We start from the raw sequence: 57671 nt of genomic DNA, 5'->3' as shown, positions 1-57671 counted from the left end.
CCTACAAAACCGCCGACTCCTCCCAAGCCATCATGACGGAGGGGAACAGCTCGATCGCGCGCGGGAACACGCCGTGGATGTACGCGATCAGTACACCGTAGTTGACGATCGGCACGCCGGCGGCTTTAGCCTCGTCGAGGCGATGCAGCATATCGCGGCGGTTCAGCATGCAGGCGCCGCAGTGAACGATCAGCGCATAGCGGGTCAGGTCCGGCGGGTAACTGTGGCCGGAGAATTGCTCGATATGCAGCTGTTTCCCCGTCATCTGGCGCAGCCAGCGCGGGATTTTGACGGAGCCGATGTCGTCGGACTGCCGATGGTGGGTGCAGGCTTCCGCGATCAGCACGTGATCGCCGTCGCGCAGGTTTTCGATGGCCCGGGCGCCTTTGACCAGCTCGCCCAGATCGCCTTTGTGGCGAGCGAACAAAATGGAAAACGAGGTCAGCGGCACTTCTTTCGGAGTATCGGCGGCCACTTTGAGAAAAACCTGCGAGTCGGTAATGACCATCCGCGGGTTCCCCTTCAATCGCTCCAACGTTGCCCGCAGCTCATGTTCCTTGGTGACGACGGCGCTGGCGTCGCTCTCCAAAATATCGCGGATCGTCTGCTGCTGCGGCAAAATCAGCCGGCCTTTGGGGGCGGCCTTGTCGATCGGCACGACCAGCACAACGACATCGCCGGGGGAGAGCAGATCGCCGACGATCCGGAAACGGTCGTCATCGTGGGGGAGCGCGCCCGTGATCGCTTTTGTAAGCTCGGCCACGCCCGTCCCCGCCGCGGCGCTGAACGGCAGGCAATCCAATCCTAGCCGCGCCTTCACCCGAGCCCGCGCCGTATCGACCTCATCGATGGTGTCGATTTTATTGAGCACCCCGACCACGGGGATGTTTTTCTCCTTTAACTCGGCGAGCAGGCCCGGATAAAAGGCATCGGCTCCCGTAAGCAAGGCCTCCGCCGCGTCGATCACCAGCAAAGCGAGATCGGTGCGCTCCATCAGTTCCCGCGTTTTCTGCCGGCGCAGTCCGCCGAGCAGACCCTCGTCATCAAGCCCGGCGGTATCGATCAATACGACCGGTCCCAGCGGGAGCAGTTCCATCGCTTTATACACCGGATCGGTCGTCGTTCCCCGAACCGGGGACACCACGGAAATATCCTGCCCGGTCAAGGCGTTAACCAAGCTGGATTTCCCGGCATTCGTCCGTCCCAACACCGTAATATGCGTCCGCTCTCCGCGCGGCGTAGCGTTTAAGCTCATCTCGTGTTCCTCCCTGATTTGCCGGGAATGCCCGGCTTGGTTACTTCAAGCGGGTTCAGGATCCGGGCCGCCTGTTCGGCGGTCAGCAGCCCGCGCTCCAGGGCGGCCTGCTCCACGGTTTGGCCTTCCCGGGCGGCCGCACCCGCGATTTCGGCGGCAAGCTCGTACCCCAAATGGGGGACAAGCGCCGTCGCCAACACGGTGGAGCGCTGCAAATGCGCGCGGCACACCGCCTCGTTCACGGCGATCCCGCGCACGCAGCGCCGCTCGAACAGCTCCACGGCCCGCTGCAGAATCTCCAGCGAGTCCAGCAGGGAATCGGCGATCAGCGGGCCAAACGCGTTGAGTTCGAGCTGGCCCCCGGCGGCGGCCATGGTGATCGCCGCATCGTTCGCGATGACGCGCATGGCGGTCAGCCCGGCCATCTCGGCCATGACCGGGTTGACCTTGCCCGGCATAATCGAGGAGCCGGCCTGCACGGCAGGCAGCGTGTATTCGCCGATGCCGCCGGCCGGTCCGGACGCCAAGAGGCGCAAATCGCCGGCGATTTTGAGCAGGGTGACGGCCGCCGCCTTCAGCAGGCCGGACACCTCGACGAAGATGTCCCAATTTTGCGTCGGATCCATCGGATATTCGCTTTGGGCGAGACCCAGCCCCGTCAAATCCCGCAGCATCTCTACCACCTGGCAGCTGTATGCCCGCGGGGCCCCAAGCCCCGTCCCGATGGCGGTGCCGCCGAGCGGAATTTCGCGCAGCCGCTCCTCCGCTTTGTATAACCGCCACCGGTCGCGCGCAGCCGCTTTGGCATAGGCGCCGAACCCTTGCCCGGCCATCATCGGCAGGGCGTCCATCAGCTGCGTGCGGCCCAGCTTCAGCGTGTCCGCGAATTCCTGCTCCTTCTCCTGCAGCGCTTCCTGCAAAGATGCGTAAGCTTCGCTGAGCGGGCGCAGCAGCCGGATCGCGGCGATGCGCAGCGCGGTCGGGTACACATCGTTGGTCGACTGGCAGCAGTTGACGTGATTCAGCGGATGAACCAGCCCGTAGTCGCCTTTTTGCCCGCCAAGCCGTTCGATGGCCAGGTTGGCCACGACCTCGTTGACATTCATGTTGGTGGAGGTGCCCGCCCCGCCCTGCAGCGCGTCAACCGTAAACTGGTCCTGCAGCTCGCCTGCGTTGATTTCGTCGCACGCCCAAAGAATCGCTTCCGCCACTTCCGCCGGAATCAGTCCCAGCTTGCCGTTCACGGCGGCCGCCGCTTTTTTCACCAGCACGAGCGCCGCGATCAGGCGGCGGTTGACCGGCCTTCCGCTAACCGGAAAATTGTCCATGGCCCGCGCCGTATGAATCCCGTAATAAACGTCGGCGGGAATTGTCATTTTGCCTAGGGAATCGGATTCCCGGCGGTTTTTTTCGCCATGTCCGGCCCCGTTTTTGCTACCTTGCTCCATCAGGATTCGCCTCCAAAAGCCGCTTGCGTTTCTTCCGTAATTATCGTAAAAAAACACGCTGCCAAATCCTGTAAAGAAAGTCACTTAACCAGAATGAAAATCACGCGAAGTCTTGCAAGTTATCCGGTTCTAAAGCCGACAATTCGTCCATAAGCTATTGGTAAGAAGGAGGGGTACATGCCATGGTCGAACAATTGAAAGGAAAACACCAGGAGCTGCATTTAATGAATCGCAAGCTGCTGGAAATTTCGGGAGTCCTCAATGTGGAGAGCTTCGACAATGAGGAGTTTCTGCTTCAGACCGAATTAGGGCATTTGGCAATCCGCGGACAAAATTTACATATTAAAAACCTGAACCTCGAGCAAGGGCTTGTCAGCATTGAAGGCCTGGTTAACACCTTGTCGTATTTGGAGCAGGGTTCACATCCGTCCGGTAAGGGATTGCTCGGCAAACTGTTCCGATGAATCTGGAAACGCAGTGGATGACCCTTCTATGGATGTTCGCCTCCGGGGGGATTATGGGGATCGTCTTTGACAGCTATCGCGTCGTCTCGGGACAATTCCGTTTTCCCCGCTGGAGTGTCCATGCCCTTGACCTGGTATATTGGGCGGCAGCCGCCTTGTTTGTATTTCGCGTGTTATACCATAGCAATCATGGGGAACTAAGGTTCTATGTTTTTCTCGGGTTGTTTCTAGGTATTTGGATTTATTTTTTGCTTCTTAGTGTTCTAACGGAACGATTTGTGTTAATGTTAATATGGATAACTAACCAAATTTACCGGTTTATCGTAAGGATTATCCAGCTTTTCATCATTGCTCCGTTCCGCTGGTTGTTCAAAGGAGCCAAGCTTCTGCTCGGTTTTGTCTGGATCGTGCTGCTGTTTCTCGGGCGGATCACGCTGCTGCCGCTATGGAAGCTAATTTCGTGGGTCTTTAGGCCTATATGGAAGCGGCTGCGGATTCCGGAAGGGCTAAGCAAATTTAAGAGTTGGCTGGATATCTGGAAGAATCGTATTGTGCGTTTGTTACGCTGGTTCATCAAAGAGTGATGCTTTAAGGAGGTGTCCCTGATGCGTGCGGTTACGACAAATCCAAAGATGTCAAAAAATCCTCGGAATTCTCAAAAGCCCGGAAGCGTCGGGGCGCGTCGGCGGCTCCGGTTATGGCTCGGTTTTATGATCGTATTCCTTGGCTGGGCGGCGTATACGTATATTTCCCAATCCGAAGAGATCGGCGAGAAGTCGCAGCAGCTTGCCAAGACGCAGGCCTCCGGGAAGCAGACCGAAGAAAGCTTGAACCAGCTTAAATATGAAGTGAACCGTCTGCAAGATCCCGAATATATCGGACAAATTGCCATGAAGAAATACGGGCTGTATAAGCCCGGGGAAATTCCGGTCCGGGTATCGGAATCCGAAGCCGGAAATGACTGATCCCATGCGGGATATACGTCTGTTGACCTTGTTTCAGTCATTCGGTATAATCAAATCACCGCAGTCATGAATTTCGAGGCCTGGCTGTATATTTTTAAGGGAGGATCATTTTATTTTATGGCAATTGAAGTGGGCACCAAGTTAGAGGGAAAAGTGACAGGCATCACGCATTTCGGAGCATTTGTGGATCTGTCAGGAGGTGTCACGGGTCTCGTTCACATCTCGGAGATCGCCGACAATTACGTTAAAGACGTTAACGATCATCTGAAGATTGGCGACACGGTTACCGTGAAGGTAATCAATGTCGATAAGGACGGTAAGATCGGACTTTCCATCAAACAGGCTGTTGACAAACCGGTAGAGGCTAGACCGCCTCGCGCACCGAGAACAGATCGGCCAAGCGGAAGAGACGGAGACCGTCCGGGCGGCGGATTCAACCGGGACCGTGGAGGACGCTCTTTCAAGCCCCCAGCCAACAAATCTTCCTTCGAAGACAAAGTATCTCGTTTCCTTAAGGACAGCGAGGAGCGGATTTCTTCGCTCAAGAAGAACACGGAAGGCAAACGCGGCGGACGCGGTGCCAAACGAATGTAATCCCTAAAGTGACCGAAAACTTCAAACCCACCGCAGGTGATAAGCTCGCCTGCGGTTTTTTGTGCGCTTTTTTGCGGTAAAATATGGCAATTCTGTGGCTTTTGCTGGAGTAAAGGATGTTTTGTCGGCTCTTCGCTTTTCCCGACAGGTTCTTACGCAATTTTACGATGATCACGCTCCTATGGCGGCGGGGGCATGGCAAAGTCCATGCGAACATAGGAACGCTTCGGGGCAATCGCCGTCATGGCGGGCCTGCATTCGCGCCGTTTCGTAAACCCCTCTCAATTTGTCGGAAATTTCTTTGGGCGTTCCTCCGGTATCTGACAAACTTTCCGCTCCCGTGCTCCTATAATGGGACATACCTTACAAATTTGGAAAAGGCGGTGCCGGGATGTTGAACAAGTGGAATGTCACTCTGTTTCCAGGATTGAAAAAGGGAAAGGCATGGAATAAAGAGGCGTTGTGGAACGAAATTTTAAACCTGCCGGTTTTGGGGCGGGCCGCGCGTTTTTTTGCGGCGAGCAAATGGAACGGGCTGCTGATCCTGATGAGTTTCCTGCTTGGGCGGGCGACGATATTGGACGAGCTTGCACCGTTTGCGGTAGCTTTTTTTGCCGTCATGGTATTTATGCGGCGGGACATCGCTATGGTTACGGCGGCGGTGATGGTGGCGGGCGCCATGTTTACGCCGGGCGCGCAGGCGCATGCCGCCCAAATTGCGGTGGAGCTGCTGATCTTCTATTTGCTGCAAAAAGGGCTGGAAGCGTTTGAGCGGGCTGACATTTCCTATGCGCCGATCATGGTGTTTACAAGCACGTTTTTCGTTGGACTGTTCGGCGCGGTCATCGGGCCGTCGCTCACATGGTACGCGCTGACGATGACCGTGATGGACGCGCTGCTCAGCTTTGTGCTCACCCTGGTGTTTATCCAGGCGGTCCCCATCTTTACGTACCGTAAAAAACAATATCACCTGCGGGGTGAGGAAATTTTGTGTCTTGTCATCTTGCTCGCCTCGGTCATGACTGGTACGGTCGGCTGGGAAATTTCCGGGTTGTCCGCCGAGCATGTGCTGTCCCGCTACCTGATTCTGCTGTTTGCTTTCGTGGGCGGCGCTCCGCTGGGCGCGTCGGTCGGCGTCATAACCGGGCTGATTTTAAGCTTGGCCGACACGTCGGCGCTTTATCAAATGAGCTTATTGGCCTTTTCCGGCATGCTCGCCGGCATGATGCGGGAAGGGCGAAAATGGGCCGTCGGCTTCGGCATGCTGCTCGGGTCCTCGATTCTTTCCATTTACATCGCCGGGCCTGCGGACGTGATGTCCTCGACTTGGGAGAGCTGCGCTGCGGTGCTGCTGTTCCTTCTGACTCCGAAAAAAACGGTCAATGTGATCGCCAAATATGTTCCCGGCACGCAAGAGCATGTGAAAACGCAGCATGAATATGCCAAGCGGGTGCGCGACATTACGGCCGAGCGAGTGGCGCAGTTCTCCCAAGTCTTTAAGCAGCTTTCCCGGAGCTTTGGCCAAGTTTCCAGTTCGGGCGAAATCGTAAGGCGCGGCGAGGAAATCGACCATTTCATGAACGCCGTGACGGAAGGGGCCTGCGCCACCTGTTTCCGCCGCGGTACGTGCTGGGACGGCAAATTTTATCAGACTTATAAATTGATGACGGAGATGATGACGGCGATCGAAGAGAAGCCGGACATTTCTCCGGACGAGCTGCCTCCGAAGTGGGGCAAGCTGTGCGTCAAAACCGACCAGGTGCTGGACGTGATGAAGCGGGAATATGAACTCTACCAACATGATATGCACTGGAAACAGCAAATATACGACAGCCGGCAGCTGGTGGCCGAGCAATTGTCCGGGGTGTCCCAGGTAATGGAGGATCTGGCCCGGGAAATCAAGCGCGAAGGACAAGCCATGTACCGGCAAGAGGAACAAATCCGCGAGGCTTTGGAAAAAATGGGCTTGTCGATCCACAACATCGATATCGTCAATTTGGATCACGGCAATGTGGAAATTGAAATCGTCCATGCTTACACGCGCGGGTTTGATGAATGCCGGAAAATCATCGCCCCGCTGCTGTCGGATATTTTGGGTGAGCATATCGCGGTGATGAACGAGACGATGCACGGAGGAAAAGAAGGCCTTGCGACCGTTACGTTCGGGTCGGCCAAAGCGTTTGAAATTACGACCGGGGTCGCCGGCACCGCCAAAGGGGGCGATTTGCTGTCCGGCGACAGCTTCAGCGCCAAGGAGCTGGGCAACGGCACTTACGCGGTGGCCATCAGCGACGGCATGGGCAACGGGGAGCGGGCGCGCTTGGAAAGCAGCACGGCGCTCAGCATTCTCGAGCAGCTGCTGCAGTCGGGCATGGAGGAGACGCTGGCGATCAAATCGGTCAACTCGGTTCTGATGCTGCGTTCGCCGGATGAGGTGTACGCTACGGTCGACATGGCGCTGATCGATCAATATACGGCGCGCACAACCTTTATGAAGATCGGATCTTCCCCAAGCTTTATCAAACGCGGAAAGGAGGTGATCCCGGTTTCGGCGAGCAACCTGCCGATCGGGATTATCCAGGACATCGAGGTCGATCTGGTGACGGTGCAACTGTATCCCGGCGATACGCTGATCATGATGACCGACGGCATTTACGATGCGCCGGGCCCGGCCGTGAACAAAGAGCTGTGGATCAAGCGGCTGATCCAGGAAATCAACGCCGACGATCCGCAGGAGATCGCCGATTGCCTGCTCGAATCGGTCATCCGTTATCAGAAAAACGTCATTCACGATGATATGACCGTCGCCGTGGCCACCGTCGATCACTTGCGGCCGCAGTGGTCAACGCTGCATATCCCCGGGATCAGCCGGCTGGAAAGGCCGCGTACGGTCAGTTAGAAGAGGGCTTGAGGTGAGAACCTCAGGTTCTTTTTTTGCGTGAAAGGTTGTTTTTCTGGTTTGATGTTTTGCCCGAAATTGGGGGGAAGCACGCTATAATGGAGAAAGAAAGGGGCGTGTGGAATTGGATTACCGCGTGGACGTAACATTTGAACCCCGGTACGAGCTATTGAGCAGCCTGCATACGATCATTTGCCGTAAATCGCATAAAAAAATCGACCTTGCCCCGGCCTGGGTCAAGGAAACCTTACAGTGTCTGACGCCCGGGTTCGCCGCCATGCTGAAGGAGATGGAAGTGGACGGCGATTGGAAATTCACTTACCTGCTAACCTGTTTGTGTCCGGCCGGACTGGCGCCGGAAGCCTTCCTCGCTTGGCTGGAGGCCAAGACGCCGGGCGATTTATATGAGCTGACCGCCGGATACACCCAGCAGTTCCCCAAGGATATGGGGCTTTACCGCTCGCGGACGCTCGAGGTGTTGTCCATGTGGAACGAGCAGTATTTCCGCCGGCTGGATCCGGCGGTGCCGGGCGCGCTGCGGGCGGAAGCCGGACGGCGAAAGGAAGAGTTGGCCGCCGCCGAACCGTTGGCGTTTGTCGAGCGGACGACGAACGGGCTGGCGTTCGCGCCGAAGGAGGGGCTGGAGCGGTTGGTGCTGGTGCCGCAGTATCATTTTCAGCCGATGAATGTTATTTATCACTTTGGCAAGGTAACGCTTTGCCATTATGCGGCGCGAATCCACTTCGGCGACGAGACGGATTTTCCGCCGCAAGAATACCGCATGATCCGGGCGCTCGGCGAGCAGAGCCGACTGAAAATCCTGCGTTACTTGAGCGAGGGCCCGCGGACGTTTACCGAAATCGTCCGCCATTTGCAATTATCGAAGGGCATTACGCACGATCACGTGTCCAAGCTGCGCAGCGGCGGCTTCATCCGGGCCCATTTCGAGGGAGAGACGGTCACCGAATACAGCCTGCGTGCGGAGATGTTGGACGTAATGCACCGGAAGCTGGTCGATTATATTAAGCCGCAAGGTTAATCTCGGGTGATCTCGAATGATCTCGTATGATCAAGCTATCCGGAACATTTATTACGCTAACGGTTGTCATCGCGCTTATTTAGGCGAAACCGCCCCATTACTGCCGGGAAAACGGAAAATAGGCTCGCTGGCAACCGTTACATTTGGAATCCGTTCGTCTTTACCCCAATAGCGTCGATCACAACCGTTAGATTTATTCGATGGACCGCCGCTTTCAAAATAGCGGCACTTTATGTACTTATTATCCGGTGCTCAGCATGTTCATCCCCATTAGAGGCATTTTTAGTACTTATTTTCTCAAGAATGGTCCGGAACGCGGGTATTTCCTGGTTACCCTAAGAATATAACGACATAAATTGCCTCTATTTCTCTCAAATGGACGGATATCACCGAAATAGCGACGTTTTTTGTCCTTATGTTTTTCGCAGTCAGGAAGGAGTCTCTTAGGCTGCCTGGGATTAGCAGGTTTTCGCGGCGTGATCCCTAAAAAGGCCTCTAATGTTCCCAAAGAAGAAGGCCCGGCTCTTGCGTGCAGGCTGATTATGGTCAAACATCACCATGATCGGCCTGTTTTTTTTGTTATGCAGTCATAATTCAAAATTCTCCGAATAAAGAAAAATAAACAAGTTCTCTATTTACAGAACAAAATGTCATTCGTATAATGATAAAGGCATATAGTTGAGTTATCTTATCGGAATTTAAGAGTATCATAAGCCACGATCATTTTACAGGCAAATGGGAGGGAGAAGGATGAACAAGATGAAGAGAACAAGATTAACCGTACTGATGATGTTTTTGCTGACCGGCGCCCTGGTATTGTCGGCCTGCACCGGCAATAACGGGGACAGCACCGCTCAGGAAGGCGGTCCGGTGACGGCGGCCGCCGGGAACGGTCAAAGCACAGCCGCAGCCGGGAACGGCCAAAACGCGGCCGCCGCCAATGACGGCGATGCTGCGCCGGCGGTCGCGCTGCAGTTCACTCCGGCCGGCGATCTGTCCAAATTACCGGCAGTGGCCAAGCAGCGAACCGACACGATCATCGTCGGCCTGACCGATCCGAGCGGGGCGTTTACGCCTTATTTTCACCAAAGCGGCTATGACGGCAATGTGTCGTCGCTGTTGTTTACGCCGCTCGTAACAGTGGACGACAAAGGGCTGCCGGCTCCAGGGCTGGCCGAAAGCTGGGACGTTTCCGCAGACCAGCTTACATATACGTTCCATCTGCGCAAGGATTTGAAGTTCAGCGACGGGTCGCCGCTGACGGCGGATGACGTGGCTTTTACCTGGACGCTGCTTCACGATAAAGCTTACGACGGAGACTCGCAAATTCCGGCGCTCCGTATTGAAGGCGGCGAAGCTTACAAAGCAGACAAAGCCGGGAGCATCTCCGGCATCACCGTCATAGATCCGCTGACCGTCTCGGCCAAGCTGGAGCAGCCGAATGCCACGGCGCTGGTGCTCCTGGGCGGCGACGTGCTGTCCAAAGCCTACTACGGCAAGGATTACAAATTCGGCCAGCTCGACTACATCAAGAAGCTGCACGAGAAACCGCTCGGCAACGGACCTTACGTGCTGGAGAAATTTATTCCGGGGCAAGAGGTTCGCTATGCAGCCAACGAACATTATTATGCCGGCAAGCCCAAAACGGAGCGGTTTATCTATAAAACATCCGAGGGCGACACCTGGCAGTATCTGGAGACCGGAGAAGTGGACTACGCTTCCTTCAGCGCTACAACGGAAAACATCGACAAGCTGAAAAGTTTGGGTTTCGTCAACATTTTGCCGTACACGCCAAGCACTTACGGTTACCTCCAGCTTAACCTCGAGCATGAACCGCTGAAGGACAAAAAGGTTCGGCAGGCGCTAACGTACGGACTCGACCGCCAAAGCATCTATGTCGACGCGAACCAGGGCGCCGGGCAAGTCGCCAACATTCCGGCTTCGCCGATTTCCTGGGCTTACACGGAGGAAGGCATCAACGATTACGCTTATAACGCGGACAAAGCCAACAAACTGCTGGATGAAGCGGGCTGGACCAAGGGCCAGGACGGCATTCGCGAAAAGAACGGCAAGAAGCTGACGATCCATTTCCTCGGCTCCAAAAATGCCCAGACTGACATTTTTATCGCGGTTGCCGCGGAGAATTTCGCCGCCATCGGCGTCGACTTTCAGCCGGAGGTGTTCGCCGATTTCAACGCGCTTGTCTCCAAAGTGGAAGGCGGAGACTACGATATCGCCTCCTTCTCCACGCCGATGCTGACGGACCCGTCTGAAGGGGTGGTGCAATTCGTGGACGGGGAAATCAAAGGCTATGATAACCCGAAAGTGAAAGAGCTGTACGACAAGGCGCTGGCCACCAGCGACATCGAACAGCGCAAAACGGTGTACAAAGAGCTGTTCCAACTGCTCAACGACGAACTGCCGATAATTTTCACTTCCTACAAAAAGACCGTGTACGCCTATAATGGCCGTATTCAAAATCTGTCCGTCAGTCCGTTTACCGGCCTGTCCTCCAGTCTGCCGAACTGGACGCTGCAATAAGAGCAATGAACGCATATATCGCCAAACGATTGATTTACATGGCGGCGATCCTGCTCGCCGCCTCGCTGCTGATCTTCTGCTTGTACGCGCTGACGCCCGGCGACTTCATCAGCGGCAACATCAAGCTGTCGCCGGAGCGGAAGGCCGAGCTGCGGGAAATTTACGGCTTGAACAGGCCGGTGCTGGAGCGGTACGCCATATGGATGAAAAACGCCTTCCACGGCGACTTCGGCTACTCGCTGGCCCAACAAAAACCGGTGCTGGCGCTGTTCAACGACTACATTTGGAATTCGTTCCTGCTGGCGGCGGTGTCAACGTTCTTGACCTGGTTCATCGCGGTGGTCGTCGGCGTCGTCTCGGCCTACAAACAGTATTCCTGGTTTGATACCTTGGTGCTGGTGCTGATTTTTGCCGCGATGTCGCTGCCGTCGTTTTTCATCGGTCTGTTTCTGATCAAGATCCTCGCCGTTGACTTCAAATGGCTGCCGCCGGGCGGGATGATTACGACGGGCAGCAATGCCACCGGACTGGTTTATGTCAAGGAAGTGATCCATCATATGACACTGCCGGTGATCGTTATGACCGTTTTGGGCGTCGGTTCGCTGACGCGTTATTTCCGTACCAACATGATCGACGTGATCAAGCAGGATTACATCCGCACGGCCCGCGCCAAAGGACTGAAAGAGAGCAAGGTGCTGTACCGCCACGCCCTGCGCAACGCGCTGCTGCCGGCGATCACGCTGGTCGGCTTCGAACTGCCCGCCCTGTTCGGCGGTTCGCTGATTATCGAGAAGATTTTCAACTGGCCGGGCATCGGGCAGCTGTATATGTCCTCTTTTTCGCTTCGGGATTATCCGCTGCTGATGGGCTTTACGATGCTGATCGCGATTTTGACCGTCCTCGGAACGCTGCTGTCAGATATGCTGTACCGCGCCGCCGATCCGCGCGTCCGATTGCATTAGGGGGTGCCGGTGAAAATGACCTTATTCCAAGAAAAAATATCGCACCCGGGCCAAGCGGCCGTGTCTGCTTCCGCGTTCAAGAAGCCGTCGCTGTGGCGGCAGTCGCTGCGCCGGCTGCTTCGCAATAAACTGGCCGTGTCCGGTTTCATCGTCGTCGCCTTCATGTTTATCGCCTGTTTCTTAGGGCCGCTGTTTTCGCCGTACGCCGACAACAAAATCAACATGGCGCTCATGAACAGGCCGCCGAGCTGGCAGCATTGGCTGGGCACCGACAAGCTGGGCCGGGACGTGCTCGTCCGGGTGCTGCAGGCGGGCCGCATTTCGCTGACCGTCGGGTTGGCCTCGATGGTGGTGTCCGTGTTCCTCGGCACGCTGCTCGGAGCCATCGCCGGGTATTACCGCGGCGTCGTCGACCAAATCATCATGCGGCTGGCCGATCTGCTGCTGACGATCCCCGGCCTGCCGCTGCTGTTCATCTCCGGGGCGCTGCTGTCGGAATGGAAGGTGCCGACCGAATACCGCATGTACATCGTCATGCTGATGCTCAGCCTGGTCAACTGGCCGGGGCTGGCGCGGATGATCCGCGGACAGATGCTCAGCCTGCGGGAGCGGGAGTTCATGCAGGCGGCGGTGGTGCTGGGGCTGCGCGACCGGCGCAAGCTGATCCACCACCTGCTGCCGAATCTCATGCCGCTAATCATCGTCATGGCGACGCTGAACATCGGCGGATCGATTTTAAGCGAATCGGTGCTGAGCTTCTTCGGGCTTGGCGTCATGCCGCCAACGCCCACCTGGGGCAATATGATCGACGCCGCCAACAATATGATCGACTTCCAGCAGCATCCCTGGCTGTGGATTCCGCCGGGGTTGTCGATTTTCGCCACCGTCATCGCCATCAATCTGTTCGGCGACGGCCTGCGCGATGTGCTGGACCCCAAATTGAACAGGTAGGTGAACGACAGATGCCGGCTTTGCTGGAGATAGAGCGTTTGAGCGCGCATTTTACGACGGAAGAAGGAAGGATCAAGGCGGTTAACGAGGTGAGCCTGCGGATATTGCCGGGGGAAACCGTCTGCATCGTCGGCGAGTCCGGCTGCGGCAAAAGCGTGACGGCGATGTCGGTCATGGGGCTGCTGCAAGGTGCCGGCGTCGAAATCGGCGGGAGGATTAAATTCGGGGAGACCGATTTGCTGTCCCTCGATAAGCATCATTTGCGAACGATCCGGGGTCATGAGATCGCAATGATCTTCCAGGAGCCGATGTCTTCGCTCAATCCGGTCCTGACGATCGGGGAGCAGATGATCGAGCCGATGGTCCTGCACTTGAAGCTGCCCAAGAAGGTGGCCCGCCGCCGCGCCGTGGAGCTAATCGAGCAGGTTGGCATATCCCGGCCAGAGCAGATCATGAACAATTATCCGCATGAGCTGAGCGGCGGGATGCTGCAGCGGGTCATGATCGCCATGGCGATCTCCTGCGGGCCGAGGCTGCTTATCGCCGATGAGCCGACGACGGCGCTCGACGTGACGATCCAGGCCCAGATCCTCGACATGCTGCGGCGGATTAAGGAAGAATCGAACATGGCGATCCTGCTGATCACCCACGATTTGGGCGTTGTGGCGGAAATGGCCGACTACGTCGTCGTCATGTACGCCGGAAAAATCGTCGAGGAAGGCGAGGTGACCCGGCTGTTCGCGTCGCCCAAGCATCCGTACACGCAAGGGCTGCTGAAGTCCAAGCCGTTTTTGGGACAGCGCCGGGATGAATTGTTCTCGATCCCGGGGCAGGTGCCCAACCTGCTGGAGCTGACGCCATCGTGTTATTTTCACGACCGCTGCGCCGATTGCATGGATGTTTGCCGGACGAAGGAACCGGCGCTAGGGCGGGTCGGAGACGGGCAGAAAGCCGCTTGCTGGCTGTATGAGGAGGGGGAGCGTCATGGCTGAGCCGCTGCTGGAGGTGCGGCATTTGAAAAAGTATTTTCCGGTGAAAACGGGGCTGCTGCAGCGGACGACCGGACAGATCAAGGCGGTGGACGACATCAGCATCACGATCCGGACCGGGGAAACGTTTGGCCTGGTCGGGGAATCGGGCAGCGGCAAAAGCACGGTCGGCCGCAGCATCGTCCGCCTGACGGAGAAAACGGACGGCGAGATCCTGTTCAAAGGCACCGACCTGTACGCCCTGCCTGACGCCGAACTGCGCCGGCTGCGTCCGAAGCTGCAGATGATTTTCCAGGATCCGTACGGCTCGCTGAATCCGCGTATCCGGGTGGGGGACGCGATCGGAGAGGCGCTGCTTGACCACGGGCTGCTCCCCAAGGCGGAAATCCGCGACCGCGTGCTCGAGGTGCTTGCTTCATGCGGCTTGTCCTCCTATCATATCGACCGCTATCCCCACGAATTCTCGGGCGGGCAGCGCCAGCGGATCGGGATCGCCCGGGCGCTGATCCTGAATCCCGAGCTGATGATCGCCGACGAGCCGGTTTCCGCGCTGGACGTGTCGATCCAGGCGCAGATCATCAATCTGTTCCGCAAACTGCAGGAGACCCGGGGCCTTACGTATCTGTTCATTTCCCACGATTTGAGCGTGGTCGAGCATCTCTGCACACAGGTCGGCGTGATGTACCTAGGCGGCCTGGTCGAAACGGCCTCGCGGGACGAATTGTTCCGCCATCCGCTGCACCCTTACACCAAAGCGCTGCTGTCCGCGGTGCCGCTGCCGATCCCGAGGACAAAGCGGGAGCGGATCATCTTGAAAGGGGATATACCGAGCCCGGCCAATCCGCCTTCCGGCTGCAAATTCCATCCGCGCTGCCCGTTTGCCGCCGCCGAATGCAAGGAGCGGGCGCCGAAATTCCGCGACGCCGGCGGGGGACATTTTGTGGCTTGTCACCTGGTCTGATGAAGGGGAGCTTATTCCTCGATAAAGCTGTTATGTCTAAACCAGAACTTAGGGCCATCCGGCTTTGAGTTTATTTATACATTATAGAGTTTATTAAATCACAAGCGGGGAATATAGGGCCGTGCTCCGGTTAGGGAAGAGAGGAGAAGAGAAATCTGGAGACTAAAGGACCCTTAGAAACCTTATCTGCGGAAAAACGGAGGTTTTGAAAATGTACGACACAGTGGACCTTATTTACACCGGCGTTGCATTAAATCTGACAAGCTGCATTTTCTAGCCACATAAATTTTCTAACGGATGCCACAAGCGCTATTTGTTCCAAAAACGTTGATTTCAAACTCTAACGGTTGCCATGGCGCTTATTCCGCTTAATCCCGCTATTTCTCCTTAGATTCAGGCAAATAACGATGCTTACAACCGTTAGAATTTAGAAAAGGCTTTTTTTCGGCAAATAGCCGCTGCTACAACCGTTAGATTTCGGATAGCTTTCAGGGGAAAGCTTTAGCAAAAGTTAATACAACGCTAGTGCCCTATTTACCTCAAATCGCCCTGGATGAACTGGTTTAGAGCGAAATCTATCTAATCGCTCTGACGTAGAAGTCGGAATCATAAAAAGACGCCGTCCGGCGTTTTTCTTTTTTTGTGAGATGCGGCCATCCCTGTCTCCTCCTTCCGGTTTATACTTCACCCTGTCTGGAAATGCTAGAAAGAGAGACTATCAATCTATATGAGTTGAACTGAACACACGGCTGCCCTGATCCGTACAATTAATAGTTCAACTTATAAAGTATGGAAGGCGGGATAGAATGAAACAGATTATGCTGATTACCGACGGATGTTCCAATGTGGGGGAAAGTCCGGTGATGGCGGCGGCGCTGGCTAAGCAGGAAGGGATCACCGTCAACGTTGTCGGGATTGTCGATTACGGGACGATCGGGGAGCTCGGCAGCGTGGAGATCGCCGAAATCGCCAAGGCCGGCGGGGGCATGAGCCGGATTGTCGGCACGGAAAATTTGGCGCAAACGATGCAGATGATGACGCGAAAAACGGTGGTGCAAACGATCCAGCAGGCGGTCAATAAGGAGATTCGTCAGATTCTTGGCGATCAGACGGTGGGCGATTTGCCGCCGGAGACGCGCTCGCAAGTCGTCGAGGTGATCGACGAGCTCAGCGAGAGCAGCCCGCTGCAGGTCGCTTTGCTGATCGACGCCAGCGCCAGCATGAAGCCGAAGCTGCGCGCGGTGGAAGAGGCGATTCGCGATATGATGCTCAGCCTGGGCGCCAGAAAAGGGGAAAGCCGGCTGGCGGTGTTTCATTTTCCCGGAGCCCACAGCGGGGAAGATGTCGTTCTTGACGTGGATTGGACCGGCGATTTGGGGACGGCGCGGTCGATTTTCCAGCGTCTCGTCATGCGGGGGGCGACGCCAACCGGTCCGGCCATCTTGAAGGTGATGGATTTCATGCGATATGGTACACTGGATGGACATGGAAAGTCTTGGCGCGAGGAGACGGATGGAAGCGATGGCATTCTCGGAGACTACGTCGTTTAAACTGAATCTGCCGCAAGGGACGCGCATCAGCGGCCGTTGGAAGGGCGGCCGTTATGTGGTCCAGCGTTTGCTGGGCAAAGGGGCGAATGGGGTCGTGTACCTGGTGAAGCAGGAGAAAAACGCGAAACTGTACGCCCTTAAGCTTGGTTTTGACACACTGGACATCCAATCGGAAATCAATGTGCTGAAAGCGCTGCAGCGCCAGCGGTGGCGGAGAGGGGCCGCAGAGCGTGATCTCGCTTATCTGGTCGAGGTGGACGACTTCACCTACCGGGGCAGGGAGATTCCGTTCTACGTGATGCGGTATGTGCAGGGGGAACCGCTTAGCGCTTTTCTGGCCCGCCGGGGAGGCCGGTGGCTGGACGTCGCCGGTTACAATTTGCTGCAGCAGCTAAGGCGGCTGCATGGGTCCGGTTGGGTGTTTGGCGATCTGAAACCGGAAAACGTCCTCGTCGCCGCCTACGGCGAGGTGGAACTGATCGATTACGGCGGTGTGACCGCCATCGGCCATAGCGTCAAGCAGTTTACCGAGTGGTATGACCGCGGTTTTTGGGATGCGGGGAGCCGGTCGGCGGATCCCGGATACGACCTGTTTTCATTTGCCGTCGTATGCATCCACCTGCTGGCCGAACGGCCGCTCAAAAAAGCGGCTATCCAGCTGCCGCAAACACGCAGCCGCCAAGATCTGCTGGCTATCATCAACAGTACGCCGCAGCTCGTCCCTTATCGCGGTTGGCTGCAAAAGGCGATCAACGGGGAGTTTGCGGATACACAGGAGGCGTGCCGGCAATGGAAAGAGCTGGTTTCGGCAAATTTCAGCCCCAAGCGAAAGGCGAGGCCGTCCACACCGCGCTGGATTCTGGGCGCGTTTGCCGTGTCGTTGACTTTGCTGGCCTGTGCGCTATATTTAACGCTGCGGTTTTGATGGGAGAAGGGGTTCAAATGAAAGAACGAACGTTGCATCGCCTGGTGGAGTTGGTCCGGCGCACCGGGCGGCAGGAAGAGCTGTGGTCCCGCGGGGACCGGATCGTCGTGGCCGTGTCCGGGGGAGCGGATTCGACGGTTCTTTTACATATAATGAGGAAAATTGCCGCGGACGAGGGGCTGGAGTTGATTTGCGCCCACTTGAACCACGGCCTCCGCGGGGGCGAAGCGGACCGCGATGCGGACTTCGTCCGGGAGCTGGCGCAGCGGCTCGCTATTCCGTTTGAGCTGGGCTATGCCGATGTGCTTTCTTATAAGAAGGAATCGGGTAAAGGCCTGGAACTGGCGGCGCGGGAAAAAAGATACGAGTTCCTGCATCGCGTCGCCGAGCGGTACGGCGCGGCCTCGATTGCTTTGGGCCACCATGCCGACGATCAGGCGGAAACGGTCCTCATGCGTTTGCTGCGGGGGAGCGGTCTTTCGGGGCTGGCGGGGATGCGATTTAAGCGCCGGGAAAAAAATGTGGAACTCATCCGCCCGCTGCTGCGTATATACAAGACGGATTTGCTCCGGGCCTGCGAGGAATCCGGCATCCCATATATGACCGATAGCAGCAACCTGTCTACGGAATACACGCGGAATTCGCTGCGGCTGGATGTGTTGCCTTTTTTGGGGCAATATAATGATCAGTTGGCGGTATCGCTGAACCGGCTGGCCGAGGTGGCCTCGGCGGAGGATGATTTTTTGGCCATGGAGACGTCCAAGGCATATGCCGAAATCGTCCGTGCGGAAAAAGGAGGGGCAACGTTCAAAATTGCGCCTTTTGCCTCTTTACATGTCGCTTTACAACGGAGGTTGATTAAACTAATATTAAATTATCTGCCTTTAAGCACGGAAGAAAGCGATTTTATCAAGATTGAAGCGGTTCGTATCGGGGCGGTTCAGGACCGGCCGACGACATGGAGCTTGGATCTTGGCGGCGGCTGGCAGGCCATGCGCGAGTACGGCACGATCCGTTTTGTCTCCGTTGCTGCGGAAAGTCAGATTCCTCACTATACATATTCAGTGGAGCAATTCCCTGCGGAAGTGACGATTCCGGGCGCGGGCCGGACCTTGCGGATCACGCGGCTGCCGGGCGGTACGGAAGCCGCTTTGGCAAAGGCAGCAAGCAACGATGAAGCCATATTTGATGCGGATAAGCTGGTCTGTCCGCTTACAGTGCGTTCCCGTCTCCCGGGAGACGCGATGAAAGTCATGGGACTAAACGGTAGCAAAAAGGTAAAAGATATTTTCATCGACGAGAAAATACCTCCATCCCTTCGCTCCCGCATCCCGGTGGTGACGGATGCCGACGGCCGGATATTATGGATTCCCGGCGTTCGCCGTTCCGCGCATGCCGCGGTGAGCCGGCACACGTCCGAGGCGCTGCATATGGTTTGGAATTAAATCGGCAAACCGGGCGGCTCCTTAAGGTTTAGCGAAAGACCGGCATTCATAGTATAACGTAGGAGGTTTACTTATTTTGCAGAACGATATTCAGGAAATACTAATTACCCGGGAACAGATCGAAGCCAAAGTCAAGGAGCTGGGAAAACAGCTTAGCGCAGAGTATGAGGGACGAAATCCCCTTGTGATTTGTATACTTAAAGGGGCCTTTATTTTCATGGCGGATCTGGTGAAAGAAATTACCGTGCCGATCGAACTCGATTTTATGGCGGTCTCCAGCTACGGCGCTTCGACCCGTTCTTCCGGTGAAGTGAAAATCATCAAGGATTTGGATAACTCCGTCGAAGGGCGGGATATCCTGATCGTGGAGGATATTATCGACAGCGGGCTGACGCTCAGTTATTTGATCGATGTGCTGGAACGGCGGAAAGTGAAGTCCGTGAAAATCGTCACGCTGTTTGACAAACCCGCGCGGCGCACGGTGAAATTGGAAGCCGATTTATCGGGATTTGTTCTGCCGGACGCTTTTGTTGTCGGATACGGTCTGGACTATGCCGAGAAATACCGCAACCTCCCATACATCGGAGTATTGAAGCCGGAAATTTACACCAGTTGATTTCGTCGTCCCGTTTCGGACGAAAGACCACCTCGCCTGATTTTTGAAATGGCGTGTGCGGCTATGGTAAAATAACTTAAGGTTCTGAGAGGAGGTAGGGGATGAGTCGGTTCATCCGGAATTCTGGTTTTTATTTGATACTTTTCTTAGTCGTGGTGGGCATCGTCCAATTCCTCAACGGCGGACAAGAAGCAACCGTCACCCCTAGTTACACGGAATTGCGCCAGCAGCTTAAAGATAACAACGTTGCTGAAATCACCGGTAAATTCGACGGTTACGCTTATCTGGTAACCGGTAAGTATAGAGATATCGTCGGAAACGAAAAGACGAAGAACTTCTCTCTCTATATTCCTTACGACACAAACGTCTTGAAGGAAATCACGGACTTGAGCGAGCAAAACGGCTTTGAGGTAACTTGGAAGAAGATGCCGGGCGAAAGCATCTGGGTCACCTTCCTGACCTCCATCGTGCCGCTTGCCATCATGTTCATTCTGTTCTTCTTCCTGTTCAACCAGGCGCAGGGCGGCGGCGGCAAAGTGATGAACTTTGGCAAGAGCCGGGCCCGTCTCTATAATGAAGAGAAGAAAAAGGTCACGTTCGAGGACGTGGCGGGGGCGGACGAAGAGAAGCAAGAGCTTGTCGAAGTCGTTGAGTTTTTGAAGGACCCGCGGAAATTTTCCGCCGTGGGCGCGCGGATTCCGAAAGGCGTATTGCTGGTAGGCCCTCCGGGTACCGGTAAAACCTTGTTGGCTCGCGCGGTAGCGGGCGAAGCCGGGGTTCCGTTCTTTAGCATTTCAGGTTCCGATTTCGTGGAAATGTTTGTTGGCGTCGGGGCGTCCCGCGTACGCGACTTGTTCGAGAACGCCAAGAAGAATTCCCCATGCATCATCTTTATCGACGAAATCGATGCGGTGGGCCGTCAGCGCGGCGCCGGTCTCGGCGGCGGGCATGACGAACGCGAGCAAACGTTGAACCAGTTGCTCGTCGAAATGGATGGTTTTGCCGGTAATGAAGGCATTATCATTATCGCGGCGACGAACCGCGCCGATATCCTTGACCCGGCGCTCTTGCGCCCGGGACGGTTTGACCGGCAGATTACCGTTGACCGCCCGGATGTGAAGGGCCGCGAAGCGGTGCTGCGGGTACATGCCAAGACGAAACCGCTGACGAAAGACGTCAAGCTGGATGTTATTGCGAAACGAACGACCGGATTTACCGGGGCCGATTTGGAGAACCTGCTGAACGAAGCGGCGCTCCTGGCGGCTCGGCGCAACCGGAAAGATATTTCCATGACGGAAGTGGACGAAGCGATCGACCGCGTTATCGTCGGTACGGAGAAGCGCAGCCGCGTGATCAGCGAGCGCGAGAAGCGGATCGTTGCTTACCACGAAGCAGGGCACACGATCGTCGGCTACTATTTGGAGCATGCCGACATGGTGCACAAGGTTACGATTGTTCCGCGCGGCCGCGCCGGCGGTTACGTGATTATGCTGCCGAAGGAAGACCGGATGCTCGTCACCAAAAACGAGTTGCTGGATAAAGTCACCGGTTTGCTTGGCGGACGCGTATCCGAGGAAATCTACATCGGCGAAATCGGCACTGGCGCTTACAGCGACTTCCAGCAAGCGACCAGCATCGTGCGCAGCATGATCGTCGAATACGGGATGAGCGAGAAGCTCGGCCCGATGCAGTTCGGTACTTCGCAAGGCCAGGTGTTCCTGGGCCGCGATATCGGGCACGAGCAGAACTACAGCGATCAGATCGCTTACGAAATCGATCAGGAAATGCAGCGTTTCATCAATGAATCGTATGACCGATGCAAAAAGCTGCTGATCGAACATGAACGCGAGGTTCGCCTCGTGGCCGAGACGCTGCTCGAAGTCGAAACGCTGGATTTCGAACAGATCAAGCGTTTGATCGAAACCGGCAGCATTGACGGCGACGGCAGTGCGGAAGGCGGCAGCGGTTCTTCGGAGCCTGGCGAGCCGACCGTCGATAACATCGGCGACGTTCGTGTCCGCATCCAAGGCAAAACCGAGGATCCGGCACCGTCCGGCCCGATCGGGGATATCCCGAACGATGTGCCTAGCGGTACGGCGAACGATCGCACCAACGATCCGGTGGCCGATGCGCCGCAAGGCACTGTCAGCGATACTCCGGGCAAATCGGATCAAGGCGAGGCCGACAAAGGCCCCGACAACAACAACGGCGGCAACACGCCGACCGTGTAAACTTAACATTACAATGCAGCCCCTGGGGAACGGAAGGTTTCCCGGGGGCTTTTTTTAAAAATTAAAATTTTAACGAATCTCCCCTTTAACGGGGAATTTGCCTTGTAAATCGCGGGGATTCGGCGTTATGCTCGGCGCTCTGCCTCATTGACAGCGCCTTTCACCTTGTGTAAATTAGTTGGTAAACACCGTGTGAAATTTGATACGTTCTTGCTGTTTCACGCAGGATTGAGCATAGTAAAACGTCGATAAACCGCGCTATAGTCCAGAGGAAGCGTTAATTACAGGTAATATGGTGCGCGTTGGGGGAGGAAATCGGGTGGAGGCTTTAGCGCTGGAGCGGAAAGCGGAAATGAACCGGGAGCTTAAGGAACGGCTGTTCCAGCTCAAGAAGGAACGAAACGCAATTATACTTGCTCATTATTATCAACGGGACGAAATCCAAGAGGTCGCCGATTTCCGCGGCGATTCCTTTTTGCTGGCCCAAAAGGCGGCTTCAACCGACGCGGAGACGATCGTGTTCTGCGGGGTGCATTTTATGGGCGAAAGCGCGAAGATTTTGGCGCCGGACAAAACGGTGCTGATCCCCGACGAGCGGGCGGGATGCCCGATGGCCGATATGGTGAACGTCGACGGTTTGCGAAAGCTGAAGGCGCAGCACCCGGACGCCAAGGTGGTGACGTACATCAATTCCTCGGCGGAAATCAAGGCGGAGACCGATATCTGCTGTACTTCGTCCAACGCGGTGAAGGTCATCAATTCGATCGATGCCGACGAAATCATCTGGGTGCCGGACAAAAACCTCGGCCACTACGTTCAGCAGCATACCGACAAGAAGCTGATCATCTGGGAAGGTTACTGCAACACGCACGATATGCTGACGGTGAAAGACGTGGTGGAGATGAAGGCCAAATACCCGAACGCTGAGTTTGTCGTCCACCCGGAATGCCGTCCGGAAGTGGTGGCGATGGGCGATTTCGTGGGAAGCACGACGGCGATTTTGGACTACTGCAAAAACTCGTCCGCCAAAGAATTCATCGTGGGCACCGAGGACGGAACCGGGTACCAGTTGCGCAAGGACAGCCCGGACAAAACGTTCCATTTTGCCACCAAGTTTCTCGTTTGTCCGAATATGAAAGTCAATAATCTGAAAAAACTGGTTAAATGTCTGGAAACGATGCAGCCGCAAATTTACGTACCGCCCGTCGTTGCCGACAAAGCGAGGCTTTCTTTAGAGCGCATGCTACAGGTCAAGTAGCATGCGCTACTCTCTTGTTCAAGACAGGTGACGATAGTGATACCACAATATTTGGTTGATTTTGAGCTGGCTAAGCTCCCGGTGGTCGATACGGAGGTGATCGTCATCGGTTCGGGCATCGCCGGACTGTTCACCGCCATCAAGGCAAGTGAAAAATCGCGCGTAATCCTGATTACCAAAAAAGCGCTGCTGGAGAGCAACACGAGATACGCGCAAGGCGGGATTGCGGCGGTTATTTCCGAAGACGATTCTCCTGCCTCCCACCGTGAGGATACGCTGCTGGCCGGTGCGGGGCTGTGCTCCCGGGAAGCGGTAAGCATTTTGGCGAACGAAGGGCCGGACGCCGTCAAAGAGCTGATGGCGCTTGGGACAGCGTTTGATGTCGAGAATGGCCAACTGGCGTTGACAAAAGAAGGGGCGCACAGCCACCGCCGGATTTTGCACGCGGGCGGGGACGCCACCGGTTACGAGGTTGTGCGGGCATTATCGGAGCAAACCGCGGTTCATCCGAACCTCGAAATATGGGATAATCATTACGTGATCGATTTGATTACCGAAAACAACGAATGTCTCGGCGCGCTGGTGCAGCGCCCGGGCGGCGAGAGGATTTTCCTGCGGGGGAACGCCACTATCCTGTGCTCGGGCGGGGCCGGACAGCTTTACCGGTATACGACCAACCCGGAGGTCGCTACGGGGGACGGCGTTGCTATGGCTTACCGCGCGGGAGCGGTCATTCGCGATATGGAATTCATTCAGTTTCACCCGACGGCTCTTTGTTACCCGGGAGCTCCCCGCTTTCTGATCTCCGAAGCGGTGCGGGGAGAAGGGGCGGTGCTGCGGAACATCAAAGGCGAGCGGTTCATGAGCAAATATCACGAGCTGCTGGAGCTGGCCCCGCGGGATATCGTGGCCCGGGCGATCGTCAGCGAAATGGAGGCGGCCGGCGCCAACATCGTCTATCTGGACATTACGCACGAAGATCCGGAAACGGTCAAACGCCGGTTCCCGACGATCTACGAAACCTGCATCGGCTACGGGCTTGACCTGACGGCCGACTGGATTCCGGTTGCGCCTGCTGCGCATTATATGATGGGAGGCGTCCGCACCGGCCATCACGGCGAAACGAGCGTATACCGGCTTTTTGCCTGCGGCGAAGTGTCGTCAACCGGGGTTCACGGCGCAAACCGCCTCGCCAGCAACTCGCTTTCCGAAGCGGTCGTGTTCGGCCGGCGGATTATCGGGCGGATTCGGGAGCTGCCGCCGCTGGACAAAACCGGAGAAGGCATTGCCTATGGGGTGCAGCGTCAGGCTGCCGACGCGCCTTCGATCGCGGAGCGCCGCCTGGAGCTGCAAAAAGTGATGGTCCGCCGCGCGGGACTGCGCCGGACGGCTGCAGGGTTGGCGCAAGGGCTCGCGCAGCTGCAGCGCCAAGAGACGATTTTTACCCAGGCGCTGGATACGCGCGAACAATGGGAATACGCCAATATGCTGACCTGCGCGCTCCTGGTGACGCGCTCGGCGCTGGCCCGCGAGGAAAGCCGGGGCGGCCATTACCGCGAGGATTTTCCGGAGCGCAGCGACGGCAAATGGCGCAAGCATCTTTTGTGGCAGCGGGAAAAAGGAATGTTGGAGGAAGCAAACGATGATGTTTAACGGATATAACGAAGGGTTGATCGATGCGATCCGCGGCTGGCTAAGGGAAGATGTCGGGTCGGGGGACGTGACGACCGCCGTGACGATTCCGCCCGGGCATGAATCCAAAGGGATCATCCATGCCAAACAGGCTGGCGTGATCGCCGGGCTGCCGGTGGCTCGGCTCGTGTTCGAGTTGGTTGATCCGGGCCTTAAATTTACGGCGCATGTCCAAGACGGGCAATTTGTGGCCAAAGGAACCATTTTGGCCGAAGTGGAGGGCGGCACGCACAGCGTTTTGACCGGGGAGCGGCTCGCTTTGAATTTGCTGCAGCGTTTGTCGGGCATCGCGACGCGGACGAAAACGTTCGTCGATGCGCTTGAGGGGCTGCCGGCCCGGCTGGTGGATACGCGGAAAACGACGCCGGGCCACCGGATGCTGGAAAAGTACGCCGTCCGCGTCGGCGGCGGATCGAACCACCGTTTCGGGCTGTACGACGCCGTTATGATCAAGGACAATCACATCAAGGGGGCGGGCGGCATCGCCCAGGCGGTCAGCCGTGCCCGCGCAGCTATTCCGCATACGATGACGATCGAGGTAGAAACGGAAAGTCTGGAGCAGGTGGAAGAAGCGCTGCGGGCCGGAGCGGATATCATCATGCTCGACAATATGCCGCCGGAGCTGATGAAGGAAGCGGTGATGCGGATTAAAGCGCAGGCGCCGCACGTGAAGACGGAAGCTTCGGGCAACGTGTCGCTGGAGACGATCCGCGGCATCGCCGAGAGCGGAGTAGATATCATTTCCGTCGGGCGGTTGACGTATTCTTTTGAGAGCCTGGACATCAGTCTGGACTTGAACGGGAAAAAGGAGGGGTAAGCGAATGTTCCTTGTCGTCGACGTGGGCAATACAAATATCGTACTCGGGATTTATAAGGAACGGGAGCTGCTCCATCATTTCCGGATCGGCACGAACCGGCAGGCGACGGTGGACGAGTACGGTGTGCTGATTTACAACCTGTTTCAAATGTCCCGTATCCAGGTGCAAGACATCGAAGGGGTGATCATTTCTTCGGTGGTGCCGCCTTTAATGCATGTGCTGGAGGCGCTTTGCGAGAAATATTTGCGGCGCAAACCGCTGGTCGTTGGGCCGGGGATCAAATCCGGCCTTAACCTGCGCTACGAAAATCCGCGCGAGGTCGGCGCGGACCGGATCGTCAATGCGGTGGCCGCGATTGAGCAATACGGCGGGCCGCTTGTCGTCGTCGATTTCGGCACGGCCACGACGTTCGACTGCATCGATGCCCAGGGCAACTACCTGGGCGGCGCGATCGTGCCGGGCATCGGCATTGCGACCGAGGCGCTTTACCAGCGGGCTTCCAAGCTGCCGCGCATCGAGCTGGAGAAGCCGAAAAAAGTGATCGGCCGCAACACGGTGAACGCGATGCAGGCGGGGATTATTTTTGGGTACGCCGGTCAGGTGGACGGCATCGTGGAGCGGATCGCGGGCGAAATGGGCGTCAAACCGAAGGTCGTTGCGACCGGCGGGCTGGCCGAATTGATCGCAAGCGAGACGCGCTCGATTGAAGAGGTGAATCCGAGGCTGACCCTGGAGGGGCTGCGGATTATTTACGAGCGAAATCAATAACCCCGTGGTGGGTATACTTAGTCGAAAGGGGGCTTTCGTTAAATGGATCAAAATGAGAAGCAGGACCGGCTAATCCGCGGCATCGCCCTGGACGGCAAAGTCCGTGCGTTTGCCGTGCGGACGACGCGGCTCGTGGAGGAGCTTCGCCGCCGGCACGATACGTATCCGACCGCGACGGCAGCCTTCGGACGAACGCTGACGGCGGGGGCGATGATGGGCGCCATGCTGAAAGGCGAGGAGAAGCTGACCATTCAGGTCAAGGGCGACGGGCCGATCGGACCGATCGTGGTCGATGCCAACGCCAAGGGGGAAGTTCGCGGCTACGTGAAAAACCCGCACGTGCATTTGCCCAGCAACAGCCAGGGCAAGCTTGATGTACGGGGCGTAGTCGGCACGACCGGCTTTATCAACGTAACGAAGGACTTGGGGCTCAAAGAGCCGTATAGAGGGAGCGTTCCGCTGATTTCCGGCGAGCTCGGCGAGGATTTTACATATTATTTTGCCGTATCGGAGCAAACTCCTTCCGCCGTCGGTCTGGGCGTTCTGGTCGACGTCGACAATTCCGTCATTGTGGCGGGAGGTTTTATCATTCAGCTGCTGCCGGGTTTAACCGACCGGGAAATCGATGCGATCGAGCAGGCCGTGGGCCAGCTTCCGCCGGTGACGAAGCTGCTGGATGAAGGGCTGGAGCTGGAGGAGCTGCTGCGCCGGCTCGTGCCCGATTTCAAGGTGCTGGAGGAGATGGATATTGTGTTCTCTTGCAGCTGTTCCCGGGAAAGAGTGGAGAGTACGCTGATCAGCTTGGGAAAAGACGAATTGGCGGGGCTGCGGGACGAGGGGAAGGATGCCGAGGTGGTGTGCGATTTTTGCAACGAGGTGTATCATTTCACCCCGCAGGATCTTGATCATCTAATCGCCCAAACGGAGAAATAACGGTATATCCTCTAATCATACGATGGAATACTTTGCGGACCTGGGCCAAAATGCCCGGGAAAGCAAAGTATTTTTTGTGACTTTCTTGACAACACCGGTCGGGATTGTTAAGATAATAGTAATAAAACCAACTTATTTACTCGGAAATAAATGAAAGCGGATGGATCGGCATATCCTATAGTTTCGGATTGGCTTTCATTCGGCACAGTATGACATTGGGCAATATCATGACATTGGGTGGATCGCATCAGGGCATGATCAGGGTTATTTTTTTATCCAAAAGGGAGGATATTGAATATGGCAAAGATCGTAAACAATGTAACGGAACTGATTGGCGATACACCGCTGGTCCGGTTGAACCGGGTCGTTCCGGAAGACAGCGCGGAGATCTATGTGAAGCTGGAATACCAAAACCCGGGCTCCAGCGTTAAGGACCGGATCGCGCTTAGCATTGTGGAGGAAGCGGAAAAGGCAGGAAAGCTGAAGCCGGGCGGTACGATTATTGAAGCGACGAGCGGCAACACCGGGATCGGACTGGCGATGGTGGCCGCCGCTAAAGGATATAAGGCCGTTATCGTAATGCCGGAAACGATGAGCCTTGAACGCCGCAATCTGCTGCGCGCTTATGGCGCCGAGCTGGTGCTCACGCCGGGGGCCGAAGGGATGAACGGGGCGGTGAAGAAAGCCGAGGAGCTGCTGGCGGCCAATCCGGATTATTTCCTGGCGGATCAATTCAGAAATCAGGCGAATGTGAAAATCCACCGCGAAACGACCGGTCCGGAAATCGTCGAAGCGATCGAATCGCTGGACGGCCGTCTGGACGCGTTCGTAGCCGGGATCGGCACGGGCGGGACGATCAGCGGCGCCGGTGAAGTGCTGAAGAAACGTTTCCCCGATGTAAAAATTTACGCGGTGGAACCGGCGGCATCCCCGATTTTGTCGGGCGGCAAACCGGGCCCTCACAAAATTCAAGGGCTGGGCGCCAACTTCGTTCCGGAAATTTTGAACCGGGAAATTTATGATGAAATCATTCATGTCGAAAATGAGGAAGCGTTCGAGCAAGCGCGCATCGTGGCGAAGGAGGAAGGCATCCTGTCCGGTATTTCTTCCGGCGCAGCGGTATTCGCCGCGCTGAAAGTGGCCAAACAGCTGGGCAAAGGCAAACGCGTCGTCGCCATCGTTCCAAGCAACGGCGAACGTTATCTCAGCACGCCGCTTTACAACTTTGAAGCGTAAAGCTCCGTCTGGAGCGCATAAGGCCCCGCCGCCGTCCTTGAAGGGATGGGGCGGGGTGTTTTTTTGCCAAAAGAAACTCATCCTAAAAATCGGCGGTTGAAGGCCGGCACCACTGGATCAACTATCCGTCGTCTCAACCCACGCTACCGGTAGCCGTCCTTCAAAAATAGCGGAACTTTAAGGTCTTATTATCCGGATATGAGGCTGTTTATCCCCATTAGCGGAACTTTTTGTACTTATTTTCCCGTGAATGATGGAGATCGGGGATGTTTTCCTGCGATTCGAGAAAATAGCGACATAAATTTCCTTTATTTCTTGTTCAATGGGGGATCTTGCCGGAATAACGACCTTTTTTGTTCTTATGTTTTTCGCTGGAATTAATTTTTTACAAATATATTTAAAATTGCAACGGTTCTTTAGTATACTAGCTACCAATAAACGCAATTTGTTCTGGAGGAATTGGCGGCTGATGATAGAGACGATAACGACATGGGAGCAGTGGCGGGCTTGGGCCGCGGAAGGGACGTGGACGCTGCTGCCGTACGCCGGGAAGGTCAAAGCGGGTGCGGCGCTGTTGCCGGAGGATTGGGCGGAGGCCTGGAAGCGGGCGCATCCGTATTCGTTTGTGCTGGAGAGCGGCAAGGGAGGGCGGTACACGTTTCTCGGACTGGAGCCGGTTTCGGTGATTCGCGGCAAAGGAGAGGAGGCGGTGGTTCTTGATATGGCTTCCGGATCTACAGCATCCGGGCCTACGGCATCAGGATCTGCGGAATCCGGGTTTACGGCATCTGGATCTATAGCATCCGGATATACCTTATCCGGGTCTATGGCTTCGGGAACGGCTGAGTTGAAGCTTCAGGGCAAGCCGCTGGAGCTGCTGCAGGCCTGGATGGCCCCATACCGGTCGCCGGCGCTGCCCGGGCTGCCCAAGTTCTGCGGCGGGGCCGTCGGTTTTCTGGCCTACGATGTTGTCCGTTCATTGGAGCGGCTGCCACAGCTGGCTAAGGATGATTTGGGCCTGGATGATTATGTCTGGATGCGTGTGGAGGAGCTTTGGGTCATCGATCAGGAGTTAGGGGACATATACTGTGTCGTTCATCGTGCGTGTCCGGGAATTGGAAATCTGCCGAGAGAACGGGGGGTGGCGGTAACAGACGGCGAGGCCGGGAGAGCCGGAGATCCTGTAGAACTGGCGGTTCTGTATGAGGAGGCGAAGCGGCAAGCGGTGCAAATGGAGCGGCGTTGGGCGGAGATTGTCCGGCTTGGCGCAGAGGCTGCGGACACGGAGCGGAGGAGCGGTCAGCCGGGCGGCAAACCTGCAGGGGGACAAAGCAATAGTGGACACTCCATAAGCGAAGGACGCGGCAGTGCAACCACCGGCAGCGAAACCACCGGCAGCATAACCACCGGCAGTATAACCCAAGGCAGTGTAACTTCCGTAATCACGCAATCCGGTAAAGCCTGGTTAAGCTGCGTACAACCCGGGAGTGCTCCGTACGGGGGCGCCCAACCGGACAGCAGCATCCGGCCCGTTACCGTGCCGGCCGGTCCGGACCCGCTCGAGGCCGATTTGGGGGCTGCCGGCGCGTCGATGACGCAGGAGTCCTTCGAGGCCGCCGTGATGCGAGTGCAGGATTACATCACGGCGGGCGACGTGTTTCAGGTGAATTTGTCCCTTCGGCACGCGTTCCCCATGCAGGGGACACCAGAGCAGGTGTATGAGCAGCTGCGGCGGTTAAACCCTTCTCCGTACATGGGGTTGCTCCGGTTCCCGGATTTTCAGCTCGTTTCCGCTTCCCCGGAGCTGCTGGTCAAGGTCGAGCAGGGGAAGGCGAGCACCAGGCCGATTGCCGGAACGAGGCGGCGCGGGCGAACGCCGGAAGAGGACCGGAAAATGGAGGAAGAACTGCTCACGAATGAAAAAGAACAGGCCGAGCATATCATGCTCGTCGATCTGCTGCGCAACGATTTGGGGCGCGTCGCCGATTACGGTTCGGTCCGGGCCAGTGAGCTGTTCGCCATCGAACGCTATTCGCATGTGATGCACCTAGTATCCGAGGTAGAGGCGCGGCTTGCGCCCGGCAAGACGGTTTATGACGTGATTGCGGCCGTCTTTCCCGGGGGGACGATCACCGGAGCTCCCAAGGTGCGGACGATGGAGATCATCGAGGAGCTCGAGCCGGTCACCCGCGGTCCTTACACCGGAGCCATGGGATGGATTGACTATAACGGAAATATGGAATTAAATATTATTATACGTACGCTTGTCGTGAAGGACGGCGTAGGTTATATTCAGGCAGGAGCCGGCATCGTGATCGATTCGGTTCCGTATCGCGAGTTTAGGGAATGCCATAATAAAGCCAAAGCGGTCGCTTTGGCGGTTCGCAGAAGCGAGAACCGTCCGGGCAAAGCTGGGGACAGGAGATGAGATGAGACATGATATTGGTTATCGACAACTATGATTCTTTTACGTATAACCTAGTACAGTATTTAGGCGAGCTTGGCGAGGAAGTGACTGTCCGCCGCAACGACGAAATCGATCTTGCGGGTATCGAAGCTTTGCAGCCGGATCATATATTGATTTCACCGGGGCCCTGCACGCCCAATGAAGCCGGAATTACGCTCGATTTGATCGAACGCTTCAAAGGCGTGATCCCGATTTTCGGCGTTTGCCTGGGCCATCAGGCGATCGGCCAGGCTTTCGGCGGGAAGGTGATCCGCGCCGAGCGGCTGATGCATGGGAAGACTTCCCCGATTTATCACCGCGGGGAGTCGGTGTTTGCCGGGCTGCCGTCGCCGTTTACCGCAACCCGTTACCATTCGCTGATCGTCGAACGCGAGAGTCTCCCGGATTGCCTGGAGATTACGGCCGAGACGGAGGAAGGCGAAATCATGGGGCTGCGCCACAAGGAATATGCCGTTGAAGGGGTTCAATTCCACCCGGAATCGATCATTACCGAGCACGGCCATCAGATGCTCCGCAATTTCCTGAGCCGGAAGGCGGAAGCAAAAGCATGAACTACATCGGGGTAAACGGAGTTCCTACCCCAGCCGCCGAAGCCGTGATATCCGTGATGGATCACGGCTTCATGTACGGTATCGGCCTGTTCGAGACGTTCCGGACATACGGCGGCCGGCTTTTTTTGCTGGAGCGGCATTTGGAGCGGCTGCGGGCGGGCTGCGAGGCGCTGGGAATCCGCTTTGACAGCGCCTTCGGAACAGCGGGCCCAGGCCGCTTTCGCGAGCAAATCGCCGAGCTGCTGGAACTGAACGGATTGGCCGAAGGGTACATCCGGGTTACGGTTACGGCCGGGGAAGGGCCGCTGGGGCTGCCTGCCGGCGACTACGGGGAGCCGGCGACAATTATCTATGTCAAGCCGCTTCCCGAACCGCCGGCAATGCTGTACACCGTCGGCAAGCCGCTCTGGCGGCTCGGGACGCGGCGGAACACGCCGGAAGGCGAGGTCCGCTTTAAATCGCTGCATTATATGAACAACGTATTGGCCAGACGCGAGCTTACACGCCTGGAACGGGAGGCGGGAGCTTCTGCTTTTGCGCCGCATAACGACACCCCGGGAGAAGGGCTGCTTTTGACGGCGGAAGGCTGGCTGGCGGAGGGGATCGTCAGCAATTTATTTTTTGTGCAAAATGGGAAATTATATACACCGGATATCGGTACGGGCATTCTGCCGGGAATTACCCGCGCCGTGGTGCTGGAGTTGGCAGCGGAAGGCGGACTTGAACGGGAAGAGGGATTTTACGCGTGGGACAGGCTGCTTGCGGCGGACGAGGTTTTTGTGACCAACTCCATTCAGGAAATCGTCCCCGTGACGGAGCTCGTTAGCCCTGAAATACCCGCGGTGAAGGTCGGGAACGGACGAATCGGGCCGGTCACGCAAAGCCTGCTGGACAAGTATCGACAGAAAGCGAGGGATTTTACATGAAGCCTGCGTTGCATCATCGGAGCTACCGGCTTGGAAGCGCGGAGCTTATATTGGGCGAACGGACGCTGGTGATGGGCATCTTGAACGTGACGCCGGATTCTTTTTCCGATGGAGGCCGTTACAATCGCGTGGACCTGGCTCTGGAGCATGCCCGCCAAATGGTGGAGGACGGGGCGGATTTGATCGACATCGGCGGGGAATCGACCCGTCCGGGGCACGAACCGGTGGATGAGCGGGAAGAGCTTAAACGGGTCATTCCTGTCGTTGAAGCACTGCGCCGCGAACTGCCGCGGGTGCCGCTCTCCATAGACACGTATAAAGCGCGGGTGGCCCGGGAAGCGCTGCAGGCAGGGGCCCATATTATCAACGATGTCTGGGGCTTTAAAGCGGACCAGCAAATGGCCCAGGTGGCGGCGGAATTCGCTTGCCCCGTTATTTTGATGCACAACCGCCACGAGCGGAATTACCGCGATTTGCTGCAGGATGTGGCTGCGGATTTGCGGGAATGCGTGGAGCTTGCCCGTAATGCGGGGATCAGCGATGACAAGATCATTCTCGATCCGGGAATCGGGTTTGCCAAGGATTATACGGAAAATTTGCGCGTGATGCAGGCCCTGGATGAACTGGTCCGCTTGGGGTATCCGCTGCTGCTCGGCACCTCCCGCAAAAGATTTATCCGCACGGCCCTGGATTTGCCGGTGGACCAAGTGGTTCTCGGAACCGCGGCCACCGTGGCGCTGGGCATCGCGCAGGGCTGCCAGATCGTCCGCGTTCACGACGTCAAGGAGATCAAACGGACCGTGCAAATGTGCGACGCGATTGTTTATGCTTGAACCTAACCTTAAACATACCACATACAAGGTGGCTTATTTTCCAGTAAAGGGAGTATAATGAATGGATAAAATGGTGCTGCGGGGCATGGAATACTACGGATATCACGGGGTGTTCGCGGAAGAACGGAAGTTGGGCCAGCGTTTTTACGTCGATCTCGAGCTGGAGCTGGATTTGCGGGAGGCGGGAGCCGGCGACGATCTGTCGAAAACGGTAAATTATGCCGAGGTCCATGAGCTCGTCCAAGGAATTGTCCAGCAAAAAAGCTTCAAATTAATCGAGGCGTTAGCCGAGCATATTGCATCCTCCGTTTTGGACACTTATACTATGGTAGATGCCTTAACGGTAAAGGTAACGAAACCGCATCCTCCGTTTGATATTCATTTTGAAGGCGTGACGGTGGAGTTGTACCGTTCCAGAAAGTGAGAAGCCGTTTATGAACACAACATCTCCCTCTGACGTTTCAGAGGCTTATATTGCTTTGGGGGCTAATCTGGGCGACCGCGAAGCGACTTTGACGCAGGCGATTGCGGAGCTTCAGAAGCATCCCGCGATTGAGGTGCTGCGCTGCTCGAACCTGTACGAGACCGATCCGGTCGGATATTTGGATCAGCCTTGTTTTTTGAACATGGCGCTGGCGCTGAAAACGACGCTGGACCCGGAACAGCTGCTCTCGGAAATGCTGGACATCGAGCTTCGGCTCGGACGGGAGCGCAAAGTCCGGTTTGGTCCACGCACGGTGGATCTTGATTTACTGTGGGTCGAAGGCAGGGAAATGAATACGCCGCTGCTTACTTTGCCGCATCCGCGGATGATGGAAAGGGCGTTTGTGCTGATTCCCCTTGCCGATATCGTCCCAAAAGGGGAATCCTCCGGGCTTTATGAGCGCATGCAGGCGGCCTTGGACACCATAGATGGAAAGGAAGGCGTCCGATTTTGGAAAACCTACACCTGGCACAGCGCATCCGCGCTTTCCGAAAACTGAAAGGCTTGACGCAACAGCAGCTTGCCGAGAAAACCGGCGTATCTCTCGCGGTCCTTGGGGCTGTCGAACGGGGCAACCGCCGGCCGGATGAGCAAATTTTACAAAAAATTGCCGATGCCCTGAACGTTGAGTTGGCTGAGCTGACGGCGGAAGGATAGATTGAAGGGGGTGTTTAAAAAGTCCGCTTTTGATCACGAAGTAAATTCAAGAAGTAATTCGGCATCGAATCTTGAATTCAGCCGGGCCAATCATATGCTTACGAAGTATGTTTCCTACGGAAACATTTCAGGTGCGCACGTGCCCAAAACGTACGCTCTGCTCCTCGGTCCCGGCTTCATCCGACCTAAAGCGTTTTGAAAAAACGCACATCGGAAGCATAAGCTTCGGTGCTGAAAACCGGACTTTTTGAACACGCATTTGAAGTGAACCAGCATTATTATGAATAGGAGGGAACCATCTTGCTGAAGATCGGCGATATTGAAATGAAAAACCAAGTCGTGCTCGCCCCAATGGCGGGTGTGTGCAATCCGGCTTTCCGGCTGATTGCCAAGGAATTTGGAACAGGGCTTGTCTGTGCAGAGATGGTTAGCGATAAGGCGATCATTCACGGCAACAAGCGCACACAGGAAATGCTGTTTGTCGATGAGCGCGAAAAGCCGCTGAGCCTGCAAATTTTTGGCGGCGACCGCGAGTCCCTCGTGGAGGCGGCCAAGGTCGTCGACCAGGATACTGATGCCGATATCATCGATATCAACATGGGCTGTCCGGTGCCAAAAGTGACGAAATGCGATGCGGGTGCGCGCTGGCTGCTGGACCCGAATAAAATTTTTGAGATGGTGTCCGCGGTGGTGGCGGCCGTCAGCAAGCCGGTTACGGTAAAAATGCGGATCGGCTGGGATAGCGACCATATATATGTGATTGACAATGCCAAAGCGGTGGAGGCGGCGGGCGGCAAAGCGGTCAGCGTGCACGGCCGGACTCGGGAGCAGCTGTATACCGGCAAGGCGGACTGGAGCTACATCCGGCAGGTCAAGGAAGCCGTGTCGATCCCTGTCATCGGGAACGGCGACGTGGTCACGCCGGAGGATGCCAAACGCATGCTGGACGAAACCGGCTGCGACGGGGTGATGATCGGACGCGGAGCGCTCGGCAATCCGTGGATGTTGTACCGTACGGTAGAATATCTCAAAACGGGCGTACTGCTTCCGGAGCCGGACGCTCATGAAAAAATCCGGATCGCCATCCTGCATATGGACCGTTTGGCCGCGCTGAAAGGCGAGCATGTGGCCGTTCGCGAAATGCGCAAGCATTTGGCCTGGTATTTGAAAGGGCTCAAAGGTTCGGCCCGCATCAAGGATCTCATCATGGAAGAAACCCGGCGTGATGAAATGGTCCGGATTCTTGAGAATTTTGTCGCCGAATTGTCCGAGGCCGCGTCCCGTGAAGAGGTTTCGGCTTAAACTTATGCTTTCCGGGGCTGAATTGGCGAACAAGTGAAGCGAACGTTTTTAAAACGTTTACATTTGTAAAACCTGGTGTCATTGACATTTGGGAATCGTTCACCTATAATTTCACAATATAAAATTCGCCTCAGGAGTTAACTGCCACAACGTGCAAAATGTGGTGGTCTGACCATTCCATAAGATCGCATAAGATATACTCGGATGATGCTTGCACGCACATGGATGTTGCCAGAACGGAAGAGGCAGGGCGCCTTACGCCAGGTGCAAAAATTATTTCCATGACAGGAGAATCGGTTGAGATGAGTGATAAAGAAGTAATTCTTACCCAAGATGGTCTTAAGAGACTGGAAGAAGAATTGGAAAACCTAAAGTCCGTAAAACGCCGCGAAGTGGCGGAGCGGATCAAGGTTGCGATCGGGTACGGGGATATCAGTGAGAACTCGGAGTACGAAGACGCCAAAAACGAGCAGGCCTTTATCGAAGGGCGTATTATTACCTTGGAGAAAATGCTGCGCAACGCTCGGATCATCAATAATGATGAAATTGACACGGATACGGTCAGCATCGGTTCGATCGTAACGGTAGAGGATCTGGAGTTCGGCGACACGATGGAATATACGATCGTCGGGACGGCGGAATCCGATCCGATGCAAAACAAAATTTCCAACGAAAGCCCTGTAGGCAAAGCGATTCTCGGGAAGAAAAAGGGCGCAATCGTCGACGTCAACGTCCCGGCGGGCGTGATTCAATACAAAATTGTGGATATCAAGAAATAAAGCCGGAATTAGCGACGAAAGAAGCTTCCCCCGCGGAAGCTTCTTTCACTGTTTCCTCTGGCCGTTACCAAATATAAGTTTCTTTTAAGGAGTGGAGCGATAGGCATGAGCGAGGAACTCAACAATCAGGAAACCGTAGAGGTTAGCGAACTGCTGCAGATTCGCCGCGATAAATTGGACGAGCTGCGCGGACTCGGAATCGATCCTTTTGGCAAAAAATACGAACGCACCGCGATGGCCGGAGACATTATCCAGGACTATGACGGGCTTTCCAAGGAAGAGCTGGAGGAAAAGAACGTAGAGGTGTCGGTCGCCGGCCGGATTATGGCAAAACGCGTTATGGGGAAAGCCAGCTTTGCGCATATTCAGGACCTGTCCGGCAAAATTCAGATTTATGTGCGTCAGGACAGCGTACCTGAAGACAAATATGCGGCGTTTAATATTCTCGACCTAGGCGATATCGTCGGGGTAACCGGGGAAGTATTTAAAACCAAAACCGGAGAGACAACGATTAAGGTAAAAAACTTGGAGGTACTGTCCAAATCGCTTTACCCGCTGCCGGATAAGTATCATGGCTTGAAGGACGTCGAGCTGCGTTACCGCCAGCGTTACGTCGATTTGATCGTAAACCCGGAAGTACAGCAAACCTTCATTAAACGTTCGCGGATCATTCAATCGATGCGGCGTTACCTGGATTCGCTCGGCTATCTGGAAGTGGAAACGCCAACCCTTCACAACATTGCCGGCGGAGCCGCAGCCCGGCCGTTTATTACGCATCATAACGCCCTGGATATGCAGCTGTACATGCGGATCGCCATCGAGCTTCATCTAAAGCGGCTTATTGTCGGCGGTTTGGAAAAGGTGTATGAAATCGGCCGCGTATACCGCAATGAAGGGGTTTCGACACGCCACAACCCTGAATTTACAATGATCGAATTGTATGAGGCTTATGCCGACTACAAGGATATTATGGCCCTGACCGAAAATATGATCGCGCATATCGCCCAGGAAGTGTTGGGAACGCAAGTGGTTCACTACCAGGGACATGAGGTCAATTTGGCTCCGCAGTGGCGCCGCGTTTCGATGGTCGATGCGGTTAAGGAGGTTACCGGCGTTGACTTCGGCGTGCAAATGAGCAATGAAGAGGCGCATCGTTTGGCCAAGGAGCATAAAGTTCCGGTCGAGCCGCATATGACGTTTGGTCATATTTTGAATGCGTTCTTTGAGCAATTTGTCGAGGAAACGTTGATCCAGCCTACGTTTGTTTACGGGCATCCGGTGGAAATCTCCCCGCTGGCCAAGAAAAACGAACAGGATCCGCGTTTTACCGACCGTTTTGAATTGTTTATCGTTGCGCGCGAGCATGCCAATGCGTTCACCGAGCTGAACGATCCGATCGACCAGCGTCAGCGCTTTGAGGCTCAATTGCTGGAACGGGAAAAAGGGAACGACGAAGCTCATGAAATGGACGAAGACTTTATTCGTGCATTGGAATACGGAATGCCGCCAACCGGCGGGCTTGGCATCGGGGTGGACCGCCTTGTTATGCTGCTTACCGATTCGGCTTCCATCCGTGACGTGCTGCTGTTCCCGCATATGCGTTCCGAGGTTTAACCGGTTTTTGATTTTAAGTAGATCAGAAGAAGCTTGGCTGGAGCCGAGCTTCTTTTTTTGGAGCGGCGGCGTATGGATATATTTGCATGTATAAAAAAGACCGGAAATAGGTTGCGCCGTTTCGAAAAAGGTGGTATATTATAAATCCGGTCGTTATTCGTAAGCATTATGACAGTCAGCTAAGAAATTGCAGAAAAAAATAATGCTTGCATTATAACGCCGGACGTGATAAGATATAAAAGTTGTCGCCGAGAGATCGGTTGAAGACGACAAAATGTTGATCTTTGAAAACTGAACAACGAGTGAGTATTAAATGAGAATTAAAATTCTCGTCAGTAACTGATTGAGCTAATCGCTCTTTCGAATAAACTTGGATGATTCGTTCATTCAACCTTTATTGGAGAGTTTGATCCTGGCTCAGGACGAACGCTGGCGGCGTGCCTAATACATGCAAGTCGAGCGGACCTGATGGAGTGCTTGCACTCCTGATGGTTAGCGGCGGACGGGTGAGTAACACGTAGGCAACCTGCCCGTAAGACCGGGATAACTACCGGAAACGGTAGCTAATACCGGATAATCAAGTCTTCCGCATGGGAGACTTGGGAAAGGCGGAGCAATCTGTCACTTACGGATGGGCCTGCGGCGCATTAGCTAGTTGGTGGGGTAACGGCTCACCAAGGCGACGATGCGTAGCCGACCTGAGAGGGTGAACGGCCACACTGGGACTGAGACACGGCCCAGACTCCTACGGGAGGCAGCAGTAGGGAATCTTCCGCAATGGACGAAAGTCTGACGGAGCAACGCCGCGTGAGTGATGAAGGTTTTCGGATCGTAAAGCTCTGTTGCCAGGGAAGAACGTCCTGTAGAGTAACTGCTACAGGAGTGACGGTACCTGAGAAGAAAGCCCCGGCTAACTACGTGCCAGCAGCCGCGGTAATACGTAGGGGGCAAGCGTTGTCCGGAATTATTGGGCGTAAAGCGCGCGCAGGCGGCTGTTTAAGTCTGGTGTATAATCCTGGGGCTCAACTCCGGGTCGCACTGGAAACTGGACGGCTTGAGTGCAGAAGAGGAGAGTGGAATTCCACGTGTAGCGGTGAAATGCGTAGAGATGTGGAGGAACACCAGTGGCGAAGGCGACTCTCTGGGCTGTAACTGACGCTGAGGCGCGAAAGCGTGGGGAGCAAACAGGATTAGATACCCTGGTAGTCCACGCCGTAAACGATGAGTGCTAGGTGTTAGGGGTTTCGATACCCTTGGTGCCGAAGTAAACACATTAAGCACTCCGCCTGGGGAGTACGGCCGCAAGGCTGAAACTCAAAGGAATTGACGGGGACCCGCACAAGCAGTGGAGTATGTGGTTTAATTCGAAGCAACGCGAAGAACCTTACCAGGTCTTGACATCCCTCTGACCGGTACAGAGATGTACCTTTCCTTCGGGACAGAGGAGACAGGTGGTGCATGGTTGTCGTCAGCTCGTGTCGTGAGATGTTGGGTTAAGTCCCGCAACGAGCGCAACCCTTGACTTTAGTTGCCAGCAAGTAAAGTTGGGCACTCTAGAGTGACTGCCGGTGACAAACCGGAGGAAGGTGGGGATGACGTCAAATCATCATGCCCCTTATGACCTGGGCTACACACGTACTACAATGGCCGGTACAACGGGAAGCGAAGTCGTGAGATGGAGCGAATCCTAGAAAAGCCGGTCTCAGTTCGGATTGCAGGCTGCAACTCGCCTGCATGAAGTCGGAATTGCTAGTAATCGCGGATCAGCATGCCGCGGTGAATACGTTCCCGGGTCTTGTACACACCGCCCGTCACACCACGAGAGTTTACAACACCCGAAGTCGGTGAGGTAACCGCAAGGGGCCAGCCGCCGAAGGTGGGGTAGATGATTGGGGTGAAGTCGTAACAAGGTAGCCGTATCGGAAGGTGCGGCTGGATCACCTCCTTTCTATGGAGTACCTCGTTCCTGTTACGGAACGGTACAAATACAAAATCAGGTCTTAGGCCTGTTACTCACTCGTTGGTCAGTTTTGAGAGTTCAACTCTCAAGCTTATCTTCCCAACACTTACCGGTTGAACGGTAAGGCAGGAAATGATAAGATATTCTTCCGCCGGTAAAACGGCGAAGAAACTTGATCCTTGAAAACTGGATAACGAAACGAAATTTGCGTTTTAGAACAATCCTTTTAGCTGAACTTGTGTCAACACAAGTGAAGATATTAGTGGTTTGATATTTTCCCTTCGGGAAAAATCATGGTTAAGCTACTAAGAGCACACGGAGGATGCCTAGGCGCTAGGAGCCGAAGAAGGACGTGGCGAACAACGAAACTGCCTCGGGGAGCTGTAAGCAAGCATCGATCCGGGGATGTCCGAATGGGGAAACCCGGCTAGGGTAATACCTAGTCACTCATCACTGAATCCATAGGTGGTGAAGAGGCATACCAGGGGAACTGAAACATCTAAGTACCCTGAGGAAGAGAAAACAATAGTGATTCCGTCAGTAGCGGCGAGCGAACGCGGATTAGCCTAAACCGAAGAGCTTGCTCTTCGGGGTTGTGGGACGTCTCACATGGAGTTACAAAGGCGGAGGTTAGACGAACAGGTCTGGAAAGGCCGGCCAGAGAAGGTAAAAGCCCTGTAATCGAAAGTCTCCGCCCTCCGAGACGGATCCCGAGTAGTGCGGGGCACGTGAAACCCCGTATGAATCCGCCAGGACCATCTGGTAAGGCTAAATACTCCCTAGCGACCGATAGTGAAGCAGTACCGTGAGGGAAAGGTGAAAAGCACCCCGGAAGGGGAGTGAAAGAGAACCTGAAACCGTGTGCTTACAAGAAGTCAGAGCCCATTTTAGGGGTGATGGCGTGCCTTTTGTAGAATGAACCGGCGAGTTACGTTTGCGAGCAAGGTTAAGCTGAGAAAGCGGAGCCGCAGCGAAAGCGAGTCTGAATAGGGCGAATTTAGTTTGCAGGCGTAGACCCGAAACCGTGTGATCTACCCCTGTCCAGGGTGAAGGTGCGGTAACACGCACTGGAGGCCCGAACCCACGTACGTTGAAAAGTGCGGGGATGAGGTGGGGGTAGCGGAGAAATTCCAATCGAACTCGGAGATAGCTGGTTCTCCCCGAAATAGCTTTAGGGCTAGCCTCGGTGTGACAGTCGTGGAGGTAGAGCACTGATTGGGTGCGGGGCCCGCAAGGGTTACCAAGCTCAGTCAAACTCCGAATGCCATAGACTGATTCACCGGGAGTCAGACAGTGAGTGCTAAGATCCATTGTCAAAAGGGAAACAGCCCAGACCATCAGCTAAGGTCCCCAAGTGTGTGTTAAGTGGGAAAGGATGTGGAGTTGCACAGACAACCAGGATGTTGGCTTAGAAGCAGCCACCATTTAAAGAGTGCGTAATAGCTCACTGGTCGAGTGACTCTGCGCCGAAAATGTAACGGGGCTAAACACACCACCGAAGCTATGGCTTGAATCGACTTCACTGCTTCTTTGAGGCGGTGATAACCAGGTACATTTTTGCCGAAAGCAACCGATGAATATTGTTCAAAGGTTTCGGCCAAATGCACCTCGGGGTTAAACACAGGACTTCGAAGCAGGAGTGAAGTCGATTCAGGGGTAGGGGAGCGTTGTATGAGGGTTGAAGGTGTACCGGAAGGAGCGCTGGACTTCATACAAGTGAGAATGCCGGTATGAGTAACGAAAAGATCAGTGAGAATCTGATCCGCCGAAAGCCTAAGGGTTCCTGAGGAAGGTTCGTCCGCTCAGGGTAAGTCGGGACCTAAGGCGAGGCCGAAAGGCGTAGTCGAAGGACAACAGGTTGAAATTCCTGTACCACCGTAATCCGCTATGAGCGATGGGGTGACGCAGGAGGGTAGTGACGCGGGGCGATGGAATGCCCCGTCCAAGCAGTGAGGCTGGTGTGTAGGCAAATCCGCACACCGTAAGGCTGGGCTGTGATGGGGAGGGAAAATTTACAGTACCGAAGGTCATGATCTCACACTGCCGAGAAAAGCCTCTAGCCAGGAGAAGGTGCCCGTACCGCAAACCGACACAGGTAGGCGAGAAGAGAATTCTAAGGCGCGCGGAAGAACTCTCGTTAAGGAACTCGGCAAAATGACCCCGTAACTTCGGGAGAAGGGGTGCCCCGGTAGGGTTTATAGCCCGAGGGGGCCGCAGTGAAAAGGCCCAAGCGACTGTTTAGCAAAAACACAGGTCTGTGCGAAGCCGCAAGGCGAAGTATACGGGCTGACGCCTGCCCGGTGCTGGAAGGTTAAGGGGAGCGGTTAGGGGTTAAACCCGAAGCTGTGAACCGAAGCCCCAGTAAACGGCGGCCGTAACTATAACGGTCCTAAGGTAGCGAAATTCCTTGTCAGGTAAATTCTGACCCGCACGAATGGCGTAACGACTTGGGCGCTGTCTCAACGAGAGATCCGGTGAAATTTTAATACCTGTGAAGATGCAGGTTACCCGCGACAAGACGGAAAGACCCCATGGAGCTTTACTGCAGCTTGATATTGGACTTTGATACGATTTGTACAGGATAGGTGGGAGCCTAAGAAGTGGGAGCGCAAGCTTCCATGGAGGCGACGTTGGGATACCACCCTGATCGTATCGGAGTTCTAACCCGGTACCGTGATCCGGTACGGGGACCGTGTCAGGCGGGCAGTTTGACTGGGGCGGTCGCCTCCTAAAGAGTAACGGAGGCGCCCCAAGGTTCCCTCAGAATGGTTGGAAATCATTCGCAGAGTGCAAAGGCAAAAGGGAGCTTGACTGCGAGACTGACAAGTCGAGCAGGGACGAAAGTCGGGCTTAGTGATCCGGTGGTACCGCATGGAAGGGCCATCGCTCAACGGATAAAAGCTACCCTGGGGATAACAGGCTTATCTCCCCCAAGAGTCCACATCGACGGGGAGGTTTGGCACCTCGATGTCGGCTCATCGCATCCTGGGGCTGAAGTAGGTCCCAAGGGTTGGGCTGTTCGCCCATTAAAGCGGTACGCGAGCTGGGTTCAGAACGTCGTGAGACAGTTCGGTCCCTATCTGTCGTGGGCGCAGGAAATTTGAGAGGAGCTGTCCTTAGTACGAGAGGACCGGGATGGACGCACCGCTGGTGTACCAGTTGTTCCGCCAGGAGCACAGCTGGGTAGCTAAGTGCGGACGGGATAAGCGCTGAAAGCATCTAAGCGTGAAGCCCCCCTCAAGATGAGATTTCCCAATTAGTAAGACCCCTTGAAGACGACGAGGTTGATAGGCCTGAGGTGGAAGTGCAGCAATGCATGGAGCTGACAGGTACTAATCGGTCGAGGGCTTATCCAAAACTCTACCCACCAAAGTGACGTGAAGCTTCGAAGCTGAGTCCGAGTACTTTGGCGGGGCCCGGAAATATACCCCAAAAAGTGACGCGAGGCTTCGTAGGTAATTCCGATTACTTTTCGGGGACCCCGGGAACTGAATAGGGGCTAACACGCAAATCAAGTTTCGTATCCAGTTTTCAAGGATTAACCTTGAATCGTTTGGTGGCGATGGCGGAGGGGTTCCACGCGTACCCATCCCGAACACGACCGTTAAGCCCTCCAGCGCCGATGGTACTTGGACCGAAGGGTCCTGGGAGAGTAGGACGCCGCCAAGCATGAAGAAGAGCACCGCCGATCACTCGGCGGTGTTTTTTGCATTGTCGGAATGCCGCTGCGGGATGATTCAGTCCGTTAGATTTTATAACATGCGCGAAAAAGGACATTTGCGATAAGAATACCGCACAGCCCCGGAAGAGAGCACGGCTGAATCCGTCGGCTGTGCTTTTATATTTACTGGCCGCTGCTTACGATTTTCGTGCATACCATATCTATACTACGGCAGTACCGCCACTAAATTAGAACGGATATGAAAAATCAGTTAAAATATTTTGCATGAGACCGTATCGATTACCGCTCATATTTCGTTTATAACGGTGAACAGCAAAATCAATAAATATAGATTGGTCAACTGTCGGAAGGTTTTAGGGCGATGTATGGGCAGGAGGTGTTCTAACATGCGTAAAGATGCTGCAGAGCGGGAGGAGCGCAAAACGGCCAGGGCTGCCGGGGTTTCTGAAGGAAACGGGAAAGCCGAGAAAGCCGGAGAAGGGCCCGATTTTCCAGAGTGGATCGACGCTCATCAAAAGGCGTTGCGCAGCTATTGCCGCGCTTTAGCAGGGTCGGCGTGGGAAGGCGATGATCTGGCACAGGATACGTGGCTGAAGATTTGGTCCTCCTTGCGGAATCAAGGGGATCGCATTCGGCTCACACGCGCTTATTTATACAAAGCGGCCAGAAATACCTGGATTGACCGCGGTCGCAAAAAAATGCTCCCGGCACAGACGATGCTCGTGGAGGAACTGCCACAGCGGCAGTTGGATGAGACCAGCGTTTGGGCGGCGATGGAGACTTTGGTCAGCCAGCTGCCGCCGAATCAACGGACCGCGTTGCTGTTGGTGGATGTTTTGCAGTATACGGCAGCGGAAGCGGCCCAATTGATTCAGTCAACGGAAGGGGCCGTCAAGGCGGCGCTGCATCGGGCCCGTACGAAACTGCGCAACGGTCTGCTTCAATCGCGGGAAGGCGAAGAGCAAGGAAAAGCGCGCGCTTTTTCGGAACGGCAAAACGATGCAGGAGCGCATGAAGCGGTGGTGTATGCCTATTTGGACGCATTTCGCCGTCAGGATGCCTCTGCATTGGCCATGTTGTTCAACGAGCCTCGTCCTGAAAACCTTGTTCCAACCTTAACGTTGCAGTCATATCGCCGTAACGCGGCAGCCCAACCGGGCACGCGGACGGCGAAGCCGGTTAAGAGCCAATGGATGAAGACAGTTGCGGCTTGACCCAATTAAGGAGGTACCTTATGAGCTCGGTAATTCCATATGTCATTGAACAGACGGATCGCGGAGAGCGTTCTTACGACATTTATTCGCGTCTCCTAAAGGACCGGATTATTTTCCTCGGTTCGGAGATTGACGATCAAGTGGCCAACAGCATTACGGCGCAGATGTTGTTTTTGGCGGCTGAGGATCCGGAGAAGGACATCCATTTTTATATCAATAGCCCGGGCGGTTCGACTTCAGCGGGTTTTGCGATTTACGATGCGATGCAGTACGTGAAGCCGGACGTCCAGACCATTTGCGCCGGTTTTGCCGCTTCCTTCGCGGCTATTCTGCTATTGGCCGGAGCCAAAGGAAAACGCTTCGCCTTGCCGAATAGCGAAATCATGATCCACCAGCCGCATGGCGGCGTAAAGGGGCAGGCGAGCGACATTGAGATCAGCGCGCGGCGGATTTTGCGTATCCGCGAGAGATTGAATACCATTGCCGCCGATTGCACAGGCCAGCCTCTGGAGAAGATCGAGAAGGATATGGACCGGGATTATTTTATGACCGCGGAAGAGGCCAAGGCCTACGGGATTATCGACCAGGTGATTTACAGCGAGAACCGCAAACCGTAAGCGGCCGGACATGTGCTGTACCTGACCATGTGCGGACCGGGCCGAACTTAGGCCGAATAAAGAACAAAAGGACGGGAGCCGATAACGGCCCCGTTCTTTTGTTTTGAAGCCGGAAGAATCGGAATCCCCGGTTTAGGGCAGAAATACAGTGGACGGAAGCTGCGTTTTTTGGCCGTGTTCGTGTCCCAAAGACAATTGTTTCCCCACGGGAGCCCTTTGGAGATTTGGCTTTGCTTTTCCTTGACAGCCTATAGGGCCTTTGCTAAGATTGCAATAATATATTTTCGTAAGGGGCTTTCCGGTCTTGATATATATGGGTGATCCCAAGCACGAGATACCGCTTCAGGCGGTTCTTGTTTTAGGTAAGGGTACACGCAGACGTCTTTAACCGGGCTTACTTAGGAAATCGGCCATCATCAAACAAAATCATTAAAGGAGGATCTTTAAGGTGTGGGAAAGTAAATTTGATAAGGAAGGCTTAACGTTCGACGATGTGCTTTTGGTTCCGCGCAAATCGGAGGTACTGCCTAAAGAGGTCGACGTATCCACTAAGCTGAGCGACAAGGTGAAGCTGAACATTCCGCTGATCAGCGCAGGGATGGACACGGTGACGGAAAGCGCGCTGGCGATTGCGATCGCGCGGGAAGGCGGCATCGGGATCATTCACAAAAATATGCCGATCGAGCAGCAGGCAGAGGAAGTGGATCGGGTTAAACGCTCCGAAAGCGGCGTAATCACCAATCCTTTTTCGCTTACGGCAAACCATCTTGTATCCGATGCAGAAGCGGTTATGGGGAAATTCCGGATTTCCGGGGTGCCGATCGTCGATGATGAGCATAAACTGATCGGGATTTTGACGAACCGGGACTTGCGGTTTGTGCATGATTACAATATCAAAATCAGCGAGGTTATGACCCGCGAAAATCTGGTTACCGCTCCGGTCGGAACAACGCTGCAGGAGGCTGAAGTGATCCTGCAGAAGCATAAGATTGAGAAGCTGCCTTTGGTCGATGAGAACAATGTACTGAAAGGCCTCATTACCATTAAGGATATCGAAAAAGCGATCCAGTTCCCGAACGCGGCCAAAGACGCTCAGGGGCGCCTGCTTGTCGGCGCGGCGGTGGGCATTTCCAAAGATACGTTCGAGCGGACCGATGCGTTGGTCAATGCCGGCGTTGACGTCATTACGGTCGATTCGGCGCACGGCCACCATATCAACATCATCGATGCGGTCAAAGAGCTCCGCAAACGTTATCCGGACCTGACGATCATCGCCGGGAACGTCGCGACCGGAGATGCCACCAGAGCCCTGATTGAAGCGGGGGCATCGGTGGTGAAAGTCGGGATCGGTCCGGGGTCCATCTGTACGACCCGGGTCATCGCCGGCATCGGCGTGCCGCAGATCACGGCCGTATACGATTGCGCAACGGTAGCCCGCGAGTACGGTGTGCCGATCATCGCTGACGGCGGCATCAAATATTCCGGAGAAATCACGAAGGCGATCGCCGCGGGCGCGCATGCCGTGATGCTGGGCAGCTTGTTTGCGGGAACGGAAGAGAGCCCCGGCGATTCGGAAATTTATCAAGGGCGCCGCTATAAGGTGTACAGAGGCATGGGTTCGATGGGCGCGATGAAGCAGGGCAGCAAAGACCGCTACTTCCAGGATGACGACAAGAAGCTTGTTCCGGAAGGCATCGAGGGACGGGTTGCCTACAAAGGTCCGCTGTCCGACACGATCCATCAGCTGATCGGCGGGCTGCGTTCCGGCATGGGCTACTGCGGCACTAAAAATCTGGACGAGCTGCGGAACGATACGCAATTTATCCGAATTACGGGAGCCGGCCTCCGCGAAAGCCACCCGCACGATGTGCAAATCACGAAGGAAGCGCCGAACTACTCGCTATAAATCTATCGGCTCTATCTCCATTCCACAATCTACCAAGGCAAGCCAGGCAATTTCGCCGGGGCTTGTCTTTTTTTGCGATATCCCCTGTGATAGAATAGAAAAAGTAAATGAAAGAGAATATGAGGGGAGCTTTAAGGGCATTGAAACACAAACAATCAAAACGTAAGACAACATCATCCAAACGGCGTTTCCTGCGCAAAAGCGTAGCGTCTGTATTGCTGCTGAACGCACTGTGCTTCTCTTTGGTGCCGGCCATGGCGCTGGCGGAAGGAGAACAAACGGAAGCAACTTCTACCAAACCTGCGGCAGTGCCATCTGCGACCACCTCAATTCCTTCCGTGGAATCCTTAGACCTTAAAGTAAGATCCGCCGTTTTATTGGAGCCCGTATCCGGGCAAGTGCTGCTGAGTGTCAACGGCGATGAGGCGTTGCCGCCGGCCAGCATGACCAAAATGATGACCGAATACATTGTTGCTGACCTCGTGAAGCAGGGTAAATTCAAATGGGACGAAGTGGTAACGGTAAGGAAAAATGCCGCAAACACGATCGGCTCGCGGATTTTCCTGGCTGAGGGGGATCAGCATACGATAGAAGAGCTGTATACCGCCATGGCCATCGCATCGGCGAATGACGCTACGGTGGCGCTTGCCGAGCATGTTGCCGGTTCCGAGCAGGCATTTGTTAAAATGATGAACGACGAAGCCAAACGGATGGGCATGACCCATACCCATTTCGCCAACTCCACCGGTCTTGACATTAAGGACATGCCCAAGGAATTTCAGCCGACCGACGGGAAGGAAACCGCCATGTCCGCCATGGATGCGGCGATCCTGGCCAAGTATATCGTAACCGACCATCCGGATTTCAACCGTTTTACCACCATTCAAAGCAAAAAGTTCCGGGCCCGCGACACCGCACCGATGGTGAACCTGAACTGGATGCTGGAAGCGAACAAGAACATTACAAACTTCAAGCAATATGCTTATGAAGGCCTGGACGGCCTGAAAACCGGCCATACCTCCAAAGCCGGCAACTGCTTTACGGGAACGGCTGTGCGGAACGGCATGCGGTTAATCAGCGTCGTCATGGGCGCAGACGCCAAATCGGAGTCCGCGCGTTTCGTCGAAACCCGCAAAGTGTTGGATTACGGCTTTAATAACTTCGAGACCAAACAGATCGTTCCTCCGAAAGCGACTGTGACTGGTACGGAGACGGTAATCGTAAACAAAGCGAAAAACACGAAAGTACCTGTGGTTACCGATCAAGCCGTCAGCTTTGTAGTGCCGAAAGGGGCGGATACAAACGCCGTTCAAGCGAAAGTGACGCTGGACGATGCCGCCAGCCTGACCGCTCCGCTGAAGCAGGGGACAAAGGTGGGGACGGTTACTTATTCCTTTAAGGCTCCAGGGATGGAGCAAACGTTGGAGAAAACCGTCAACCTGATTACGGCCCAGGACACGGAGAAGGCCGGCTGGTTCACCTTGATGATGCGGGCAATCGGCGATTTTTTCAGCGATCTGTTCAATGGGATCAAGAATCTGTTCTAGACCCGAAATTCCGAGTAAGTGAGTTGTATATTTAAAGGGAATATTGTAAAATATCAAGTTAGATTATTATCGGGGGGTTGGACATGGAAACAGGAACATCGCGTGTCAAGAGAGGCATGGCCGAGATGCAAAAAGGCGGCGTCATCATGGACGTTATGAACGCCGAGCAAGCCAAGATCGCCGAAGCGGCCGGGGCTACCGCCGTCATGGCGCTGGAGCGGGTTCCTTCGGATATACGGGCAGCCGGCGGCGTCGCCCGGATGGCGGACCCGACGATTATCGAAGAAGTAATAAAGGTCGTTTCCATTCCGGTCATGGCGAAAGCCCGGATCGGTCACTACGTAGAAGCGAAAGTTCTTGAATCGCTGGGGGTAGACTACCTGGACGAGAGCGAAGTGTTGACCCCGGCGGACGAAGTGTTTCATATCGATAAACGGGATTTCACCGTACCGTTCGTTTGCGGCGCGAAAGACCTTGGCGAAGCGCTGCGCCGAATCAGTGAAGGCGCGTCTATGATCCGTACGAAGGGTGAACCCGGTACCGGGAATATCGTGGAAGCCGTTCGTCATATGCGTCTGATCAACAGCCAAATCCGTAAAGTCCAAAACATGTCCAAAGACGAACTGTACGCGGAGGCCAAAAACCTGGGCGTATCGTACGACTTGCTCCTGGAGGTTCATGAAAACGGCAGGCTGCCGGTCGTGAACTTCGCCGCCGGCGGCGTGGCGACCCCGGCCGACGCCGCGCTGATGATGCATCTGGGCGCGGACGGGGTGTTCGTCGGTTCGGGTATTTTCAAATCGGACAATCCGGAGAAGTTTGCCCGCGCGATCGTCGAGGCGACGACGCATTACACGGATTATAAGTTGATTGCCGAAGTATCCAAAAACTTGGGCACGCCGATGAAGGGGATTGAGATTTCCAAATTGTCCGCTGCGGAACGGATGTCGGAACGCGGCTGGTAATAGGGTCCGGAAATAGCGAAGGAAGCGGTCCTCACCTACCCCGGCAAATCCGTTTGATGGCCGGGGTGTACATAGTTTTGGCTGCGGAAAGAAAGAAGGATTGCCATGAAGGTAGGAGTGTTGGCGCTGCAGGGCGCCGTAGGGGAGCATATTCGGAGCTTGGAAAGCGCCGGGGCCAGCGGGACGGCCGTGAAGCGGACCGAGCAGCTGAGCGAACTGGACGGACTCATCATTCCGGGGGGCGAAAGCACGACGATCGGCAAACTGATGCGGAAATACGGATTTATAGAAGCGATCCAAGACTTTTCCCGGGAAGGCAAACCTCTGTTTGGCACCTGCGCCGGTCTAATCGTGATGGCCAAGGAAATCGAAGGCGGGGAAGAATCCCACCTCGGTTTAATGGATATCAAGGTATCGCGGAACGCTTTCGGACGCCAGCGGGAGAGCTTTGAGACGGATTTGGAGGTCAAGGGTCTTGATGCTCCGCTGCGGGCCGTATTTATTCGCGCACCGCTGATCACCGCGGCAGGACCGGGCGTTGAAGTATTGTCGACGTACAAGGACGAGATCGTCACGGCCCGTCAGGGGCATTTGCTCGTTTCGTCCTTTCACCCGGAGCTGACCGACGACTTCTCGCTCCATGCTTATTTTGTTGAAATGATCAAGCAGACGAAGCGGCCGTAGACAGGGACCTTGACTCCTTTGATGGGTCGAGGTTTTATCTGTTTGGGATCACAAAAACCGCCGGCCGGCGTTTCCATCTATCCATAGCAGCCTCCCTTCGACGGATGATTCTTGAGGTAGGCAGGCCTGCAAAGGGATGAATCTAGGAGGGACTACTCATGTTGGATGTAAAAATAATGCGAAACGATTATGCACGGGTTGAAGAAGCCTTGAAAAACCGGGGGAAATCGCTGGAGCTCATCTCCGGTTTTCAGCCGCTGGACGAGAAACGCCGGGAGCTGCTTCAGGAGAGCGAATCGCTGAAGAACCGCCGCAATACGGTGTCCGCCGAAGTGGCGCAGCGGAAGAAGAACAAGGAGAATGCCGACGAGTTGATCGCGGAAATGCGCGAGGTCGGGGACCGGATCAAGGAGCTGGACGAGGAGATTCGGACGCTCGAGGCGCAGATCGATGAATTGATGTTGGCGATTCCGAACATTCCGCACGCGAGCGTGCCGGTGGGCGCTTCGGAGGAGGAAAACGTCGAGGTTCGCCGTTGGAGCGAGCCGCGGGCATTTGATTTTGCTCCGAAAGCCCATTGGGACGTGGCGGCCGGGCTCGGCATTCTCGATTTTGAAGCGGCGGCCAAGGTCACCGGATCGCGGTTTGCTTTTTACAAGGGCCTCGGGGCGCGCCTGGAGCGGGCGCTGATCAGCTTCATGATGGATTTGCACAGCAATGAACATGGCTATGAGGAAATGCTGCCGCCGTACATTGTAAACCGCGACAGTTTGTACGGAACGGGGCAGCTTCCGAAGTTCGAAGAGGACCTGTTCAAGCTGCAGGGGACCAGCGATTACTATCTTATCCCTACGGCGGAAGTGCCAGTGACAAACTATCATCGCGATGAGATTCTGAATGCGGAAGACCTTCCGCGCAACTATGTGGCCTACAGTTCCTGTTTCCGTTCGGAGGCAGGCGCTGCGGGCCGGGATACGCGCGGATTGATTCGCCAGCACCAGTTCAACAAAGTGGAAATGATCAAAATCGTGCATCCGGATACGTCCTACGATGAGTTGGAGAAGATGACCGCCAACGCGGAGCGCGTGCTGCAGCTGCTTAAATTACCTTATCGCGTGCTGGCGTTGTGTACGGGCGATCTTGGCTTTACGGCCGCCAAAACGTACGATCTCGAAGTGTGGCTGCCGGAGAGCGGCATGTACCGCGAAATTTCCTCCTGCTCCAATGTCGAGGATTTTCAGGCTCGCCGCGCCAATATCCGGTTCCGCCCGGAGCCGAAGGCCAAACCCGAATTCGTGCATACCCTGAACGGCTCGGGGCTGGCGGTTGGACGCACCGTTGCCGCGATTCTGGAAAACTACCAGCAAGCGGACGGCAGCGTGGAAATCCCGGAAGTGCTGCGGCCTTACATGGGTAACATTGAGAAGATTACCAAGCGTTAACGGCTTGCGAATCGGCAGGCAATGTGGTAGAATCTGATTTGTTACCCAAATCGGATTCACCTTTACGGAGAGGTACCGAAGCGGTCATAACGGGGCGGTCTTGAAAACCGTTAGAGTGCAAGCTCACATGGGTTCGAATCCCATCCTCTCCGCCATACATACCATGCAGTTTGCAAGAGAGCAGCGATGCTCTCTTTTTTGCATAATGCAGAGGGTTTCATCACAAATTAACCCTACATCGATAATGAAGGGAAGGACTTGCGATGACGAAACCGCAAACGTATCAAACTTCGGCCGGCAACGGACCGGAAGACAACCCGCGCCGCGAGCGGAAACAGGGGGGACCGGAGCCGCTGTCCGGGTCCAAGAAAGTAAAGACACAGAACCACGTCAGCCATAACAATCCTGAAGGATAAGTAGGATAAGTCTGACCCGGAAACATCACGACCTCAGCCCAAGGCTGAGGTTTTTTAAACATTATTGGTTCAACCTAATCATCAGTGCTTGACAGTCAAGCCTACAACAGACCGTGGCCTGGAACGAGGCTCGCTATCCGGAGGCTTTGCACGATTATCCCGTTTGACCAGGTGACTTGGCTTCCTGAACTTAGACGTTATCTGCGGAAAACAGAGGTGGCAAAATCTAACGGACTGAGTTGATTTTATTTACCAAGAATCGGCTCGGGTGAACTGGTTTAGAGCAAAATAACGTCAGTTGGGCCCCATTTAGGCTGGGAAAATACCCGGCAGCAACTGGACGGATAAGGTCGCCAGCGGTGAGGTTTTTCAAATTTAAAATTGCATGAAAAGCAAGACATGAAGCATAAAAACATGCAATAATAAAGATAGGGTGTCCGTCCGGTTTCAAGAAATGGATCAATTAGGAGTGGAGATGAAAGAAAAGATATTTTACCGAAAGGATCGTGATGCGATTGAACGCCATAAACCCAAGCAATATGACTTCCTCGGGCTTGCCGCAGCAAATTCGGCAGCATAAACAGAGAACGGTCAAAAGTATACTGTTTCGGACCATGTTCATTGTGATCGGAGCGATTATCGTTTCCGTAGCGCTTGAGCTGTTCCTGGTGCCCAACCAGATCACGGACGGCGGAATTACGGGCATCTCCGTCATGTCTTCATATTTATCGGGTTTCCCGCTGGGTATTTTTCTATTCCTCTTTAACCTCCCCTTTCTCATTGTCGGCTATAAGCAGATCGGCAAAACGTTCGCCATATCCACGCTGATCGGGATCTCCGTCATGTCGGCCGGAACGGCGCTGCTGCATCCCGTTCAAGCATTTGTGAGCGATACTCTGCTGGCATTCGTGTTCGGCGGCATTTTGCTCGGCCTCGGAACCGGGATCGTGATCCGTTTTGGCGGATCCTTGGACGGAACCGAAATCGTCGCTATATTAATCTCCCGCAAAACTCCTTTTTCCGTAGGCGAAGTCATCATGTTTTTCAACTTCTTCATTTTGCTAAGCGCCGGATTTGTATTCGGCTGGGAACGGGCTTTATTCTCATTGCTGGCCTATTATATTGCCTATAAAACGATCGATATCGTCGTGGACGGCTTAAACGAATCGAAATCGGTTTGGATCATCAGCGACCAGATTGACGAAATCGGGGACGCCATTTTGAGCCGCTTGGGCCGGGGCGTGACGTATTTATCGGGCGAAGGCGGATTTTCCGGAGATCCGAAAAAGGTCATCTTTTGCGTGATTACCCGCTTGGAGGAAGCCAAGTTGAAGGAAATCGTAAATCATTACGACGAAAACGCCTTTTTGGCGGTCGGGAATATCCATGACGTGAAGGGCGGACGTTTCAAGAAAAAGGCCATCCATTAATTTGGTAAAAAAACTTCCGATTCGGGTCCAAATGGGATATGATGTGTGAGGAATCGAGAATAAGGTTGGACGGGGAGATTGTATGTTTCAAAAACGGTTTTACGTGTCTATACTGTCTGTACTGCTGGTCATATTGTCGGTAGTTGCCATATTGTCCGGATGCACCGCCACCGCCGAGAAGGAACCGAAGGAAGCGTTAAGCAGGGCGGCTCTGCAGGCGCTCGGCATGGATTCTTTCGTCCTGGAGAACCACATCAAAATTTCGGGTCTGTCCGTTAACGCGGCATCTTTGAATCCGAATCTCGTTGCGGTCCTCTCGGCGCTTTCCGACGCTGAAATCAACATACGACAGATTTACCGCAAAGACCCACTGCAAACCGAAGGACAACTGGAAATCAAACTGGCCGGTAAAGCGGCCGCAACCATTACCGTTCCGTTCGTGATGACGAAGGAGAAGCTGTATTTGCAAGTTCCAAACGTTCCGTTTTTGCCGATGCCGAAGTCCGTTACGGGGCAATTCGTCGAGCTGGATTGGAAAGAGCTGGCGAAGCAGAGCGGCTATGGGTTCGGCCCGGATCTGCTCGATCCGGAGAAGTCGCAGAAGCTTGGCGCGGATTTGATGACGGCGGTACTTGGGCAGTTTGAGCCGGACAAATATTTTAAAACGATGAAGCCCGAGGAAGCGGAGCTGCCGGAAGGCATCAAAGCAAAACAGGTCGTCCGGTTTGAAGCAACGAACGATACGGATGCGGAGGCGGCCGCAAAAGTTATCCACAATGTGCTGCCGAAAGTCTTCGATCATCTGCAAATTCACCGGTTTACCGTGAATACGGCGATCGATGGGAATAACTTTCCCGTTTATCAGACGCTTATTGCCGACGTGGAGTTCAACGATGCGCAAACGAATGACAACGTAAAAATGGCGCTGCAGTCGACCAGTACCTATAGCCATATCAACGAAAAGCCGGAGTTTGAAATCGGCATCCCGGCCGGGACGATGACGCTGGCTAAGTTTAAGGAAGAGATGCGAAGCTTCGGCTATTGATATTGATGGAATCATATAAACGAAGAAACCTCCAGAACCCCTTATTTATTCACAGGGCTGGAGGTTTTACTTTAGGGACCTTTATTATTTTTGGCGCAACCGGCGAAAAAATGAAGTCAGCAAAGAAGCGCACTCCTCTTGCAGCACTCCGGCGGTAACTTCGGTCCGGTGATTGAAGCGGGGTTCCTGCAGCAGGTTCATCAGCGTTCCCGCGCAGCCGGCCTTTGGATCGGGGGCCCCGTAAACAACGTGGGGAACCCGGCACTGCACGATCGCGCCCGCGCACATCGGGCAAGGCTCTAGCGTGACGTAGAGCCGGCAATCGAGCAGCCTCCAAGCGTCCAAATGTACGCTGGCCTCCCGGATCGCAATCATTTCGGCATGGGCTGTCCCGTCCCGTGAACTTTCCCGCAAGTTGTGGCCGCGGCCGACAATTTCGTCACCCAGCACGATTACCGCTCCGATAGGGACCTCTCCGATCGCTTCCGCTTTTTTCGCTTCGCGAATCGCCTCCTTCATCCAGTGTTCATGCGGATAAGATATCAATAATCCATTCAACTCCTTCTAAGGTGTTCATCCCCAGGTTGTCCAAGGTTTGTCCAACGAACAAGCATTCGTTGTTAACATATTGTGCATAACACTGTGCATAAGCAGGGTATTGTCCCCATTATTATACACATATTATACTTTGGCCCTGTTGATATGTTAATAGGATGTGGATAAGTTGTTGTTTTGTCCACTGTTAATAGCTCGATACAACCAAAGAACCAACTGTTTAGGCATTTTTACTTATTGTAGGGAAACGATCTGGGAATTTCAACGTCTTTGCAAAACTTGTCGTAAAAGGTATGATGAAAGTAGTAATTAACGATTACCATAAAAACCCATACTATGGCTCCAGAAGTGGGGTGAAACTTTGACTATAAAAACGAAACTTGCTTTGATCATCTCATGTTTTGCCATGATTATCTTGTCCTTGAATATCGTGCTAAGCTACTTCTCGACCCGGGACAATCTGCGCAGAGACCGGGAAGCGAACATGATGCTGACGGCTAAGCATATCGCCCTAGCTGTCGAACAAAGTCGCTCGATGTATAACTATGTAAAGATGTCCCTCGGGAACAAAATGAGCAGCGGAATGGTGGACGGGATTCTTTATATGACCAGCCCGGAAAGGATCGTGCGGGAATCTCTCGGCACCAATCAAAGCCTGCTGGAAATCAGCGGCTTTAATCCAGAGCAAATCAATCAGGATCATCTGTTATTCGGAACCTATGAATACAAAAATGACGACATGGTGGAAAGGGCCGTCCGGGAAACGATCAGCCAAAAGAAAAGCCTGTTGTACGACACGGTGATCAATAACAAGCATGTCCTAGTGAGCTACGTTCCGATTCTCCCGAACAAACAGGCGCCTTACGTGATTCGGATCATCTCCAGCTATGAACCGATCGCGAACGCTATTTCGAGGCAGGTGATCGGCCAGTTCACAGTTTCCTTTAGCTTGCTCCTTTTGATGATTTTGGCAAGCTATTGGATGGCGGGGCGATTGATCCAGCCGTTGCGGAATATTCTCGACCAGGTCAATGAGCTGTCCGTCGGGCAGTTTGAAGCCCGGCTGCAGGTCGACCGGAAGGATGAGCTGGGCCTGTTGGCTAACAAAATCAACGCGATGGCCGACAGCTTGGGCAACTACACCAGGGAATTAACGCAGAAAAACGAAGAAAACCGCTCCATGAAAGAATATTTGGAATCGATCATCAGCCAGACCGCCGACGCGATTCATATTACGGATATCGAGGGGCGGGTGCTGCTGGTAAACCCCGCTTTTGAGAGCTTGTATGGGTGGAAGAGCGAAGAGATCATCGGTTCGCACCTTGATTTTATTCCTCCCTTTGAGGAAGAGGACAACAGGTTGGCCTGGCGCCAGGAAGAAGAGGCCTACGGCAAAACGGTCTCCGTCGTAACGGAAACGGTACGACTGCGGAAGGATGGCAGCTGCGTCGAGGTCGGCATCAGCGTATCGCCGATTTATGATCAGGAAGGAAAAATCACGGCGTTTATCAGCATTTCCCGGGACATGACGGAACACAATAAGATGGATGAACTGCTGCGCCGATCGGAAAAGCTGACCACGGTCGGCCAGTTGGCGGCGGGGGTCGCCCATGAAATCCGGAACCCGCTGACGACGCTGCGGGGGTTTCTGCAAATGCAGCAGCAGACCAAAACGATCAATACGATGCATACGGATGTCATGCTGGCCGAGCTGGACCGGATTAATCTGATCGTCAGCGAATTTTTGATCCTGGCGAAGCCGCAAGCCGTGCAATTTCAAACGAAGGATGTCCGTTTTACAGTGGGGGACGTCGTCTCTTTATTGGACAGTGAGGCGCATTTACATAATATCGAATTTGAGGTTCTTTTCTCGCAGCAGCCCGTTTTTGTCCATTGTGAGGAAAATCAGCTTAAACAAGTATTTATCAATGTGCTGAAAAATGCCATGGAAGCCATGCCGAAAGGCGGGAAAATCGCCCTTCAGCTGGAGGCGGGCCAAGGCGGCCAAGCGGTGCTGCGGGTGATTGACGAGGGTGAAGGCATCGCCAAGGAGCG

The 57671-nt window shown here is 54.8% G+C and carries 47 protein-coding genes, 1 tRNA gene and 3 rRNA genes (1 of these 51 running past the window's edge); 47 read left to right on the top strand and 4 right to left on the bottom strand.

Features of this window, described 5'->3' with window-relative positions; genetic code table 11:
• Nucleotide 1: 1 nt before the first annotated feature.
• Nucleotides 2-1255 (bottom strand): [FeFe] hydrogenase H-cluster maturation GTPase HydF, encoded by a 1254-nt coding sequence (gene hydF, locus DYE26_RS22840; protein ID WP_036618108.1) that lies wholly within the window; start codon nucleotides 1253-1255, stop codon nucleotides 2-4.
• Nucleotides 1252-2703 (bottom strand): aspartate ammonia-lyase, encoded by a 1452-nt coding sequence (locus tag DYE26_RS22835; protein ID WP_082207600.1) that lies wholly within the window; start codon nucleotides 2701-2703, stop codon nucleotides 1252-1254. The genes hydF and DYE26_RS22835 overlap by 4 nt, the downstream gene beginning before the upstream one ends.
• Before the next feature lie 182 nt (nucleotides 2704-2885).
• Between DYE26_RS22835 and yabP the strand changes: the two genes are divergently transcribed.
• The 4 genes from yabP to DYE26_RS22815 all read left to right on the top strand — a co-directional run bounded on the left by yabP (nucleotide 2886) and on the right by DYE26_RS22815 (nucleotide 4726).
• A complete protein-coding gene (yabP, locus tag DYE26_RS22830) occupies nucleotides 2886-3167 on the top strand; it encodes a sporulation protein YabP (RefSeq protein WP_036618106.1) in 282 nt (93 codons plus the stop codon).
• A complete protein-coding gene (gene yabQ / locus DYE26_RS22825) occupies nucleotides 3164-3751 on the top strand; it encodes a spore cortex biosynthesis protein YabQ (RefSeq protein WP_036618104.1) in 588 nt (195 codons plus the stop codon). Before yabP ends, yabQ begins: the two co-directional genes overlap by 4 nt.
• Before the next feature lie 21 nt (nucleotides 3752-3772).
• Entirely contained in the window at nucleotides 3773-4132 is a 360-nt protein-coding gene (locus DYE26_RS22820) for an FtsB family cell division protein (protein ID WP_051985144.1), read from the top strand.
• Nucleotides 4133-4249: 117 nt separating this feature from the next.
• On the top strand, nucleotides 4250-4726 hold the full coding sequence (locus DYE26_RS22815; RefSeq protein ID WP_036618103.1) for a S1 domain-containing RNA-binding protein: 477 nt from the start codon (nucleotides 4250-4252) through the stop codon (nucleotides 4724-4726).
• Nucleotides 4727-4897: 171 nt separating this feature from the next.
• Here the strand turns inward: DYE26_RS22815 and DYE26_RS33610 are convergent, their stop codons facing one another.
• A complete protein-coding gene (locus tag DYE26_RS33610; protein WP_155621562.1) occupies nucleotides 4898-5053 on the bottom strand; it encodes a hypothetical protein in 156 nt (51 codons plus the stop codon).
• 64 nt (nucleotides 5054-5117) lie between these two features.
• On the opposite strand from DYE26_RS33610, the gene spoIIE reads away from it, so the two are divergent.
• From spoIIE to DYE26_RS22600, 42 genes are all read left to right on the top strand, one after another.
• Complete coding sequence (spoIIE, locus tag DYE26_RS22810; RefSeq protein WP_082207599.1) at nucleotides 5118-7625, top strand: stage II sporulation protein E; 2508 nt, start codon at nucleotides 5118-5120, stop codon at nucleotides 7623-7625.
• A 118-nt stretch (nucleotides 7626-7743) separates the two neighbouring features.
• Nucleotides 7744-8664: an ArsR/SmtB family transcription factor gene (locus tag DYE26_RS22805; RefSeq protein WP_227872974.1), complete on the top strand. Its 921-nt coding sequence runs from the start codon at nucleotides 7744-7746 to the stop codon at nucleotides 8662-8664.
• Between the two features lie 759 nt (nucleotides 8665-9423).
• The gene (locus DYE26_RS22800) at nucleotides 9424-11205 is read left to right on the top strand and encodes an ABC transporter substrate-binding protein (RefSeq protein ID WP_036627196.1); all 1782 of its coding nucleotides are present in this window, start codon (nucleotides 9424-9426) and stop codon (nucleotides 11203-11205) included.
• A 5-nt stretch (nucleotides 11206-11210) separates the two neighbouring features.
• Nucleotides 11211-12167, top strand: a complete 957-nt coding sequence (locus DYE26_RS22795) for an ABC transporter permease (protein ID WP_036618100.1) — start codon at nucleotides 11211-11213, stop codon at nucleotides 12165-12167.
• Between the two features lie 15 nt (nucleotides 12168-12182).
• The gene (gene opp4C / locus DYE26_RS22790) at nucleotides 12183-13118 is read left to right on the top strand and encodes an oligopeptide ABC transporter permease (protein ID WP_036618098.1); all 936 of its coding nucleotides are present in this window, start codon (nucleotides 12183-12185) and stop codon (nucleotides 13116-13118) included.
• 11 nt (nucleotides 13119-13129) lie between these two features.
• On the top strand, nucleotides 13130-14110 hold the full coding sequence (locus DYE26_RS22785; RefSeq protein WP_036618096.1) for an ABC transporter ATP-binding protein: 981 nt from the start codon (nucleotides 13130-13132) through the stop codon (nucleotides 14108-14110).
• Nucleotides 14103-15068 (top strand): ABC transporter ATP-binding protein, encoded by a 966-nt coding sequence (locus DYE26_RS22780; RefSeq protein ID WP_036618094.1) that lies wholly within the window; start codon nucleotides 14103-14105, stop codon nucleotides 15066-15068. Before DYE26_RS22785 ends, DYE26_RS22780 begins: the two co-directional genes overlap by 8 nt.
• A gap of 806 nt (nucleotides 15069-15874) precedes the next feature.
• Nucleotides 15875-16618 carry a vWA domain-containing protein gene (locus tag DYE26_RS22775; protein WP_036618092.1) on the top strand — a complete coding sequence of 248 codons (744 nt, stop codon included), beginning with the start codon at nucleotides 15875-15877 and terminating at the stop codon, nucleotides 16616-16618.
• On the top strand, nucleotides 16590-17543 hold the full coding sequence (locus DYE26_RS22770; RefSeq protein ID WP_051985143.1) for a serine/threonine protein kinase: 954 nt from the start codon (nucleotides 16590-16592) through the stop codon (nucleotides 17541-17543). Before DYE26_RS22775 ends, DYE26_RS22770 begins: the two co-directional genes overlap by 29 nt.
• Before the next feature lie 17 nt (nucleotides 17544-17560).
• On the top strand, nucleotides 17561-18988 hold the full coding sequence (gene tilS / locus DYE26_RS22765; RefSeq protein ID WP_036618090.1) for a tRNA lysidine(34) synthetase TilS: 1428 nt from the start codon (nucleotides 17561-17563) through the stop codon (nucleotides 18986-18988).
• A 76-nt stretch (nucleotides 18989-19064) separates the two neighbouring features.
• Nucleotides 19065-19604, top strand: a complete 540-nt coding sequence (hpt, locus tag DYE26_RS22760) for a hypoxanthine phosphoribosyltransferase (RefSeq protein WP_036618088.1) — start codon at nucleotides 19065-19067, stop codon at nucleotides 19602-19604.
• Between the two features lie 101 nt (nucleotides 19605-19705).
• Entirely contained in the window at nucleotides 19706-21835 is a 2130-nt protein-coding gene (ftsH, locus tag DYE26_RS22755; RefSeq protein ID WP_036618087.1) for an ATP-dependent zinc metalloprotease FtsH, read from the top strand.
• Nucleotides 21836-22154: 319 nt separating this feature from the next.
• Nucleotides 22155-23093, top strand: coding sequence for a quinolinate synthase NadA (gene nadA / locus DYE26_RS22750; RefSeq protein ID WP_036618086.1), 939 nt, complete (start codon nucleotides 22155-22157; stop codon nucleotides 23091-23093).
• Between the two features lie 36 nt (nucleotides 23094-23129).
• Nucleotides 23130-24746: an L-aspartate oxidase gene (gene nadB / locus DYE26_RS22745; protein WP_036618085.1), complete on the top strand. Its 1617-nt coding sequence runs from the start codon at nucleotides 23130-23132 to the stop codon at nucleotides 24744-24746.
• Nucleotides 24736-25602: a carboxylating nicotinate-nucleotide diphosphorylase gene (nadC, locus tag DYE26_RS22740; protein ID WP_036618084.1), complete on the top strand. Its 867-nt coding sequence runs from the start codon at nucleotides 24736-24738 to the stop codon at nucleotides 25600-25602. Before nadB ends, nadC begins: the two co-directional genes overlap by 11 nt.
• Before the next feature lie 4 nt (nucleotides 25603-25606).
• The gene (locus DYE26_RS22735) at nucleotides 25607-26371 is read left to right on the top strand and encodes a type III pantothenate kinase (protein WP_036618083.1); all 765 of its coding nucleotides are present in this window, start codon (nucleotides 25607-25609) and stop codon (nucleotides 26369-26371) included.
• 42 nt (nucleotides 26372-26413) lie between these two features.
• The gene (gene hslO, locus DYE26_RS22730; RefSeq protein WP_036618082.1) at nucleotides 26414-27304 is read left to right on the top strand and encodes an Hsp33 family molecular chaperone HslO; all 891 of its coding nucleotides are present in this window, start codon (nucleotides 26414-26416) and stop codon (nucleotides 27302-27304) included.
• A gap of 297 nt (nucleotides 27305-27601) precedes the next feature.
• Nucleotides 27602-28540: a cysteine synthase A gene (cysK, locus tag DYE26_RS22725; protein WP_036618080.1), complete on the top strand. Its 939-nt coding sequence runs from the start codon at nucleotides 27602-27604 to the stop codon at nucleotides 28538-28540.
• Between the two features lie 469 nt (nucleotides 28541-29009).
• Nucleotides 29010-30968 carry an anthranilate synthase component I family protein gene (locus DYE26_RS34330; RefSeq protein ID WP_036618077.1) on the top strand — a complete coding sequence of 653 codons (1959 nt, stop codon included), beginning with the start codon at nucleotides 29010-29012 and terminating at the stop codon, nucleotides 30966-30968.
• A gap of 8 nt (nucleotides 30969-30976) precedes the next feature.
• On the top strand, nucleotides 30977-31558 hold the full coding sequence (gene pabA / locus DYE26_RS22710; RefSeq protein ID WP_036618075.1) for an aminodeoxychorismate/anthranilate synthase component II: 582 nt from the start codon (nucleotides 30977-30979) through the stop codon (nucleotides 31556-31558).
• On the top strand, nucleotides 31555-32484 hold the full coding sequence (locus DYE26_RS22705; protein ID WP_036618073.1) for an aminotransferase class IV: 930 nt from the start codon (nucleotides 31555-31557) through the stop codon (nucleotides 32482-32484). Before pabA ends, DYE26_RS22705 begins: the two co-directional genes overlap by 4 nt.
• Nucleotides 32481-33317, top strand: a complete 837-nt coding sequence (gene folP, locus DYE26_RS22700; RefSeq protein ID WP_036618071.1) for a dihydropteroate synthase — start codon at nucleotides 32481-32483, stop codon at nucleotides 33315-33317. Before DYE26_RS22705 ends, folP begins: the two co-directional genes overlap by 4 nt.
• A gap of 61 nt (nucleotides 33318-33378) precedes the next feature.
• Nucleotides 33379-33741, top strand: coding sequence for a dihydroneopterin aldolase (folB, locus tag DYE26_RS22695; RefSeq protein WP_036618069.1), 363 nt, complete (start codon nucleotides 33379-33381; stop codon nucleotides 33739-33741).
• 10 nt (nucleotides 33742-33751) lie between these two features.
• Nucleotides 33752-34300, top strand: coding sequence for a 2-amino-4-hydroxy-6-hydroxymethyldihydropteridine diphosphokinase (gene folK, locus DYE26_RS22690; protein WP_036618067.1), 549 nt, complete (start codon nucleotides 33752-33754; stop codon nucleotides 34298-34300).
• The gene (locus DYE26_RS22685) at nucleotides 34252-34458 is read left to right on the top strand and encodes a helix-turn-helix domain-containing protein (protein WP_082207598.1); all 207 of its coding nucleotides are present in this window, start codon (nucleotides 34252-34254) and stop codon (nucleotides 34456-34458) included. The genes folK and DYE26_RS22685 overlap by 49 nt, the downstream gene beginning before the upstream one ends.
• Nucleotides 34459-34758: 300 nt before the next feature.
• Nucleotides 34759-35760 (top strand): tRNA dihydrouridine synthase DusB, encoded by a 1002-nt coding sequence (gene dusB, locus DYE26_RS22680; protein ID WP_036618063.1) that lies wholly within the window; start codon nucleotides 34759-34761, stop codon nucleotides 35758-35760.
• 302 nt (nucleotides 35761-36062) lie between these two features.
• Entirely contained in the window at nucleotides 36063-36539 is a 477-nt protein-coding gene (greA, locus tag DYE26_RS22675) for a transcription elongation factor GreA (protein WP_036618060.1), read from the top strand.
• Between the two features lie 105 nt (nucleotides 36540-36644).
• The gene (gene lysS, locus DYE26_RS22670; RefSeq protein ID WP_036618058.1) at nucleotides 36645-38153 is read left to right on the top strand and encodes a lysine--tRNA ligase; all 1509 of its coding nucleotides are present in this window, start codon (nucleotides 36645-36647) and stop codon (nucleotides 38151-38153) included.
• Between the two features lie 394 nt (nucleotides 38154-38547).
• Nucleotides 38548-40101: ribosomal RNA gene (locus DYE26_RS22665) — 16S ribosomal RNA — on the top strand.
• Nucleotides 40102-40408: 307 nt separating this feature from the next.
• A 23S ribosomal RNA gene (locus DYE26_RS22660) occupies nucleotides 40409-43469 on the top strand.
• Nucleotides 43470-43665: 196 nt separating this feature from the next.
• A 5S ribosomal RNA gene (gene rrf / locus DYE26_RS22655) occupies nucleotides 43666-43782 on the top strand.
• The 16S, 23S and 5S rRNA genes sit together here, the layout of an rRNA operon.
• A gap of 399 nt (nucleotides 43783-44181) precedes the next feature.
• Nucleotides 44182-45009: an RNA polymerase sigma factor gene (locus tag DYE26_RS22650; protein WP_051985142.1), complete on the top strand. Its 828-nt coding sequence runs from the start codon at nucleotides 44182-44184 to the stop codon at nucleotides 45007-45009.
• A 20-nt stretch (nucleotides 45010-45029) separates the two neighbouring features.
• Nucleotides 45030-45626, top strand: coding sequence for an ATP-dependent Clp endopeptidase proteolytic subunit ClpP (clpP, locus tag DYE26_RS22645; protein WP_036618054.1), 597 nt, complete (start codon nucleotides 45030-45032; stop codon nucleotides 45624-45626).
• 448 nt (nucleotides 45627-46074) lie between these two features.
• Nucleotides 46075-47532, top strand: coding sequence for an IMP dehydrogenase (guaB, locus tag DYE26_RS22640; RefSeq protein ID WP_036618052.1), 1458 nt, complete (start codon nucleotides 46075-46077; stop codon nucleotides 47530-47532).
• Between the two features lie 119 nt (nucleotides 47533-47651).
• A complete protein-coding gene (locus tag DYE26_RS22635; protein ID WP_036627191.1) occupies nucleotides 47652-49079 on the top strand; it encodes a D-alanyl-D-alanine carboxypeptidase family protein in 1428 nt (475 codons plus the stop codon).
• Nucleotides 49080-49162: 83 nt separating this feature from the next.
• A complete protein-coding gene (gene pdxS, locus DYE26_RS22630; protein WP_036618050.1) occupies nucleotides 49163-50044 on the top strand; it encodes a pyridoxal 5'-phosphate synthase lyase subunit PdxS in 882 nt (293 codons plus the stop codon).
• Between the two features lie 105 nt (nucleotides 50045-50149).
• Nucleotides 50150-50728, top strand: coding sequence for a pyridoxal 5'-phosphate synthase glutaminase subunit PdxT (gene pdxT, locus DYE26_RS22625; RefSeq protein ID WP_036618048.1), 579 nt, complete (start codon nucleotides 50150-50152; stop codon nucleotides 50726-50728).
• A 158-nt stretch (nucleotides 50729-50886) separates the two neighbouring features.
• The gene (gene serS / locus DYE26_RS22620; protein ID WP_036618047.1) at nucleotides 50887-52170 is read left to right on the top strand and encodes a serine--tRNA ligase; all 1284 of its coding nucleotides are present in this window, start codon (nucleotides 50887-50889) and stop codon (nucleotides 52168-52170) included.
• 66 nt (nucleotides 52171-52236) lie between these two features.
• A tRNA-Ser gene (locus DYE26_RS22615) sits at nucleotides 52237-52325 on the top strand.
• 108 nt (nucleotides 52326-52433) lie between these two features.
• Nucleotides 52434-52586, top strand: coding sequence for a small acid-soluble spore protein P (locus tag DYE26_RS22610; protein WP_082207596.1), 153 nt, complete (start codon nucleotides 52434-52436; stop codon nucleotides 52584-52586).
• Between the two features lie 614 nt (nucleotides 52587-53200).
• On the top strand, nucleotides 53201-54016 hold the full coding sequence (locus DYE26_RS22605) for a YitT family protein (RefSeq protein ID WP_240534205.1): 816 nt from the start codon (nucleotides 53201-53203) through the stop codon (nucleotides 54014-54016).
• A gap of 82 nt (nucleotides 54017-54098) precedes the next feature.
• Entirely contained in the window at nucleotides 54099-55061 is a 963-nt protein-coding gene (locus tag DYE26_RS22600; RefSeq protein ID WP_036618046.1) for a hypothetical protein, read from the top strand.
• 84 nt (nucleotides 55062-55145) lie between these two features.
• Here DYE26_RS22600 and tadA read toward each other — a convergent pair whose 3' ends face one another.
• Complete coding sequence (gene tadA, locus DYE26_RS22595; RefSeq protein ID WP_082207595.1) at nucleotides 55146-55607, bottom strand: tRNA adenosine(34) deaminase TadA; 462 nt, start codon at nucleotides 55605-55607, stop codon at nucleotides 55146-55148.
• Nucleotides 55608-55977: 370 nt separating this feature from the next.
• Here tadA and DYE26_RS22590 point away from each other — a divergent pair, with 370 nt between their 5' ends.
• Nucleotides 55978-57671 carry the 5' portion of an ATP-binding protein gene (locus DYE26_RS22590; protein WP_036618044.1) on the top strand. Its footprint extends 211 nt past the window's final position, so only the first 1694 of its 1905 coding nucleotides appear in the window; it begins with the start codon at nucleotides 55978-55980; its stop codon lies beyond the right edge, outside the window.

This window comes from Paenibacillus macerans (genome assembly GCF_900454495.1).
Classification (GTDB): Bacteria; Bacillota; Bacilli; order Paenibacillales; family Paenibacillaceae; genus Fontibacillus; species Fontibacillus macerans.
This window is presented reverse-complemented; position numbering and strand designations above follow the sequence as displayed.

Bases quoted from the DNA above. Each gene is read 5' to 3' on its own strand.
- hydF (WP_036618108.1), bottom strand. From the start codon at position 1,255: ATGAGCTTAAACGCTACGCCGCGCGGAGAGCGGACGCATATTACGGTG.
- DYE26_RS22835 (WP_082207600.1), bottom strand. From the start codon at position 2,703: ATGGAGCAAGGTAGCAAAAACGGGGCCGGACATGGCGAAAAAAACCGC.
- yabP (WP_036618106.1), top strand. From the start codon at position 2,886: ATGGTCGAACAATTGAAAGGAAAACACCAGGAGCTGCATTTAATGAAT.
- yabQ (WP_036618104.1), top strand. From the start codon at position 3,164: ATGAATCTGGAAACGCAGTGGATGACCCTTCTATGGATGTTCGCCTCC.
- DYE26_RS22820 (WP_051985144.1), top strand. From the start codon at position 3,773: ATGCGTGCGGTTACGACAAATCCAAAGATGTCAAAAAATCCTCGGAAT.
- DYE26_RS22815 (WP_036618103.1), top strand. From the start codon at position 4,250: ATGGCAATTGAAGTGGGCACCAAGTTAGAGGGAAAAGTGACAGGCATC.
- spoIIE (WP_082207599.1), top strand. From the start codon at position 5,118: ATGTTGAACAAGTGGAATGTCACTCTGTTTCCAGGATTGAAAAAGGGA.
- DYE26_RS22800 (WP_036627196.1), top strand. From the start codon at position 9,424: ATGAAGAGAACAAGATTAACCGTACTGATGATGTTTTTGCTGACCGGC.
- DYE26_RS22795 (WP_036618100.1), top strand. From the start codon at position 11,211: ATGAACGCATATATCGCCAAACGATTGATTTACATGGCGGCGATCCTG.
- opp4C (WP_036618098.1), top strand. From the start codon at position 12,183: ATGACCTTATTCCAAGAAAAAATATCGCACCCGGGCCAAGCGGCCGTG.
- DYE26_RS22785 (WP_036618096.1), top strand. From the start codon at position 13,130: ATGCCGGCTTTGCTGGAGATAGAGCGTTTGAGCGCGCATTTTACGACG.
- DYE26_RS22780 (WP_036618094.1), top strand. From the start codon at position 14,103: ATGGCTGAGCCGCTGCTGGAGGTGCGGCATTTGAAAAAGTATTTTCCG.
- DYE26_RS22775 (WP_036618092.1), top strand. From the start codon at position 15,875: ATGAAACAGATTATGCTGATTACCGACGGATGTTCCAATGTGGGGGAA.
- DYE26_RS22770 (WP_051985143.1), top strand. From the start codon at position 16,590: ATGGCATTCTCGGAGACTACGTCGTTTAAACTGAATCTGCCGCAAGGG.
- tilS (WP_036618090.1), top strand. From the start codon at position 17,561: ATGAAAGAACGAACGTTGCATCGCCTGGTGGAGTTGGTCCGGCGCACC.
- ftsH (WP_036618087.1), top strand. From the start codon at position 19,706: ATGAGTCGGTTCATCCGGAATTCTGGTTTTTATTTGATACTTTTCTTA.
- nadC (WP_036618084.1), top strand. From the start codon at position 24,736: ATGATGTTTAACGGATATAACGAAGGGTTGATCGATGCGATCCGCGGC.
- DYE26_RS22735 (WP_036618083.1), top strand. From the start codon at position 25,607: ATGTTCCTTGTCGTCGACGTGGGCAATACAAATATCGTACTCGGGATT.
- hslO (WP_036618082.1), top strand. From the start codon at position 26,414: ATGGATCAAAATGAGAAGCAGGACCGGCTAATCCGCGGCATCGCCCTG.
- cysK (WP_036618080.1), top strand. From the start codon at position 27,602: ATGGCAAAGATCGTAAACAATGTAACGGAACTGATTGGCGATACACCG.
- DYE26_RS34330 (WP_036618077.1), top strand. From the start codon at position 29,010: ATGATAGAGACGATAACGACATGGGAGCAGTGGCGGGCTTGGGCCGCG.
- pabA (WP_036618075.1), top strand. From the start codon at position 30,977: ATGATATTGGTTATCGACAACTATGATTCTTTTACGTATAACCTAGTA.
- DYE26_RS22705 (WP_036618073.1), top strand. From the start codon at position 31,555: ATGAACTACATCGGGGTAAACGGAGTTCCTACCCCAGCCGCCGAAGCC.
- folP (WP_036618071.1), top strand. From the start codon at position 32,481: ATGAAGCCTGCGTTGCATCATCGGAGCTACCGGCTTGGAAGCGCGGAG.
- folB (WP_036618069.1), top strand. From the start codon at position 33,379: ATGGATAAAATGGTGCTGCGGGGCATGGAATACTACGGATATCACGGG.
- folK (WP_036618067.1), top strand. From the start codon at position 33,752: ATGAACACAACATCTCCCTCTGACGTTTCAGAGGCTTATATTGCTTTG.
- greA (WP_036618060.1), top strand. From the start codon at position 36,063: ATGAGTGATAAAGAAGTAATTCTTACCCAAGATGGTCTTAAGAGACTG.
- lysS (WP_036618058.1), top strand. From the start codon at position 36,645: ATGAGCGAGGAACTCAACAATCAGGAAACCGTAGAGGTTAGCGAACTG.
- DYE26_RS22650 (WP_051985142.1), top strand. From the start codon at position 44,182: ATGCGTAAAGATGCTGCAGAGCGGGAGGAGCGCAAAACGGCCAGGGCT.
- clpP (WP_036618054.1), top strand. From the start codon at position 45,030: ATGAGCTCGGTAATTCCATATGTCATTGAACAGACGGATCGCGGAGAG.
- DYE26_RS22635 (WP_036627191.1), top strand. From the start codon at position 47,652: ATGAGGGGAGCTTTAAGGGCATTGAAACACAAACAATCAAAACGTAAG.
- pdxS (WP_036618050.1), top strand. From the start codon at position 49,163: ATGGAAACAGGAACATCGCGTGTCAAGAGAGGCATGGCCGAGATGCAA.
- pdxT (WP_036618048.1), top strand. From the start codon at position 50,150: ATGAAGGTAGGAGTGTTGGCGCTGCAGGGCGCCGTAGGGGAGCATATT.
- serS (WP_036618047.1), top strand. From the start codon at position 50,887: ATGTTGGATGTAAAAATAATGCGAAACGATTATGCACGGGTTGAAGAA.
- DYE26_RS22610 (WP_082207596.1), top strand. From the start codon at position 52,434: ATGACGAAACCGCAAACGTATCAAACTTCGGCCGGCAACGGACCGGAA.
- DYE26_RS22605 (WP_240534205.1), top strand. From the start codon at position 53,201: ATGTTCATTGTGATCGGAGCGATTATCGTTTCCGTAGCGCTTGAGCTG.
- DYE26_RS22600 (WP_036618046.1), top strand. From the start codon at position 54,099: ATGTTTCAAAAACGGTTTTACGTGTCTATACTGTCTGTACTGCTGGTC.